Raw genomic sequence first — 50,861 nt, forward strand, 5'->3', positions numbered from 1 at the left:
AAGCGCGGCGGCGCCCGGAAGGCCCCGGAGAACGGCCTCTAGGCCCCGCCCCGCAGGGCGGGGGAACGCGTGTTCGAGGAGGTCAGCCCTCGTCCGGCAGCGGCGGCAGCTCGCCGGTCCGCTCGTAGTCGCCGAGCATGGTGATCCGGCGGGTGTGCCGCTCCTCGCCGGAGTACGGCGTGGTCAGGAACAGCTCGACGAACCGGGTCGCGGTGTCCGGGTCGTGCTGCCGGGCGCCCAGGCTGATCACGTTGGCGTCGTTGTGCTCGCGGGCGAGCGTCGCGGTGTCCTCGTTCCAGACCAGCGCGGCCCGCACGCCCTTGACCTTGTTGGCCGCGATCGCCTCGCCGTTGCCGGAACCGCCGATGACGATGCCGAGCGTGCCGGGCTCCGCCGCCGTCCGCTGCGCCGCCCGCAGCACGAACGGCGGGTAGTCGTCCACGGCGTCGTACGCGAACGCGCCGCAGTCGACGGGCTCGTGCCCGTTGGCCTTCAGCCAGGAGACCAGGTGCTCCTTGAGCTCGAAGCCGGCATGGTCGGTTCCCAGAAACACGCGCATGGGCCCGATTCTCGCAGGCCCGCGGCCCGGACGCGCGCCGGGGTCATGAGGCCCTTTTCACATGCGCGCGGGCGGCACCGCCCTGGCCGGGGCGGTGCCGCCCGCGTGGGCGGTCACTGGGGCGGGGGCATCGGGTCCGGGTCGCGGGGCAGGTCGGGCTTGCGGTCGACCATCGTCCGGTCGGCGAGGTCGTCGTCGTCCTCGTCGTCGTCCTCCTCGCGCGCCGCGCTCTCCGGCGCCGCACCCGCGGAGGCGGCGTCCTGCGGCCCGGAGTCCTCGGGGCCGTGCTCGGCCGGCTCACCACCGTCCTGCGGCCCGGACGCCTCCGGCTCGGCCGCCTCGGCGGTGGACGCGGCCCCGGCCGCCTGCGCGGCCGCCTCCGGCGCCGGAGCCGGGGACTGGGCCGGCGGGACGGACGCCGGCGCCGGAGCACCGCCCTGCGGCGGGACGGGCATGCCGTCCCAGCCGGGCGACTGCGACGGGCGGGCCGGCGGGACGTACGGGACGGCGGCGGGGTGCTGCGGCGGCAGGCCCGGCTGCTCGTTCGCCGCCGGCAGCGGCTGCTGCGCGCCCTGCGGCGGCGGCCCCGGAGGCAGCCCCGGCTGCATCCCCTGCTGCATCCCCTGCGGGGGGACGCCCGGCTGCTGCCCGTAGGGCTGCTGCGACGGGTACGGCTGCGGCGCGTACGGCTGCTGCATCGGCGCGCCCTGCTGCATCGGCGCGCCCTGCTGCGGGGCGTACGGCTGCTGCCCGCCGTAGGGCTGCTGCGGGGCGTACTGCCCGAACGGCTGGGGGGCCGCCTGCCCGAGCGGCTGCGGGACGGCCTGCCCGCGCGGGCGGCTGAGCAGGAAGCCCGCGAGCGCGCCGATCCCCGCGAGCCACCCGTACAGCAGGCCGGACGCCGCGCCCGCCTCGAGCGACTGGAAGAAGTTGTGGCTCACCGAGCCGGTGGAGTACTTGATCGACCACTTCAGCAGCAGGCCGGACAGGCCCCCGGCGACGCCGCTCGCGACGACCGCGGCCCACCATCCGGTGATCAGCGCGCCGAGCAGGCCGCGCTGGGGATCGACCGTCCGGGCCCCGGCCAGCACGAGCAGCGCCACCACGGCGAAGAGCACCAGCGTGGTGAGGTCGTCCGACACGACGAACCGCCAGTCCAGCCCGCGCGGCGGGGTGAAGCGCCAGGCGACGAAGAACAGGTGCGACACCAGCGGGCCGAGGCCCTCGTCGTACTTGAAGTCGCTCTTGTTGATCGCGTCGATGACCCACTGGTTGCCGACGAGCAGGGCCAGCACCAGGAGGGGCACCAGCGAGCCGCCCGACATCATGAACATCCGCCGCGTCGTCATGGCGGGCAGAGTAGTGCGGTTCAGGGGCCGCCGGTAGGCCCGTTGCAGCCCGCGCGTAGGCCCCGCGTCACCCGGCGTAGGCGACCGGGAACCGGAACTCGGGGTCGACCTGCGCGGCGAGGTCCTCGCCGGTCGCGCGGTTCGCCCAGCTGCGCGCGTTCTTGAGGTGGAACTCGACGGCCTGCCGCTGGAACGTCTCCCAGTCCTTGGCCCGGGCGTCGACCTCGGCGAGCATCCGGCCGAGCGCGGCCTCGTTGCCGTCCTCCAGGACGGCGCCGGGCCTCCCCTGCTCCATCGCGCGGACGGCGGCGGACTGGCCGAGCCAGACGAGCAGGTCGTCGCCGACGTGCTCGCGCAGGTAGTCGACGTCGTCCTCGGACTGCACCTTGTTGCCGACGACGCGGATGGCGACGTCGTAGTCGCGGGCGTACTCGACGTACTGGCGGTAGACGCCGACGCCCTTCCGGGTGGGCTCGGCGACCAGGAACATCAGGTCGAACCGGGTGAAAAGCCCGGACGCGAACGTGTCGGCGCCGGCGGTCATGTCCACGACGACGTACTCGCCGGGGCCGTCGAGCAGGTGGTTGAGGTAGAGCTCGACCGCGCCGGTCTTGGCGTGGTAGCAGGCGACGCCGAGGTCGTCGTCCTCGAAGGGGCCGGTGACCAGCAGCGTCGCGCCGCTCACCTCCTGCCCGAGGGCGTGCACCGGGTCGTCGCCGCGCAGCCGCAGCAGGCGCGACCCGGTGCCCGCCGGGGTCGTCTTGACCATGGTGGACGCGGAGCCGATGCGCGGGTTGTCGCCGCGCAGGTACTCCTTGATCTCGGTCAGGTGGGCGCCCAGGGCCGGGATCTTGGCGGCCTGGTCGTCGTCCAGGCCGAGCGCCGCGCCGAGGTGCTGGTTGATGTCGGCGTCGATGGCGACCACCGGCAGCCCGCGCAGCGCGAGGTGCCGGACGAACAGCGACGAGAGGGTGGTCTTGCCGCTGCCGCCCTTGCCGACGAACGCAACCTTCACGAATGCCCCCGTTTCGGATATGAAAACCGTTGCCATTTTCTCGGAGCACCGAGTCTGGCGGAGGGGCACCGGCGAGGCAACCGGAACGGCCGAAGCCGCCCCGATCGGTCCGGAAGGACCGCTCAGTCGAAGATCGGCTCCCGGGTGCGGGTGCGCTTCAGCTCGAAGAAGCCGTCGGTCGAGGCCACCGCGACGACGCCGTCCCACAGCTTCACGGCGGCCTCGCCGCGCGGGATCGGCGACACGACCGGGCCGAAGAACGCGCTGCCCTCGACCTCGATCACCGGGGTGCCGACCTCCTGGCCGACCCGGTCGATGCCGTCCTTGTGGGACGCGCGCACCGCCTCGTCGTAGGCCGTGGAGTCGGCGGCGTCGGCGAGCGCCGGGTCGAGACCCGCGGCGGTCAGCGCGGCCTCGAAGTACTCGCGGGTGAACTTCTGCTTCTCGTGGTGGCGGCGCGTCCCGAGCTCGGTGTAGAGCCTGCCCAGCGCCTCCGGGCCGTACTTCTGCTCGGCGGCGATGCATACGCGCACCGGCCCCCACGCCTCGGCGAGGCCCTTGCGGTACTCCTCCGGGACGTCCTTGTCCTCGTTGAGGACCGCCAGGCTCATCACGTGCCAGCGCACCTCGATCGGGCGCTGCCTCTCCACTTCCAGGATCCAGCGCGAGGTGATCCACGCCCATGGGCACAGCGGGTCGAACCAGAAGTCCACGGGTGTGGGAGCGTCCTGCGGCACGTCGCCTCCTACGGCTGCTCGAGCGTCATCGATGAAAACTCAACCACCGACAACCCGGCCGCCGCCGCCGTGATTCCCGCCCGCGGGCACGGGAAAGGCCGTGGCGTGCGGACCTCGTCCCCGGCCGGTTGGTAGACATGAGGTCAGCAAAGAAATAAGCCGACCAAGGAGTACATGTGGCAGGCAACCTCACGCGCGACGAGGCGCGGGAACGGGCCCGGCTGCTCACCGTCGAGTCGTACGCGGTCGAGCTGGACCTCACCACCGGCGAGGAGCGGTTCGGCTCGACCACCGCGGTCCGGTTCGGCTGCGCCGAGCCGGGCGCGTCGTCCTTCGTCGACCTGCACGGCGCCGTCGTCCGCGAGGCGACGCTGAACGGCGAGGCGCTGGACCCCGCGTCCTACGACGGGGAGAAGGGCCGCCTCCCGCTCCCCTCCCTGGCCGCGCAGAACGAGCTCCGCGTCGTGGCGGACTGCGCCTACTCCCGCTCCGGCGAGGGCCTGCACCGGTTCGTCGACCCGGTGGACGGGAGCGTCTACCTCTACACGCAGTTCGAGACGGCCGACGCGCACCGGATGTACACGTGCTTCGACCAGCCCGACCTCAAGGCGACGTTCGAGCTGGCGGTGAAGGCGCCACAGGACTGGCAGGTCGTCACCAACGAGACCCCCGAGAGCGTCGAGGGCGGGACGTGGCGCTTCCTGCCCACCCCGCAGATCTCCACCTACATCACCGCGCTCATCGCCGGGCCGTACCACGCGGTCCGCGACGAGTACCGCCGCGACGACGGCACCGTCATCCCGCTCGGCGTGTACTGCCGGGCGTCGCTCGCCGAGCACCTCGACGCCGAGGCCATCGCCGACGTGACGCGGCAGGGCTTCGCCTACTTCGAGAAGGTGTTCGGCCGGCCGTACCCGTTCAGCAAGTACGACCAGCTGTTCGTGCCGGAGTTCAACGCGGGCGCGATGGAGAACGCCGGCGCCGTCACGTTCCTGGAGGACTACGTCTTCCGGTCGCGGGTCACCGACGCCTCCTACGAGCGGCGCGCCGAGACGATCCTGCACGAGATGGCGCACATGTGGTTCGGTGACCTGGTCACCATGCGCTGGTGGGACGACCTGTGGCTGAACGAGTCGTTCGCCACCTACATGAGCGTGCTGTGCCAGTCCGAGGCCACCAAGTGGACGGGCTCGTGGACGACGTTCGCGAACCTGGAGAAGGCGTGGGCGTACCGGCAGGACCAGCTGCCGTCCACGCACCCGATCTCCGCCGACATCCCCGACATCCGGGCCGTCGAGGTGAACTTCGACGGGATCACCTACGCCAAGGGCGCGTCCGTCCTGAAGCAGCTGGTGGCCTATGTCGGCCGCGAGAACTTCCTGGAGGGCGTGCGCCGGTACTTCGACCGGCACGCGTGGGGCAACACCGTCCTCACCGACCTGCTGGACGCGCTGGAGGAGACGTCCGGCCGCGACCTGGCGTCCTGGTCGAAGGAGTGGCTGGAGACCGCGGGCGTCAACACGATGCGCCCCGAGTACGAGGTCGACGCCGACGGGAACTTCTCCTCGTTCGCCGTGCTGCAGGAGGCCAAGGCCGACTACCCGACGCTGCGCTCGCACCGCCTGGCGATCGGCCTGTACGACCGGACCGGCGACGGGCTCGTCCGGCGCGAGCGCGTCGAGCTGGACGTGGTCGGCGCCCGGACCGAGGTGCCGCAGCTCGTCGGGCAGAAGCGGCCCGACCTGGTGCTGGTCAACGACGACGACCTCACCTACGCCAAGGTCCGCCTCGACGAGCACTCGCTGAAGACGCTGGTGGAGCACATCGGCGACATCAAGGAGAGCCTGCCGCGGGCGCTGTGCTGGTCCGCGGCGTGGGACATGACGCGCGACGCGGAGATGGCGACGCGCGACTACGTCCGGCTCGTCGCGAAGGGCATCCGCGGCGTCACCGACATCTCGGTCACGCAGACGCTCCTGCGGCAGGCGCGGACGGCCGTCCAGCAGTACGCCGACCCGTCCTGGCGCAAGGAGGGCCTGGCGCTGCTCGCCGACACGCTCTTCGAGCTGGCCCGCGAGGCCGCGCCCGGCTCGGACCTGCAGCTGGCGTACACGCAGGCGTTCGCGGCGTCGGCGGTCAGCGAGGAGCACCTGGCGTACGTCCGGGCGCTGCTGGACGGCTCGCAGTCGCTCGACGGCCTGACGGTGGACACCGACCTGCGGTGGGCGCTGCTGCGCCGCCTCGTCGTCACCGGCAAGGCCGGCGAAAGCGAGATCGACGCCGAGCACGAGCGGGACCGGACGGCGGCGGGCGAGCGGCACGCCGCCGGCTGCAAGGCCGCGATCCCGACCGCCGAGGCCAAGGCCGCCGCGTGGGACCGGATCATCGGCGGGACGCTCCCGAACGCCGTCTACCGGGCGACGCTCGGCGGGTTCGTGGAGCCGGACCAGGCGGACCTGCTCGTCCCGTACGTGGACAGGTACTTCGCCGAGGTCGGCCGCGTGTGGAAGGAGTGGACCAGCGACATGTCCCAGACGTTCGCGGAGGTCGCCTACCCCTTCCTGGTGATCGAGCAGTCCACGATCGACCGCACCGAGTCCTACATGGCCGACGAGAAGCCGCCCGCGGCGCTCGCCCGGCTGCTGTCGGAGGGCCGTGACGGCGTCGCGCGCGCGCTGCGCGCCCGGGCGAAGGACGCCGCCGCGAGCTGAGGCCCGCCGCGTCCGGATACCGCCGCCGGGTAAGGCCGTTGCCCCTGTCGCGACCCCCGTGACCATGCGATCGTTGCAGGGTCACGGGGGTCCGCGGAGAGGGGATGGTGGCGTGGAGACGGCGCGGGACGTGCTGACGGCGCTGGCACGGCGGTACGCGTTCGGGGATCTGGAGGCGCTGATCGCCGGCGGGGCGCTCGTCCCGGACGGGCGGGCGAAGGCCGTCGCGCCGCTGTGCGCGTTCGGGCAGCGGGTCCTGGACCTGGACGCCGAGGACTTCGGGATGCCGGAGGCGGTCGGCGAGGTGCCGCGCGACCTGCTCGACCGGGCCCGCGCCAGCCGGATGCCGCAGGCGCCCAAGGAGCGGCCGCGCGGCGCGCTGGCGAGCCTGCGGCCCGCGTACGCGCTGCTGCTGGAGGTCATCGCGATCCGCTGGCACCGCCGCGACATGGCCGCGCTGGTCGCCGCCGTGCACATCGCCAGCGAGTACCTGCCGCTGCTGGCCTGGGAGCCGGTCCTCGGGCACGCCGGCGACCCGGCGCTGATCGGCGCGTCGGTGAACGGGGACGGCAGCCGGTTCGGCGTCCCGATCGAGCCGGGTTCGCCGCGCGCGTGCGACCACACCCGCCCGGAGCGGTCGGCGTGCGAGCGGACGCTCCGCGTCGCCAAGGAGCCGCCGCCCGGCTGGCGCGCCTACCTGGACCGGCAGCACAGCCAGGTCGCGTCCGCCCTGGGCGACTGCGCGGCTCGCTGCCGGACCCCGTGCACCGTCATGACGCGGCTCGACGACCTGGTCCGCGCCGACCTCACCGAGCGCTGCAAGCTGGCGGCGGAGTTCACCGACGGCGCGCTGGTGAAGCTGCGGCACGCCGCGCCGGTCGGGCACGGTTTCGGCGTCCCCTCCCCCGAGGAGGTCGAGACTGCCTGGGCCCGGGCCCGCAAGTCCCTGTCCCATCAGCCGCTGGGGAAGGCGGCCTTGGAGGGCGCGGACGACGACGGCTATCCGCTGCCGGGGCTGCCCGCGCTGTTCTCCGCGATCGCGTCGGTGCCGATCGTGCCGGACACGCTCCTGCACGACGTCACCAGGCGGATCACGACGACTCTCGGCTGACCCGCTCCAGCACGGCGCGGACCTCCGCGTCGCGGACGAGGTCGTCCAGGACGACCGGGCGCCCCTGCGCGTCGGCGAGGGGGACGCGCCAGTTCGGGTACTCGTCGACGGTGCCGGGCTGGTTCTGGGTGCGGCGCTCACCGACCGCGTCGGCGAGCGAGACGCCGATGAGGCGCGCCGGGGTGCGGCCGAGGAAGGCGTGGAGCGCGGCGACGACCTGCCGGTCGTAGGCGTCCGAACCGTCCGCGAGCGCCCGCAGCACGTCGTCGGGCGGGTCGGGCAGCAGGCCCTCGGCGTGGAGCAGGCCGAGCCAGGCGGCGAGCTGCTCCCGGTGGTCGGCGGTCTCCTCGCCGAGGGGGCGGGTGAGCAGGCCGAGACGGTCGCGCAGGGCGATGTGGTCGCCGTGCAGGAACCCGGTGATCGGCGGCATGTCGTGCGTGCCGACCGTGGCCAGCGACAGGTCCCGCCACTGCGCCGCCGGCTTCGGGCGTCCCTCCGCGTCGCGCTCGAACCAGAGCAGCGACGTGCCGAGGACGCCCCGGTCGGCGAGGTCGTCGCGGACCTCCGGTTCCACCGTGCCCAGGTCCTCGCCGACGACGAGGGCGCCCGCCCGGTGGGCCTCCCACACCAGGCAGCCGAGCATCGCGTCCCGGTCGTAGCCGACGTACGTCCCGTCGGCGGGCGAGGCGCCCTCCGGGATCCACCACAGCCGGGACACCTGCATCGCGTGGTCGAGGCGGAGCCCGCCGCCGTGCCGCAGTGCCGCCGCCAGCATCTCCCGGTACGGGACGTAGGCGTCCGCGGCGAGCGTGGTGGGCCGCCAGGGCGGCTGGCCCCAGTCCTGGCCGCGCTGGTTGAACTCGTCCGGGGGCGCGCCGACGCTCATCCCGGACGCGAGCTCGTCCCGGTAGATCCAGGCGTCGGCGCTGCCCTGCGCCACCCCGACCGCCAGGTCGTGGACGATCCCGGCGGGCATCCCCGCGTCGCGGGCGGCCTTCTGCGCGCCGGCGAGCTGCTGGTCGAGGCGCCATTGCAGCCACGCGTGGAACTCGGCGCGCGCGCCGCGGCGCGGCTCGTCCAGGACGGCGTGCCCGTGCGCGTCCTGGAGGGCGGACGGCCATCGCCGCCAGTCGGTCGTCCCCTGCTCCTCGCTGATCGCGCACCATGTGGTGAAGTCGCGCAGCGCGGCGCCGTGCCGCCTGCGGAAGGCCGCGAACGCGGGGTCGTGGCGGATGCCGGGCGACGACCGGTACATCGCTTCGAGCGCCTCGAGCTTCGCCGTCCACACGGCGTCCCGGTCGAGCGGGCCTTCGAGGGTGCGCAGCCGCGCCGCCATGGCCGCGAACCGCTCCCGGCCCTCGGGCGGGAGCGCCGCGTACTCCGGCATGTCCTCGATCCGCAGGTAGAGCGGGGCGGGGAAGCGGCGGCTCATCGGCGAGTACGGCGACGGGCTGACGGGCGGCATCGGCTCCGCCGCGTGCAGCGGGTTCGCGACGACGAACCCGGCGCCGAGGTCGCGGCCCGCCCAGGTCGCGAGGTCGGCGAGGTCGTGCAGGTCGCCGAGCCCCCACGAGCCGCGCGAGCGCAGCGCGTACAGCTGGACGGTCAGCCCCCACATCCGCGGCGGGCGCGGCAGGGACGCCGGCGCCACGAGCAGCGCCGCGCTCTCCTCCCGGCTCCCCTGCCGGACGTGGAGGCGGTGCCATCCGAGCGTGACGTCGCCCTCGCTGCCGTCCAGCGGGACGGGGCGGGCCTGCTCGGCGGACGGCTCCGCCAGGACGTCGGGCTCGCCGGGCTCGATCCGGACGTCCAGGTCGCCGGCGGGCCGCAGGGTCCGGCGCACCTTCGCGAGGATCCGGTCGGCGGTGCGGCCCTCGCCCGGGTCGCTGCGGACGACGAGGGTCGGCGGCAGCGTCCGCGCGCGCTCCTGGTGGCGCTCCAGCTCGGCGCGGACGGCCGCCGGGGACGAGGCGTCCACCCCGAGCGCGCCGAGGACGGCGACCAGGGTGCCGGGCGGGACGTCGGCCGCCCGTCCCCGCCAGTCGGTGTAGCGCGTCGCGACCCGGTGGTGCCCGGCCAGCCTGATCAGTTCGTCGTCAGCCACGCCTGCACCCATGCCCCGGCGGCGCCGCGCCAAGCGCGGGCCGGACGGGGCTCACGCGTCCCAGATGGGGGGCTTGCGGCCGGCCCAGGGGCGCGCCTCCTCCAGCTGCGCGGACAGCGAGATCAGCGTCCCCTCGCCGCCGAGCCGCCCCGCGAGCATGACCCCGATCGGCAGCCCGTCGGCGTTCCAGTGCAGCGGGACGTTGACGGCCGGCTGCCCGGAGATGTTGTAGGCGGCGCAGAACGGCGTGAACAGCGTCTGCCTGCGGAAGTTCTCCTCGGGCTCCTGGTCGTGGAAGTAGCCGACGGGAACGGGCGGCTGGGCGAGCGTCGGATGCAGGATCGCGTCGAACTCGTTCAGGACCGGGAACGCGGCGCGCAGCACGCCCTGCAGGGCGGCGTGCGCCCGGAACAGCTCCGGCGCGGTCGTGGCGTTCCCGCGCTCGCGGAGCCAGCGCGTCAGCGGCTGGAGGAGGTGCTCGCTCCCGTCCGGGACGGGCGTCATCGTGGCCATGACGCCCCAGAGCAGCTCGAAGTGCGGGACCATCTCGGGCCCGAACACCGGCGGCAGCTCCACGACCTCGTGCCCGAGCTCCTCCAGCAGCGCGGACGCCTCCTCATAGGCGGCGACGCAGTCCGGGTGCACTTCGGCGCCGGCGACCGCGGGCTGCCGGCTGCGCGCGATCCGGAGCCGTCCCGGCGGGCGATCGGCGTACGACAGGAACGTGCCCTCGACGGGCGGTGCGGCGTAGAGGTCGCCGGGCATCGGCCCGGCCATGGCGTCCAGCAGCAGGGCGGCGTCCTCGACGGACCGGGCGATCGGCCCGTTGGTGGACAGGCCGAACAGGTCCGGGACGACTGGCCCCTGGGAGATCCGGCCGCGGGTCGGCTTGATCCCGAACAGGCCGCAGACGCTGCTCGGGATGCGGATGGAGCCACCGCCGTCGCTGCCCTGGGCAACGGGCGCCAGCCCGGACGCGACCGCCGCCGCGGCGCCGCCGCTCGACCCGCCCGCCGACCTGGTGAGGTCCCAGGGCGTGCGGGCGGGCGGCGCGACGTCGCCTTCGGTGTAGCAGGGCAGCCCGAATTCCGGCACGGCGGTCTTGCCGGGCATGATCGTTCCCGCCTCGCGCAGCAGGCGCACGACGCTGTCATCCGTAAAACCGGTCATATCGGCAAAAACGGATGAACCAAAAGTCATCCGAACGCCGTCCACCATGTTCAGGTCCTTGACCGGAACCGGCACCCCGTGCAGCGGCGGCAGGTCCCCCGGACCGGCCGCGTCCAGCACCGCCTTCTCGGCCCGCGCGGCCTGCTCCCGCGCCGCCTCGGCGGTCACCGTCACATAGGCCCCCACCTGCGGGTTCAGCCGTCCGATGCGGTCCAGATAATGGTCGGTCAGCTCGACCGGGGACAGCCGCCCCGAACGGACGGCGTCAGCCGCCTCCCTAGCGCCGAGGTCATGGAGATGTGTCACGAACCGGAACGCTAGACCGCTCGCGCGCGGGCATCAAAGAGGCGGAGACTCTCTACCGGGAAGAGGTGGTAGATGACTCACGTACCCGCCCTGCGCGGCAGTGAATCACTCACGCGCGGCGACAAAACTATTAACCCTGCATGACTAGTCGCCGTCCCGCATGATGATTACTCTGCGCTCGGAGGATCATGCCCCCGATGGGAGAGGAATACGGAGCGTCACTTATGGCGATCATGGAGCGGGGCAACACACAGCAGGCACGGGGCCAGCCCAGGGACGACCCTGACCAGCGCGACGAGACGCAGGAGCAACCCCCCGTGCAGGAGCCGGACAAGCGGCCGCCCGGCGACCGGACGCTCACCGCGGTGCTCACGGGCCCCCGGGTCCGCGTGTGGGCGTGGCGGATCGGCGTGGCGCTCGCCGCCCTCGTCGTCGTCACCGCGGTCTTCGGCGGGCGGCTCGGCATCACCGCGGCGGTCCTCGTGATCGTCGTGGACGTCGTGCGCCGGTCCCGCCGGGACTCCAGCATCCCGGCCTGGCAGAAGTCCTCGGCCGCCGAACGGCGCACCGAGAAGCAGCTGAGGTCGCTGCAGCGCAACGGCTATCTCGTGCTGCACGCCCGGGCCGTCCCGCGCGACGACGAGGGCGTCAGCGACGGGCGGATCGACCACCTGGTGATCGGGCCGAGCGGCGTCTACGCCATCGACTCCGAGAAGTGGGACAAGCGCCTCCCCGTGCGCACCCTGTCCCACCGCAAGCTCTTCCACGGCCCCTTCAACAAGAAGGAGCGGCTGGACGAGGCGCGCTGGGAGGCCGACCAGGCCAGCAAGATCATCGGTGGGCAGGTCGGGTTCGAGGTGCCCGTGCAGCCCTCGGTGGCCATCTACGGGCCGTCCATCCCGTGGAAGGTCATGCGGGTCAGGGACGTGGACGTGTACGCGGGCAACCGGGCCCGCTCGTACCTGCGCCGCCGTCCCAAGATCCTCACCGACACCGACGTCCAGCGGATCTTCCAGGCGGCGGAGAAGGCGCTGCCGCCCAAGTACGGCTGATCCCGCGGCGGCGGTCCCGCCACGACACCGGATCCCGCAACGGCGCGGGACTCCGTCACCCGGGCGGCCCTGTCCCGGGCCGCCCGCACGCTCGACGCCGAGCCACCGGGCCCCTTCGCGGGCCCGGCTTTTTCACGCCCCGCCTCCGACCTTGTAGCATCGGGTTGCACAGGCCGGCCCGCGCGCGACCTCCGCTGAGCCGGCGGCAGCGCCGCGATCCGCCGCTGAGAGCTTCCCACCGCGCACCGCTCGCTCACCGCCCGCCGAACCCGGCGCGGCGACGCGTCCGGCGACACGGCACCACGGCACAGGTTGGAGAGGTCACAGGATGCCCCCGCTCAGGTCACGTACGGTCACCCATGGCAGGAACATGGCGGGCGCCCGCGCGCTCATGCGGGCCAGCGGCGTCGAACGCGAGGACTTCGGCAAGCCGATCGTCGCGGTGGCCAACAGCTTCACCCAGTTCGTGCCCGGCCACGTCCACCTCGACGAGGTCGGCAAGGTCGTCGCCGGCGCCGTCCGCGAGGCCGGCGGCGTGCCCCGCGAGTTCAACACGATCGCCGTGGACGACGGCATCGCGATGGGCCACGGCGGCATGCTGTACTCGCTGCCGTCCCGCGAGCTGATCGCCGACGCCGTCGAGTACATGGTCAACGCGCACTGCGCCGACGCCCTGGTCTGCGTGTCCAACTGCGACAAGATCACGCCGGGCATGCTGCTGGCCGCGATGCGGCTGAACATCCCGACCGTCTTCGTCTCCGGCGGCCCGATGGAGGCCGGCAAGCCCGTCGCGGGCGTGATGGGCGGCAACAAGCTCGACCTGATCGACCCGATGATCGCCTCCGCGGACGAGTCCGTCGCCGACGACAAGCTCGCCGAGATGGAGGAGAGCGCCTGCCCGACCTGCGGGTCCTGCTCCGGCATGTTCACCGCCAACTCGATGAACTGCCTCACCGAGGCGATCGGCCTCGCGCTGCCCGGCAACGGCACCGTCCTCGCCACCCACACCGCCCGCCGCGCCCTCTACGAGCGGGCCGGACGCACCGTCGTCGAGATCGCGAAGCGCTACTACGACGGCGACGACGACTCGGTCCTGCCGCTCAACATCGCGACGCGGGACGCGTTCGAGAACGCGATGGTGCTCGACGTCGCCATGGGCGGCTCCACCAACACGATCCTGCACCTGCTCGCCGCCGCCACCGAGGCCGGCGTCGACTTCGGCCTCGACGACATCGACGCCGTCTCCCGCCGCGTCCCCTGCATCTGCAAGCTGGCCCCGACGCTCGCCACCTACCACGTCGAGGACTGCCACCGCGCCGGCGGCATCCCCGCCCTCCTCGGCGAACTGCACCGCGGCGGGCTGCTGAACTCCGCCGCGCACTCGATCCACAGCCCGTCCGTCGCCGACTTCGTCGCCCAGTGGGACGTCCGCTCCCCCGACGTCCTGCCCGAGGCCGTCGAGCTGTTCCACGCGGCCCCCGGCGGCGTCCGCAGCACCTCCGCGTTCTCGCAGAGCGCCCGCTGGGAGGAGCTCGACCTCGACCGCGAGAGCGGCTGCATCCGCGACGTCGAGCACGCCTACACCGCCGACGGCGGCCTCGCCGTCCTGCGCGGCAACATCGCCCCCGACGGCGCGATCGTCAAGACCGCGGGCGTCGAGGAGGAGCTCTGGACCTTCAGCGGCCCCGCCGTCGTGTTCGAGAGCCAGGACCAGGCCGCCGAGGGCATCCTCGGCGGCAAGGTCAAGGCCGGCGACGTCGTCGTGATCCGCTACGAGGGCCCCCGGGGCGGCCCCGGCATGCAGGAGATGCTGTACCCGACGAGCTTCCTCAAGGGCCGCGGGCTCGGCAAGGCGTGCGCGCTGATCACCGACGGGCGGTTCTCCGGCGGCACGTCCGGGCTGTCCATCGGGCACGCCTCCCCCGAGGCCGCCGGCGGCGGGATCATCGCCCTCGTCGAGGACGGCGACCGGATCGTGATCGACATCCCGAACCGGACACTGGAGCTGGACGTCCCGGCCGAGGAGCTGGAGACCCGCCGCGAGAAGCTGCTCGCCGACCTCGGCGGCTACCGCCCCCGCAACCGGGACCGCAAGGTCAGCGCCGCGCTGCGCGCCTACGCCGCGATGGCGACGTCCGCGTCCACCGGCGCCGCCCGCGACGTCTCGCAGCTGTATTGATGCAAGCCAGGCCCAGCGTGCTCGCCTGGCGGCTCGCACGCTGACCTCGCTTGGGCGAGCGCGGCATCGCTTCGCGATCTTCCCGGTGGGGCTCGCCTCCGGCTTCGCCCCCACCGGTCAGGTCACGCGCTCGCGCGGCGGTTGAGGCATTACCCGGCGGGTAATCGCCGTCGTTCCCTGCTCCGGGCAGAGTGGATCTTGTCAGCCAGAGGCTCCACGACCCGGAGGAGATCGCGATGACCGCCTACGCCATCGGCCTGCTGCACCCCCAGCCGCCGCTGCACGACGACGTCTTCGTCTACATGGAGCGCATCCAGGCCACGATGGACCCGTTCGGCGGCCGCTTCATCACCCACGGCAAGGTCCCCGAGGTCCACGAGGGCGCGTTCAACGGGGCCGTGGTGATCCTCGAGTTCCCGGACATGGACCGGGCCCGGGCCTGGTACGACTCGCCCGCCTACCAGGAGATCATCCCGATGCGGGCCGACCACATCCCGAGCGTGATCATGCTGGTCAACGGCGTCGGCCCCGGGCACGACGCCGCCGCGCTGGCCGCCGGCCTCCGCGCGGCCCAGGCGGGATAGCCGTCAGGAGCAGCAGCCTCCGCCGCAGCAGCCGCCCCCGGCGGCCGGCGGGGGCGTCGGGGCGCCGCCGCGCGACGTGCCGGTCACGGCGACCGTCGACAGCAGCTTCACCGTGTCGTCATGGCCGTCCGGGCAGGGCGCCGGGTCGGAGGCGTTGATCATCGGGCGGGAGACCTCGAACGTCGACCCGCACGCGCGGCAGCGGTAGTCATAGCGTGGCACGAGGACAGGATACGGCCCGGCCGCGCTAGGCGGCGGGCTCGGAGACGTACGGCGCCCACTGCGGGTCGCCGTCGTGGACGATCCCGATCAGCCGCCAGTGCGCGCCGCGCGGGACGCCGGGCGTCATCCCGAGCGTCCAGCCGAGCTCGGACAGCAGCCGGTCGGCCTTGCGGTGGTTGCAGGTCATGCAGGACGCGACGCAGTTCTCCCACACGTGCTTGCCGCCGCGGCTGCGCGGATGCACGTGGTCGATCGTCTCGGCGCGGCGGCCGCAGTAGACGCAGCGGAAGCCGTCGCGGCGCATGAGGGCGGCGCGGGTGAGCGGGACGCGGGTCCGGAACGGGATGCGGACGTAGCGCCGCAGCCGGATCACCGACGGGATCTCGATCTCCATGGTCGCCGAGTGCAGGGTGGCCCCCGAGATGTCGTGATGGACGATCTCGGCCTTCTCCCGGAGCACGAGGCAGACCGCCCGCCGCAGCGGGAGCGTGGTGAGTGGTTCGTACGTCGCGTTCAGGAGAAGGACCTGTCTCATCAGACGGCCTCCGCCGGCGTGCCGGGGTTCGCCTCGGCGGACGCGGCTGACCGCGCCTCGCACCGAGGCCCGAATATTGTCTCCGGCACCTGCGCACTCGCCATGAGGACCTCCCCAGAGGCGAACCGACCTGGAATCAGTGTGGCGGCTGAGGGAGCCCGACCGCTACCCCAAATATCCCCATCGAAGGACCAGATCGAACGCAAAAACGCAGGCATTGCGCGTCGGGCACCTCTCCGGGCGGGCTGATCGGGCGGACGGCCCGCACCGGTGAATACAGTGCATCCCATGACCGGAACGCCTTATCCGCCCGCGCGGCGCCAGGACATCGTCGAGGACATCCACGGCCACCGGGTCGCCGACCCGTACCGCTGGCTGGAGGACGCGGGCAGCGACGAGACCCGCGCGTGGCTCGCCGCGCAGGACGAGCTGTTCCACAAGGTCACCGACGCGCTCCCGGGCCGGGGCCGGCTGCGCCGCCGGCTCGGGGAACTGCTCGGCGCGGGCAGCGTCGGCGCGCCGGTCTGGCGCGGCGACCGGCGGTTCTTCACCCGGCGGACCGCCGAGCAGGAGCACCCCGTGCTGTACACCGTCGACCCGGACGGCTCCGAGCGCGTCCTCGTCGACCCGATGGCGCTGGACCCGAACGGCACGACGACGCTGGACGGCTGGCAGCCTGACAAGGAGGGCCGGCTGCTGGCGTACAAGATCTCGACCGGCGGGGACGAGGAGTCGCTGCTGTTCGTGATCGACGTCGCCACCGGCGAGCGGGTGGAGGGGCCGATCGACCGGACCCGGTCGTCCGGCATCGCCTGGCTGCCCGGCGGGGAGGCGTTCTACTACGTCCGGCGGCTGCCCGCGCGGGCCGTCCCGGAGGGCGAGGAGCAGTACCACCGGCGCGTCTACCTGCACCGGGTCGGCGCCGAGCCGGAGACCGACGACGTCCTGATCTTCGGCGACGGGATGGACAAGACCAACTACTACAGCGTCGGCGTCAGCCGCGACGGGCGGTGGCTGACCGTGTCCGCGTCGCAGGGCACGGCGCCGCGCAACGACCTGTGGCTCGCGGACCTGTCGGCGTCGCCGCTGGAGCGTCCCGAGCTGCGGCCGGTGCAGGTCGGCGTCGACGCCGAGGCCTGGCTGCACGTCGGACGGGACGGCCGGGCCTACGTGTTCACCGACCGGGACGCGCCGCGGTCCCGGCTGTGCGTGACCGACCCGTCCGACCCGTCGCCGGAGACGTGGAGCGACCTCATCCCGCAGGACCCCGAGGCCGTCCTCACCGACTACGCGATCCTCGACGATCTCGAAGCCCCGGTGCTGCTGGCCGGCTGGACCCGGCACGCGATCAGCGAGATCACCGTGCACGACCTGGCGTCCGGCGAGCGGCTCGGCACCGTCCCGACGCCGGGGCTCGGCTCGATCGGCGGGATCGTCGAGCGGCCCGAGGGCGGCCACGAGGCGTGGTTCGGCTACACCGACAACGTCACGCCGTCGTCCGTGCTGCGCTACGACGCGCGCACCGGGGAGACGGGCCTGTGGGCGTCCGCGCCGGGCACCGTCGAGGTCCCCGAGATCGAGACCCGGCAGGTGACGTACGCGTCCGCGGACGGCACCGAGGTGCGGATGCTGGTGGCGTCCCGGCCCGGCGCGTCCGGCCCGCGCCCGGCGATCCTGTACGGCTACGGCGGGTTCAACATCTCGCTGACCCCGTCGTACTCGGCGAGCATCCTCGCCTGGGTGGAGGCCGGCGGCGTCTACGCGATCGCGAACCTGCGCGGCGGCTCCGAGGAGGGCGAGGAGTGGCACCGCGCGGGGATGCGCGAGCGCAAGCAGAACGTGTTCGACGACTTCCACGCCGCCGCCGAGAAGCTGGTCGCCGACGGCCTGACCACCCCGGCGCAGCTGGCGATCTCCGGCGGGTCGAACGGCGGGCTGCTCGTCGGCGCCGCGCTCACCCAGCGTCCCGACCTGTACCGGGCGGTGGTCTGCTCGGCGCCGCTGCTGGACATGGTCCGCTACGAGCGGTTCGGGCTCGGCCAGACCTGGAACGACGAGTACGGCACGGCGGACGACCCGGTGGAGTTCGGCTGGCTGATCGGCTACTCGCCGTACCACCACGTCCACGCGGGGACGGCGTATCCGGCGACGCTGTTCACCACGTTCGGCAGCGACACCCGCGTCGACCCGCTGCACGCCCGCAAGCTGTGCGCGGCGCTCCAGCACGCGACGGCGTCGGACGCGCCGATCCTGCTGCGCGACGAGGCGGAGGTCGGGCACGCGGCGCGGTCGGTCAGCCGGTCGGTGGACCTGATGACCGACACGCTCACCTTCATCGCCGCCCAGACCGGCCTGGATCTGGCCTAGCAGGCACCTGGAGCGGAGGCGCCTGTCAGGCGGCCTTCGCCGGGGGGTGAGGTGGCCTTCGGAGGGAACGACCGGGTTCCGTGGGGCGGGTCACAGGGGGCGCGGCTGGCGGGCTCGAATTGACGGGTGATCTAATAAGGGGCGTGAACGTGTCGATGGTGCGCAGTCCGTCCGCCGTGGACCGGGTGCTCGGTCTCCTTCGCGAACCGCCCGCCGAACCGGACGTGTCCGCCGGCTACCTCGACCTGCTCGGTCCCGATGAGGAGCGGGCGCCGTCGCTCGCCCAGTCCGTGATGGAGTCGACGTTCCTGCCGCAGATCTACGAGAAGGTCTGGCGGCCGGTCGGGTTCAACCTGGCCAAGGGCTGGCCGATCGGCCCCGACACCGCCGCCGAGCAGGCGATGGCCCGCGACTGGCTGGGGCTCGGGCAGCCGGGCGACGCGGACCGTCCGGCGGCGACCGTGCTGGACGTGGCGTGCGGGCCCGGCAACGTGACCCGCGCGCTCGCCGAGGGCGTCGGCGAGGACGGCCTCGTCGTCGGGCTGGACGCCTCCGCCACCATGCTGGCCCGCGCGGAGGCCGACACCCCGTCCGGCGGGGAGGTCTGCTTTGTCCGCGGCAACGCCGTCGACCTGCCGTTCCGCGACGCGACGTTCGACGCCGTCTGCTGTTTCGGGGCCCTGTACCTGTTCGACGACCCGTGGACGGCCGTCGACGGGATGACCCGCGTGCTGCGCCCGGGCGGCCGGCTGATCATCCTCACCTCGCGGCGGCTGACGCCGCTGTACGCCTCGAGGGTCGGCGGCGAACTGATCCGCCGGGCCACCGGCTTCACGGTGTTCGGCGACCGGGAGGTCACCGGCGCGCTCGCGGACCGCGGTTTCACCGGCATCCGGCGGCGCCGCTACCCCCTCATGCAGCTGGTGGGCGGCACCCTCCCAGACGCCTGAGCTTCCCGGACGCCTGAGCCTGCGGGGCGCCTGAGCTTCACCGGGCGCGCGTGGGCGCGGCCCGAGCCGCGGGCGCTCGCGCGTCGCGCCGCGCCGCGGACGCACCGTCCCGCGGCTCGGGGGTCCTGGAGGGGTCTCGTCCGTTGGGGGTCTCGTCGCCGCCTTGCTCGCGCGAGTCCTCGATGGACCGGAGCGCGCCGAGCCGGGCGGCACCTAGCTCGCGCAGAAGCGCGCAGCCCGGCCGGTGGGACGGCACCGGAAGGCGACGCCCCACCGGCCGGCTCGCGAGGGCCTGCCGCACAGCGCGTTCACGCTCGGCCGAGCGCGCTCAGCAGGCGAGCACGCCGGGCCGGACCTGCGGGGGCACGGCGGGCCGACCCCGCACGGGCACCGTGGTCAGCAGAGTTGCTTCTCGATGTAGATGTTGACGATGCCGCCGATCACCTCGCGGCGCGTCTCCCTCCAGCCGAACTTGCGGTACAGGGCGAGCGCCGGGGCCTGCAGTTCGGTCGTGTCGCCGCGCAGGACCCGGTACCCGTACTCGGCGGCGCGTTCCTCCAGTGCGGAGACGACGGCGGCGCCGTAGCCGCGCCGCTGCGCGGACGGCCGCACCCGCAGCCGCACCATCTCCACCGCGTCGAGCACGGGGTCGCCCGGCGCGTAACCGCCGAACGCGCGTGCCCGGCCCCCGGGAACAAGGTCGGCGCGGCGCAGGCCGCCCATGGCGACGATCTGCCCGTCCACCTCGCCGACGAGGAACTCGCCGTCATTGCGCAGGTAGATGTCCTCCATCCGGAAGAAGTCGTGGTCGTAGTAGACGCCGTCGCCGGGACGCAGGCCCACCTGCGCCAGGCCCTCGCGGTGCAGCGCGAGGACGGTGGCGTGGTCGCGGGCCCGGTACCGGCGCAGCCGCAGTTCCCCGAAGCTCCAGACGGGGGGATCGCCCTGCAGCCGCACGAGGGCGCGGCGGCGGGGGCGAGGATCCGCGGCGGACGGCGCGGGCCCGGCCTCCGGGCCCGCGGGTTCCGCGCCGGGCGCGGGCCGATCCTGCCAGGAGGCGCTGTCAGGCGTTCCCATGCCCGGTCAGACCTGCTCGGTCGGGGGGACGGGGGGCCGCTCCCCGGTGGGGGCCGGCTCCTTGGTGGGGCTGGTGACCCAGGGTCCCGCGAGCGCCTCGCGGAACTCCCGCAGCCCGGCGATCTCGCCGTGCTTGGCCTGCACGGCGACGCCGATCTGGCGGGCCCGGTGCACCAGGATGTCGGACCGGTGGTCGGGCGGCAGGTCCAGGATCGCCTCCTGGCCGCCGGCCAGCGCCGCGTCCGGGTTCCCGGCGTGGAGCTTGCACATCGCCCGGTCGAGGCGCACGAGAGTCAGGTCGACGCGGTCGGTCGGCGCGTACAGCGTCAGCGCGTGGCTCAGCACCTCGTCGCCGTGCTTGTGGTCGCCGAGATTGGTGAACGTGTCGCCCTCATAGAAGGCCATCTGCCGGTCGGTGAAGCCGAACACCAGGTCGCTCGTGTCGGTCTTGGACAACTGGTCGAACACCGAGCGCCCGCGCACGAGCGCCCGGCGGGCGCTGGGCGCGGCGTCGCCGCGTCCGCGCAACGCGAGCATGCCGAGCGCGCGGGCCTCCACCGCGGGCGCCATGGCCGCCGCCACGCCCGGGGTGCGGCCGGCCAGGTCCTGCGCCTTGCGGGCCAGGTGCAGCGCCTCGCGGGGGTCGCCGTAGTACATCGGGACGAGCGACTCGCGGACGGTCACCCAGGCGCGCAGCTGCCGGTCGCCGGTCTCGTCGGCCGCGGTGCGCGCGGTCCGGAAGAACGAGCGGGCCAGCCGGTGGTCGCCCAGATTGATCATGATCAGCCCGGACAGCCCGGACAGCTGCGCCGCGATCCGGCACAGCCGCTCCTGCAGCTCGACCGGCTGCCGCTTGTCGCACATGCGGCGCACCTCGCTGAAGTCCAGCAGCACATCGCAGAGCATCCGCAGCGACGGCGTCGCCTGGTACTGCTGGCCGTAGCCGTAGGTGGTCTCCTCCCATTGGTCGAGCATGGTCGGCGAGACCGTCGCACCGACCAGCGTGTCGTCCATCTTGCGTCGAATGCCGTCGACCGCACCCAGGAACTGACCGTCGAGCGCCACGCCCGCTCCGGCCAGAAGTTGCAGAAGGGTCCTACGAAGCACGATGTCCTCCTCTCCCACGTCAATGGACAGGGGGCCGTCGGCGCGGTCAGGGCCCCGTAGGTCGTTGACTTCCACCCAGTGGCGGTCCTCCGCCCTGGGGATGATCGACCCGACGAGCGGTACGTCGGGCTGCTGTGCCGCGTGCCGTTCCGGAGCCCGCGGCTGCGGCACCGTGGCGGCCCCCGGCCGCACGGCGTGTCCCCGTCCGCAGATGCAGGGGCTCTTGTAGTCGAGCTGATCGGGCTCGACACGGTACACGGCGCAGAGGTAGTGCAGATACTCGGGACCGGGTCTTTTGTACCCGCTCTCGTAGGCCGACAGCAGCGTCTCCCCGAGCCGGGGCGGCGGCTTGCCGTCGACCTCGTACAGGGCCCTGACCTGGGCCACGATGTCGGACAGCGCGACACCGTGGGCCAGGCGGTGCGCCTTGACCCGGCTGGTGCCGAACAGGGGGCCGCACTGCTCGTGGATCTCGTGCGCGATCTCCTGCGGGCTGCGCCCCCGGGCCAGAGCGTGCGCACGGATCCTGCGAGCCACGTCCGTTTCTTTCCGAGGGGGGTCCGACATCGATTCCGGCCTCCTCACCGTCGGGCCGGCCGGCGCCCCTCCGGGGGAAGGGCGGTCGTCCGGGCCACGGCGACCGGTCAATAGATGGCCACGACAGATAATCTCTCGCGCACGCAGCGTAACCCTGACGGCGGGGCGGGCCAAGCGATTCCCGGGAAAGACAAGGGCTTCGGATGCGTCCTCACCCCCCAGGGTAGAGATTCTTCCTCCGCCGGGTGTGAAGCTTCCCCTGAGGTGGGGGAATCCGGTACTTCGCGGGACGGGGGTGCCCTTGACCCGCCACCGTGAGAGTTGCAATTCTCACCGGGAGCAACGGAACGGATCCAGAGGGTTGATCAATTGCCGGCCGTCCCGGCGGCCGCGCGGTCACGCGCCGCGCACGTCGGGGCCGGCGACGAGGGATCGGCGATGCAGACGACGCAGGAACCGGCGGCACAGGAGCGGACCGGCGCAGCGGCGCCGGGCACGGCGGAGGGAGGGGGAACGCAGGTGGTCACCGACAGACGCGTCGGCTACCTCAGGGCGCTGGAGCGCGAGCTCGACGCCCGCGGGCTGGTCGCCCGCGTGGTCCGGACCCGGTCGGGCCCGGCCTTCCTGCGGGTGGTGAACCCGGCCGCGGCCAGCCTGGCCGAGGACGTCACCTGCGCGCCCGCCCCCGAGAGCCACGACCACTACTTCTGGTGGTCCTGGGGGGAGCGCATGCACCGCGTCGACGACGTGGGCGGCGCCGCGGTGAAGCTGGCGCACGTCCTGCAGCCCCTCGATCAGCGGTCCGCCCGCGCGATGCGGCCGGCGGGCCGCCCCTAGAGCCGGGCGTGCCCCGCGGGGCCGTGGCCGGAACGGCGCGGCAGCCGCGGACCCCGCGGGGCACGCTCGCCGGAACAGCCCCTCCCCGGCCTTGTCAAGACACGTCGCGGGCGGAGTACGAACCGGTCGTTACCGTCCCCTACGATCGGGCTCGTACCCGCCGCAGGTCCACGGCGAGGTGTCGAGACACCCACAAAGGCCGGGGAGGGTCTGCCCGAGATGTTGGCCGATGCTCAGTCGCTGCTGCCCTGGGCGCAGGACGGCACGCCGGAGGCGGCGTGCCGCGACCAGTCGCCGAGCACCGGCTGCCGGCTCGTCTGGAACGTCTCCCACAGCACCGACTTCACCCACTTCTACGCGACGTGGCTCGACAAGCCCCTCGGCACCGTCCTGGCGATCATCCTCACCTTCGTGTTCGCGCTGGTCGTGCGGAACGTCGCGCACCGGATGATCACCAAGGTGACGGTGCGGATGGCCGAGGGCACCATGTCCGAGAAGGTCAAGGAGCGGTCCCGGACGGTCTTCGAGGGCAGCCCCGCGCTGCTGAACCAGCGGCGGGCGCAGCGCGCCAAGACGCTCGGCTCGGTGCTGAACTCGATCGCGTCCATCGTGATCCTGGGGACGGCGGCGTTCAGCATCCTCGGCCGCCTCGGGCTGAACCTCGCGCCGATCCTGGCCAGCGCGAGCGTCATCGGCGTCGCGGTCGGCTTCGGCGCGCAGAACATCGTCAAGGACTTCCTCGCCGGCCTGTTCATGCTGCTGGAGGACCAGTACGGCGTCGGCGACTTCATCGACGTCGGCTCGGCCAAGGGCACGGTCGAGGCGGTCACCCTGCGGGTCACCCGGATGCGCGACGTCAACGGCGTCGTCTGGTACGTGCCGAACGGCGAGATCAAGAAGGTCGGGAACGAGTCGCAGAACTGGGGCCGGGCCGTCCTCGACATCCCGGTCGACATCCGCGAGGACACCGAGAAGGTCAAGGAGATCCTGCAGGCCACGGCGGACGAGCTCGCGGCCTCCCCCGGCTGGGAGGACATGGTCCTCGAGGCGCCGTCGGTGTGGGGCGTGCAGGCGCTCGCCGGCGACGCGCTCGTGATCCGCGTGGTGCTGAAGACCGCGCCCGGCAAGCAGGGCGAGATCGCCCGCGAGCTGCGCGAACGGGTGAAGAACGCGTTCGACGACGCGGGCGTCTCCGTCGCCACCCCGGCCACGACCTGATCGCCGGCGCCCGGCGGCCCTCCCGTGCGGCCGATCACCGGGCCGCCGATCACGGAGCGGCTGATCACCGGGCCGCCGATCGCATAGGGTGGGCAGCGCCATGACTGAACAGGTGACCTTCTACGAAGCGGTCGGCGGCGAGGAGACCTTCCACCGGCTGGTGCACCGCTTCTACCAGGGTGTCGCTGAAGACCCCGACCTTCGCGCCCTCTACCCGGAGGAGGACCTCGGCCCCGCCGAGGAGCGGCTCCGGCTCTTCCTCATCCAGTACTGGGGCGGCCCCAACACCTACAGCCAGCGGCGCGGGCACCCGCGGCTGCGGATGCGGCACGTGCCGTTCGTCATCGGCGAGGCCGAGCGGGACGCGTGGCTGAAGCACATGCGGGTCGCGGTCGACGAGCTGGAGCTGCCGGAGCAGCTGGAGAAGATGCTCTGGGACTACTTCACGATGGCGGCGCGAAGCATGGTGAACGCGCCCTCCTGAGCGGGTAGATCGCTGTACATGACGCGAACCCCCTGGCGCACCGCCGTCGTGTACGAGGTCTACGTCCGCAGCTTCGCCGACTCCGACGGGAACGGCGAAGGCGATCTCCAGGGGATCCGGTCCCGGCTGCCGTACCTGCGCGACCTGGGCGTGGACGCGCTCTGGCTGACGCCGTTCTACACCTCGCCGCTCGCGGACGGCGGCTACGACGTGGCCGACTACCGGGACGTCGATCCCCGGTTCGGGACGCTCGCGGACTTCGACGCGCTGGTGGCCGACGCGCACGCGCACGGGCTCAGGCTGATCGTGGACATCGTGCCGAACCACTCGTCCGACCGGCACCGGTGGTTCCAGGACGCACTCGCGTCGCCGCCCGGCTCACCGGAACGGGACCGCTACATTTTCCGTCCTGGGCGGCCAGGGGAGACTCCCGGCGAGGTGGATCCGCCGAACGACTGGCCGTCCGCGTTCGGCGGACCGGCCTGGACGCGCGTCCCCGACGGCGAGTGGTACCTGCACCTGTACGCGGCCGAGCAGCCCGACTTCAACTGGCGCAACCCGGAGGTGCGGGCCGAGTTCGAGGACATCCTGCGGTTCTGGCTGGACCGGGGCGTGGACGGTTTCCGCATCGACGTCGCCGCCGGGCTCGTCAAGGACGCCTCGCTCGGCGACCTGAACGGCCGGGGCCGGCGCGTCGCGAACGGGCCGATCTACAGCCGTCCCGAGGTCCACGAGATCTACCGGCGGTGGCGCCGGATCCTCGACGAGTACGACGGCGACCGCATGGCCATCGGGGAGGTGTGGACGGACGGCCCCGAGGACCTCGCGCTCTACCTGCGCCCCGACGAACTCCACCAGGTGTTCCAGTTCGACCTGCAGCTCGCGCCGTGGTCGGCCCCCGCGTTCCGCGACGTGATCGAAGCGGCGCTGAAGGCCGTCGCGCCGACCGGCGCCGCCCCCACCTGGGTGCTGTCCAGCCACGACTCCGTCCGCCACCTCACCCGGTACGAGCGGCCGGGCGGCGTGCCCGGCATGGAGTACGCGCGCGCCAAGGCGGCCCTGCTGATGCTGCTGGCACTGCCGGGGTCGGCGTACCTGTACCAGGGCGAGGAACTGGGCCTGCCGGAGGTCCGGGACCTGCCGGACGACGCCCGCCAAGACCCGATCTGGAAGCGCAGCGGCGGCGGCCAGCCCGGACGGGACGGCTGCCGGGTCCCGCTCCCCTGGTCCGGGACGTCGGAGCCGTACGGCTTCTCACCGGACGGCGTCCGGCCGTGGCTGCCGATCCCGGCGGGATGGGCGTCGCTGACGGCGGAGGCACAGGCGGACGAGCCGTCCTCCATGCTGGCGTTCTACCGGCGGGCACTGGCCCAACGCCGCGACCTGCTGGACGAGCTGCCGGAGGAACTGGAGTGGCTCGACTCCCCCGAGACCGCCGTCTTCTTCACCCGCGGGCCGCTCACCTGCGCGGTCAACTGCGGCGAGAACCCCGTCCGGCTCCCACCGGGACGGCCGCTGCTCACCACCATGCCGATGTACGGCGACCTCCTGCCGGGGAACGCCGCTGCCTGGCTGCATTAATGCAATCCCGGCCCATGCGCCGAACCGCGACCCCGGCGGGTTGAACCTCAACCCCGCCGGGGTTGAATCCCGACCCCGGCAGGTTGAACCTCAACCCCGGTGGGTTGAACCTCAACCCCGGCGGTTGAACCTCAACCCCGGCGGTTGAAGCCCGGCCGGCGTCGCGGGCAGGCACGCGGAGCGAGCGCTAGCGAGTGCAGCGGGCCTGCCCGACGACGGACGAGGCGTTTCACGCGGAGCGCCAGCGGAGCGTGAAACGCCTCGTCCGTCGCAACGGGGGTTCCAGGGGGTCGCCCCCCGGGGCAACACAGTTACATGGGCGGGCGCTGGAGTTCCAGCGGGTCGTCGGCGGACGGGCCGGTCGTGAGGGTCCTGGCCTGGGACTGGACGCCGGCCCAGCGCAGCACGTCGGCCTTCGCCTCGGCCTGCTGCGCGTCGGGCAGGTGCGCGATGAGGCGGCCGCTGTGGTTCATGCCGGGGGCGACGTAGACGGCGGAGTCGCGGCTGCCGCTGCCGAGGCGGAACGGCTCGGCTCCCCACGGGTCGTTCTGGCCGTAGAGGAACAGCATGTGGTCGGCGTGCCGCTTCACCCAGCCGTCGATGTCGCGCATCGCCTTGCCGTTGTCGAAGCGCATCGGGATGTCGCGCGGGACGTAGGTGCGCGGCTGGTAGCTGCTCTCGTACCGCAGCAGCGGGCGCAGGTACTTGAACTTCGGCGACGGCCAGCCGAGCTGGGTGCCCGCCTGGTAGTAGTACGGGATGTAGGGGGCGAGGCCCTGGTCGGTGTAGAAGGACAGCCCGGAGATGTCGTCGAGGGTCTTGTAGAGGTCGTCGTCCGAGGCGTTCACCGCGGGCAGCGAGGCGCAGTCCGACTGCAGGTGGTACTGCCAGAAGCCCCAGACATAGTCCATGACGGAGTTCTCGAACGCGCGGTCCGGGGTGCGCAGGATGTCGAACGTCCACTTGTTCTGCGCGGCGGCGGCCTTGAACCGTTCGAGCATCGCGGGGCGGCGCTTGAGGAACTCGCGGGCGAGGGCCTCGACGTGGGTGCGGCACGCGGGGTCGGTGCCGACGGTCTTGAAGAACTTGTCGTAGGCGCCGTCGGCGTTGTTGTCGACGTCGTTGGGCGCCACGTACACGACGCTGCCGTCGACGTCGCGGGGGTAGAAGCGCTTGTGGTAGACGACGGTCATGCCGCCCTTGCTGGCGCCCGTCGAGATCCACTTGCCCTTGTAGATCGTCTTGAGCGCGCCGACGATGCGGTGCTCGTCGGTGGCGGCCTGCCAGATCGTGTCCTTCTTCCAGTCCGCGGGCTCGGGCCGGGACGGGGTGAAGTAGCGGTACTCGACGGAGATCTGGTTGCCGTCGACGAGCGCGGTCGGCTCGGCGGTGAACATGGTCTCGGGGGTGTCGTAGCCGCTGGTGTAGAGCACCATGGGCCGGTCCGCCGACTTGTGCTGCAGCATGATCCGCTGCTCGAACCACTTCCCGTTCGGGTCGCGGTGGTCGACGGGCTGCCGGTACTCGAGCCAGAACCAGCGGTAGCCGGGGATCGTGGAGGCCTTCTCCGTCACCTGCATGCCGGGGATGGCCTTGAGCCGGGCGAGGATGTCGTCCGGCTGCGCCGCCTTGCCGGCCGTCGCGGGGGTCGCCGCCTGCGCCGCGGTGGCGCCGGTGCCGGCCATGCCCGCGGCGAGCAGCAGGGCGATCGCTCCTCGTGAGATGCGCCGCATTTCGTCCCTTCCACGTGGGTTCGCCACATTTCGCGACGCGACACTAGAGGGATATGTGCGGCGAAAGCGGAATGCTGGTGCCCTTGTTATTTATCCGTGACAGCGCGGTCATCACGCGGACGGACCGGCGGGCGGCGCAGCAGAAAAGGACGTCCAGGTCAGACGCCATTTTTAGGGATGAAACGGGCGGCGGGCGGCGTACCGGCTCCGCGGGTCACTCGGCGGGGACGAGGTACCGGCCGATGAACTCGCGCTCCTCCGGCGTGAAGCGGCGCAGCCGGTTGGCCTCCACGTCGAACGCGACGAGCGTCGAGGTCGCGGTCGCGTAGACGTTCTCGTCGTCGCGCACCTCGTAGGCCAGCTTGAACGACGCGGCGCGCGCCTCGGTCACCCACGTCTCGACCCGGATCGGGTAGACGGTCGGCAGCAGCGGCAACCTGTAGTCGATCTCGTGCCGGGAGATCACCATGCCGCGGACCGGCTGCTCGCCCTTGCGCACCGGGTCGCCGTGGAACATCTCCAGGCGCGCGTCCTCCAGGTAGCCGAGGAACTTGACGTTGTTCACATGGCCCTGGGAGTCGATGTCCCCGAACCGGATGTTGAACTCGTAGACGTGCCGGTACTCGGCCGCGGGCAGGTCGGTCTGCTGCATGTCCTCGCCTGGGGGTCGGGTGCCTGGGTCCGGCGACGGGGGTCTCCACCGGTCGGCCCGATGGTACCGGCCGGTGCCCGCGCCCCAGGCGGCCGCCCCGGACGCCCGGGTCAGGCCGGGGCGCCCCGGACGCCCGGGTCAGGCCGGGGCGTCCCGGACCAGGGACGGGCGCTTCGGGTCGAACGTCCAGCCGGGCACGAGGTACCGCATCGCCGCCGCGTCGTCGCGGTCGCCGAGGCCGTGCTCGGCGTACAGCCGGTTCGCCGCCGCGACCCGCTCCTCGTCGATCTCCACGCCGAGGCCGGGGGCGTCCGGCAGCGCCAGCTCGCCGCCCTCGATCCGCAGCGGGTCCCGGGTGAGGCGCTGCCCGTCCTGCCAGATCCAGTGCGTGTCGATCGCCGTGATGTCGCCGGGCGCGGCCGCCGCCACGTGCGTGAACATGGCCAGCGACACGTCGAAGTGGTTGTTGGAGTGCGACCCCCAGGTCAGCCCCCAGGCCTGGCAGAGCTGCGCCACCCGCACCGACCCGCGCATCGTCCAGAAGTGCGGGTCGGCGAGCGGGATGTCCACCGCGTCGAGCCGGATCGCGTGCCCGAGCTCCCGCCAGTCCGTCGCGATCATGTTGGTGGCGGTCCGCAGCCCGGTCGCCCGCCGGAACTCCGCCATCGTCTCGCGGCCCGAGTAGCCGCGCTCGGCGCCGCACGGGTCCTCCGCGTACGCCAGCACGCCCGCGAGGTCCCGGCCGACCCGGACGGCCTCGTCCAGCGGCCACGCGCCGTTCGGGTCCAGCGTGATCCGCGCGGACGGGAACCGCGCGGCGAGCGCCACCACCGCCTCCGCCTCCTCGTCGGGACGCAGCACCCCGCCCTTCAGCTTGAAGTCGGCGAACCCGTACCGGTCCCGTGCCGCCTCCGCCTGCCGGACGATCGCGTCCGCCGTCAGCGCCTCCTCGTGCCGGACGCGCAGCCATCCGTCCGCGCCGTCCTCCGGCTCCGGGTACGGCAGGTCCGTGCGGCGCCGGTCCCCGACGTAGAACAGGTAGCCGAGGACCGGGACCCGCGTGCGCTGGACGCCGTCGCCGAGCAGCGCCGCCGCCGGCACGTCCAGGTGCTTGCCCATCAGGTCGAGCAGGCACGACTCGATCGCGGTCAGCGCGTGGACGGCGATCCTCGTGTCGTGCGTCTGCGGGCCGCGTCCGGCCGCGTCCAGGTGGCCGAACGCGGCCCGGACCCCGTTCAGCACCTCGTCGGACCGGCCGATCCGGCGGCCCACGACCAGTTCCCGCGCGTCCTCCAGGGTCCGCCGGATGGCCTCGCCGCCGGGGACCTCGCCGGCGCCGGTGGCGCCGGACTCGTCGGTCAGCAGCAACAGGTTCCGGGTGAAGAACGGCGCGTGCGCCCCGCTGAGGTTGAGCAGCATGGCGTCGCGGCCGGCGACCGGCACGACCCGCATCTCGGTGATCCTCGGCGTGCTCATCGTCGTCCCGACCTCCCGGCTGCCCCCGTCGACCCCACCTCAGGGACGATAGGAGCCTGCGGTGATACCCGTCCAACACTGTTTGCGCATCGTCCGATGCCCGCGCTGAATCAATCGGTACCCGCGGAGATGAGTAAGCCCCCGGAACGCGGCCGAGTCGCGCTGCTGCCGTCCCGGCTCCTGCGCGTCGTCGCCACCACCTGGGCCGGCATGATCCTCAGCCGACTGCCGCCCTGAGGCACCCCGCTGTAAAGCGAACGGCCGCGCCGGCACCATGTGCGGTGCCGGCGCGGCCGTCCGTCAGCGGATCAGTCGCGGGTGAGCTTGCGGTGCGTCACCCGGTGCGGGCGGGCGGCGTCCGCGCCCAGCCGCTCGATCTTGTTCTTCTCGTAGTCGGCGAAGTTGCCCTCGAACCAGAACCAGTTCGAGCCCTCCTCCCACGCCAGGATGTGCGTGGCGATGCGGTCCAGGAACCACCGGTCGTGCGAGGTGATCACGGCGCAGCCGGGGAACTCCAGCAGCGCGTTCTCCAGGCTGGACAGCGTCTCGGTGTCGAGGTCGTTGGTCGGCTCGTCCAGCAGCAGCACGTTGCCGCCGAGCTTCAGGGTCAGTGCCAGGTTCAGCCGGTTGCGCTCACCGCCGGACAGCACCCCGGACGGCTTCTGCTGGTCGGGGCCCTTGAACCCGAACGCCGCCACGTACGCGCGGGACGGCATCTCGACCTGCCCGACGTTGATGTGGTCCAGGCCGTCGGAGACGACCTCCCACACCGACTTCTTCGGGTCGATGCCGCCGCGCCCCTGGTCCACGTAGGAGATCTTGACGGTCTCGCCGAGCCGCAGCTCGCCGGAGTCCGGCTGCTCCTCCCCCACGATCATGCGGAACAGGGTGGTCTTGCCGACGCCGTTCGGGCCGATGACGCCGACGATGCCGTTCGGCGGCAGGTTGAACGACAGGTCGTCCATCAGGGCCCGGTCGCCGAACCCCTTGCCCAGCTTGTCCGCGACGATCACCGTGTTGCCGAGGCGCGGGCCCGGCGGGATCTGGATCTCCTCGAAGTCCAGCTTCCGGGTCTTGGCCGCCTCCGCCGCCATCTCCTCGTAGCGCTCCAGACGCGCCTTGCTCTTCGTCTGCCGCGCCTTCGGGTTCGAGCGGACCCACTCCAGCTCGTCCTGCAGGCGCTTCTTGCGCTTGGCGTCCTTGTTGCCCTCGACCTTCAGCCGGTCGGCCTTCTTCTCCAGGTACGTGGAGTAGTTGCCCTCGTAGGGGAAGCAGCGGCCGCGGTCCAGCTCCAGGATCCAGGTCGCCACGTTGTCCAGGAAGTACCGGTCGTGGGTGACGGCCAGGACGGTGCCCTCGTACTTGGCGAGGAACTGCTCCAGCCACTGCACGCTCTCGGCGTCCAGGTGGTTGGTGGGCTCGTCCAGCAGCAGCAGGTCGGGCGACTCCAGCAGCAGCTTGCACAGCGCCACGCGGCGGCGCTCACCGCCGGACAGCTTGGACACCTCGGCGTCGCCGGGCGGGCAGCGCAGCGCGTCCATCGCCTGGTCGAGCTGGCTGTCGAGGTCCCAGGCGTTGCGATGGTCGAGCTGCTCCTGCAGCTTGCCCATCTCCTCCATCAGCTCGTCGGAGTAGTCCGTCGCCATCTTCTCGGCGATCTCGTTGAACCGGTCGAGCATCGCCTTGGTCTCGGCGACGCCCTCCTGCACGTTCCCGAGGACGGTCTTCTCCTCGTTCAGCGGCGGCTCCTGCTGGAGCATGCCGACGGTGAACCCCGGCATGAGGCGCGCGTCACCGTTGGACGGCTGTTCCAGACCGGCCATCATGCGCAGCAGCGTCGACTTACCGGTGCCGTTCGGCCCGAGAACGCCGATCTTGGCGCCCGGAAGGAAATGCAGGGTGACGTCGTCCAGGACGACCTTGTCGCCATGTGCCTTGCGCACACGCTGCATCGTGTAGATGTACTCGGCCATGTTTCAAGACTAGGGGGTCGCCACCACCGTTTCGTCGCTCTCCCACCCCGAACCAAACCCCCAAAGAGCGGACCCCCAACACGGACCACCCCACAGCAAGGGCCGCCCCAGGGCGAGGGCCCAGACCACGGCGGGGGTTCTGCCCCACAGCGAAGGCCGCCCCACAGCACGGGCCCAGCCACAGCGCCAGGCGGGCCACAGCACGGACCGAGCCACGGCGGGAGGCCGGGCCACGGCGGGGGCCGACCCACGGCGAGGTGACCGACCCACCGCGGGGGTCTGAGCCACGGCGGGAGGCCGAGTCACCGCGAGGGCCAGGCCACGACAGGGGGCTGAGCCACGGCGGGGGGCCGAGGCGCGGCGGGGCCGGGCCACCGCGAGGGGCCAGGCCACCGCGGGGATGAGGCGTATAGGGGGTTTTGTGGTGGTGGGGGTGGGTGGGGTGGCGGGTACGGGTCGGGCGGGTAGCGGGGAGGGGTGGACGTTGTGGGGGCAGGGGGTCAGGTTTCGCTGCCGGGGCGGGGGGTGTCGACGGCGGGGAGGCAGACGCGGTCGCGGCCGGACTCCTTTGCGCGGTACAGGGCGAGGTCGGCGGCCGCCAGGAGTTCGATGAGGTCTTCACCGTGGGTGCGGAACAGCGCGACGCCGACCGAGACCGTGACCGTGACGGTGCCCTCCTCCGCGGGGACGGCGAGGCGGCGGACGCGGCCGCGCAGGCGTTCGGCGACGCGGCACGCCTCGACGGTGTCGGCGCCCGGCAGCAGGACCACGAACTCCTCCCCGCCGAACCGGCCCACCACGTCGTAGTCGCGCAGCTGGTGGCAGAGGGTGCTCGCCACGCCGACGAGCACCTGGTCGCCGATCAGGTGGCCGTGGGTGTCGTTCACCCGCTTGAAGTGGTCGATGTCGATCAGCAGCAGCGCCAGGGCGTCGTGGGTGCGCTGGGCCCGGGACAGCTCGGTGTCGGCCTCCCGCTGCCAGGCCGCCGCGTTCAGCAGCCCGGTCTTGGCGTCGGTGCGCGCGGCGGCCTGCAACTGCTGGTGCATCAGGCTGCGCTGCAGCAGCATCACCGGCGGCAGCGCCAGCACCAGCAGCCCGAGCGTCAGCGCGCTCGTGATCGCGACGAGGATGCCGACGCACAGCTCCACGACGTCCAGCAGCAGGCTCTCGCGCGTCCAGAGGACGTCGCGCCACCGGCTCTCGGGGTTGGCGGCGTGCGCGGCGACCGCGACGAGCGCCGTGTTCACGATGGTGAACAGCGCCGCGCAGCCCACCGCCGCCGGGATACCGGGATATGCCTGGACGACCCAGTGCGGCGCGCCCTCCAGCGGCTCTGGAACGACCCAATGGAAGACCAGCGACGCGCACGCCCCGGCGATGCCGAGCGCCGAGGCCACCAGGCCCCGCCGGTAGACGAGGGTCCGGCGCACCCGGAACTGCAGGAGCGCCTGCAGCGGAATCGGGATCAGCAGCGCGTACAGCGGCGGCAGCAGCAGCGCCACCGGCAGCCACCAGGCCGACAGCAGGTCCCGCGCCACCCCGGCCGGCATGCCGAGGCGGCGGGACGCCTCGATGCAGACCGCGCCGCACGCCAGCAGCGCCGCGAAGGTCACGACGTCGTGGAGCCGGAAGGGCGTGCGGAACAGCAGGGCGACGATCAGCCCCAGATGGACGGCGACGACCGCCGGCACATAGACCACGAGCAGGGACGGGTGCCCCAGAAGCGATCGGCGGCGGGGCACGCGGGTGAGTTCCCCGCCCCGGTCCTCGGCGGACGACTGCACTGCCGTCATCCTTCCCCCTTACACGCATCACGTTGTGTAACACGATAGTTGCAACGTGTGCGGAACGGGCGGGAAACAGGTACCTTCGGTAGGGCACATGCTGGTGACCGTTCTGGGCACCATGCATAGGAGGCCGCGGATCCGCGGACCTCGGCACATCCTGAGGGGGGCAATACCATGCGCGGCGTTTCCTGGATCTAGGCAGGCCGCAGGACCCCGACGGTGCGGGGGCGAAGACCGGCAGCGTTCGACCTGCCGGCCACGCCCCCGTCCGCCCGAGTCCCGCCTTCCGCCCCGGACGCCCCAGCGCCCGCCACCCCCCATGCACACCACCTCTCACCCACCGCATCACCCCCGTCACCCAACGCCACCTCTCGCCCTTCCCCACACTCCACCTCCCGACGTTCGTCCTCGCAGGGCCCGCCCTCGCAGGGGCCCGCACTCGCAGGGGCCCGCACTCGCAGGGGCCCGCACTCGCAGGGGCCCGCACTCGCGGGGGTTGGGGGTTAGGCGGCTTGGGGGGTGGCTTCGGCGGGGGTCTCGGCTTCGGCGTCGGGTGGGGCGGTCAGGGCCCACTGGTCGGCGGCGTCGCGGGCGGCCTGGCGGTCCTCGTCGGTGAGGGCCCCGCCCCGCTGGACGGGGCGGAAGTCGGCCGTGCCGCGGCCGAGGTCGTGGCCGACGGTGTTGGCCTCGATCTCGGCGGAGAACCGCCACTGCCCGTCGCGTTCGTACTGCCGGACGCGGAGCCGGCCGGTGACCAGGACGGGTGTGCCGCGCCGGAAGTCGGAGGCGTTGACGTTGTCGGCGAGGCCGCGCCAGCAGTTGACGGTCAGGAACATCGTGTCGAGGTCCTGCCAGGAGCCGGTCTCGCGGTCGTAGCGGCGGGGCGTGCAGCCGACCCGCAGGGACAGGAACGGCGTCCCGTTGCCGGTGACGGTGTAGTAGGGCTCGGCGGCGGTCCAGCCGATGACGGTGACGTGCGCTTCGTTCACGGATCCTCCGTTGGTTCGTGGCTTGCGGAACCAACGGTGCCCGAGCCGTCACCGTCAGCGACAGCGACGTGGAAAATGTGGATAACTACGCGGGCGGGCGGCCGAGGGCGACGTCCACGTCGTGCCGGAAGCCCGCGTAGACGCGCAGGTCGGCGGCGACGGGCTCGATGACCTTGTCGCGGGCGACGCGCTCGATGCCCTCGCGCATGTGCTCTTCCATCTTGTCGCCGTGCTTGGCCGAGGACAGCGCGACGAGGTTGCGGCAGGCGGACGCGGTGAGCCAGCCCATGCCGAGGGTGCAGACCACGAGGACGGCGACATACGGGATGAGGCCGGCCTGGCCGATGAAGCCGCCCGGGTCGTCCCCGCCGACCTTGAGCACGCCGTAGGCGACGAGGACCCCGATCCAGACGACGCTGAGCACGGCGACCAAGACGAGGAAGTACTGCCAGGTCTTGATCAGCCACCACCAGCGCGGCACCTGGTTGAAGGTGGGCAGCGCCTCCTTGAGGGACTCGCCGAGCGCCTCGGGGATCTCGGTGGCGTGCGAGCGGGCGGCGGCGCGGACGGAGCGGGCCCAGTGCACGGGCAGTTCGCCGGTGATGCCGTCGGTGACGCCGGCCAGGGCGTTGTCGACGTCTCCCTGCTGGGCGCCGATGGGGCCGGTGAAGGCGTTGCGGAGCTCCTCGCGCAGTTCGGTGAGGCGCATCCGGCGCAGCGGGTCGGAGCGGAGCCGGGTGATCAGGGCGCTGACGGGCCAGCCGACGAAGTCGGCGGCGCGCAGTTCGTAGGCGCTCTCCATGGCCTCGGCGACGGCGGGCGCGCCGGCGGCGTCGGTGAGGGCCTGGACGAGCTCGGTGCGGCGGCCCTCGTCGACGCCGGTCGGGGGCTCGGCGGCGAAGCGGTGCTCGGCGAAGCGCTCGGCGACCCGGTCGACGTCGGCGGCGAGGCGTTCGCTGCGGGCGCGCCGGGCGGCGACCGTGTCGACGAGGACGTCGCGGAAGCCGTGCACGCCGTCCTCGGCGACGGCGGAGGTGGTGATGATCCGCGGCTGGGCGAGGCCCTCGGCCTCCAGGAGGCGGCGCAGGTCGGCGACGCAGTCGTCGATCTCGTCGGGGGCGAGCCGGTCGACCTGGTTGAGGACGATCAGGGTGACCCCGGCGTACCGGGCGAAGGGGACGATGTAGTTGCGGTGCAGGGCGGCGTCGGCGTACTTCTGCGGGTCGACGACCCAGACGAGCAGGTCCGCGATCGTGACGAACCGGTCGACCTCGGCGCGGTGCAGGGCCTGGATGGAGTCGTGGTCGGGCAGGTCGAGCAGGACGAGGCCCTGCAGGGAGCTGTCGGCGCGTTCCAGGTCGAGGGCGCTGGCGCGGGCGTAGCGGTGCCGCTTGTCGACGTCGAGCCAGTCCAGCAGGGGGCCGGCGCCGTCGAGGCCCCAGACGCAGGCGTGCGCCTTGGAGGTCATGGGGCGGCGCATGCCGGTGGGCGACAGCTCCAGCCCGCAGATGGCGTTGAACAGGGACGACTTGCCGCTGCCGGTGCCGCCGGCGAGGGTGACGACGGTGTGCTCGCCGGACAGCCGCAGCCGCTGGCCGGCCCGGTCGAGCAGCGCGTCGGCGTCCTCGAGGAGGGGCCGGTCCAGCCGTCCGGTGCCGGCCTGGACGAGGCGGTCCAGGCCGTTGAGCCGGTCGGTGAGGGTGGGGGCGGCCGGTTCGGCGCGCTCGGCGGGCGCCGCCGGGTGCGCGCCGGGGACGTCCGTGGCGGGGACCGGGATGCCGCCGGGGCTCGTCGGCGAGCCGGCGGGCAGGGCCGAGGTGGTCATCGGGCGACCTCGAGGTTGTAGGTGGCCTGGTACAGCTGGACGGGGACGGTCTCGTCGGGCAGGCCGGCGCCGTCGAGCACCTGCCCGAACCGGATGGCCTCCTCGTCGAACAGCATCCCGATGCGGCTGCGCAGGTCGGCGCGGGCCTTGGCGCCCATGCCGCGCAGCGACTCGGCGCCGAACAGCGCCTTGAGGAGCCGCTGCGGGACGGCGCTGTTGCCGCCTTCGACGGCGACGTCGGAGGTGCCGTAGCCGAGCAGGCCGATCATCAGGACGAGGGAGACCGCCTCGGTGTCGAACGAGACGAGCTTGGCGACCGAGCGCTTGGTCACCCCCTCGGTGCGGATCAGCTCCTGGACGTGGTCCTGCCAGGCGCTGACGGCGCGGGTGACGCGGCGCGACAGTTCCGGGGAGACGTGCCCGATCTCGTCGCCGCAGCCGGCGAGCACCGTGCCGCCGGCGGGGTGGTCGCGCCAGCGGGCGACGACCTGCTCGGCGCCGTGCTCGGCGGACGACATGATCAGCGATTCGAGCCCGCTGCGCAGCGCGGCCTTGAGCGCGCGCACACGGGCGGGGCTGCGGCGGCGCCGGCTGGAGCCCCGGCCGCGGCGCGCGCGCTGGACGTGCAGGGCGCGCAGCAGGTCGCCGGTGCCCGCGAAGTCCTGCCAGCGGGCGAGGACCTCGCCGCGCAGCAGCGAGCCGTTGCGGGTGGCCTCGTCGAGTTCGGCGAGGGCGGTGCCGTAGGCGGCCTCGACCTGCTGGGCGAGCTCGGCGCGCTGCTCGACCTGCGCCTCGACCTGGCGGGCCAGCTCGGGGACGCGGGTGCGGAAGCTGTCGAGGACGGCGGCGAGGGTGTCGCTGATGACGATCTCGCGGTCCTCGACGTCCTCGGCGACGCCGGTGAGCCAGGCGCGGATGTCCTCGACGGTCTCCTCGGGGAGCCGGCTCTCCTCGATCCGGGTCTCGGGGATGGTGAAGCGGCGGGCGTCGCCGACCTCGTGCTCGTCGAGCATCTCGCCGAAGTGCTCGACGACGTCGGAGCTGCCCTGCCCGACCGATCCGGCGCGCCCGCCGGGGCCGTCGCCCTGCGGGACGCGCGAGAGCACGACGCCGATGGTGGCGCCGTTCTCCTTGGCGCGCTGGAGCATCTGCCACACCTGCGCGTCGGCGTAGCGGGCGGCGGTGGTGACGCAGAGCCACAGGTCGGCGGCCGCCATCAGCTTGGTGGCGAACTCGTAGTGGTCCTCGAAGACGGAGTCGAAGTCGGGGCTGTCGAGCAGCGCCAGGCCGGGCGGGAGGGCCTCGCTGGCGATGATGACCAGCTGGTCGCCCGCGATGGCGTCGGGCGCCGGGCCGCGGACGCGTCCCATGCCCGGCAGCATCGGCCCCTCCATGAACCACTGCACGTGGTCGGGGTGGCAGACGAGGATCGGGCTGCTGGTGGTGGGGCGGAGCACGCCGGTGGCGCTCACCCGGGCCCCGACGAGCGTGTTGACCAGCGTGGACTTGCCCGCGCCGGTCGATCCGCCGAGCACCACCAGCATCGGCGCGCCGGCCGCCTGCAGGCGGGGCAGGACGTAGTCGTCGAGCTGGTTGCGCAGCTCGTCGCGGGCCTCGCGGGCCTCCTGGACGCCGGGGACCTCCAGCAGGAAGTCGAAGGCGCCGAGCTGTTCGCGGAGCGCGGTCAGCGCCCTGACCAGCTCGCCCTGCCGGACCGTCGCGCCGCCGGACGGCGCGGGCCGGGGCCGGGGCGCACCGCCCCCGCGCGCCCTGCCGCCGGACGCCTTCTCCTCGGCCGGATCGCCGCCCGACGCCGGCTCGCCGCCCGAGGCCGTCTCGGCGCCCGAAGCCGTCTCACCGGCTGGCGCGGCCTTCTCGGCGGACGCGCCGGTGTCCGGCTCTTCGGGCATGGCGTCGCCGGACGCGGGCTTCGCGGAGTCCTCGCCTCCGCGTCCGGTGCCCGCCTCCTCGTCGTGGACCGCGCTTCGCTCTGCGGGGGGTGTCACGGATCCCGTCCCAAGTCGGCTCGAATCATGTCGATCTCTCGCGCCACGTCGACCACGTCGCCCACGACCACGATCGCCGGGGGCCGGACTCCGCCGGCGGCCATCTCGTCGGCCACGGTGCCCAGCGTCGCGGTCAGCGTCCGCTGGCCCGGGAGGGTGCCGTCCTGGATGACGGCGACCGGCGTGTCGGACGACCGACCATAGCGCACGAGGGCGGGCGCGATGAGCGCCATCCGCTCGACCGCCATCAGCAGTACGAGCGTCCCGTGGGCGCGGCCGAGCGCCTCCCAGTCGACGGTGGACTCGGGGTGCCCCGGCGGGACGTGCGCGGAGACGACGTGGAACTCCTGCGCGACGCCGCGGTGGGTCACCGGGATGCCGGCGGCGGACGGCACCGCGACCGAGCTGCTGATCCCGGGGACCACCGTGACCGGGACGCCGTTGCGGGCGCAGTGCAGCGCCTCCTCGCCGCCGCGGCCGAAGACGAAGGGGTCGCCGCCCTTGAGCCGGACGACGAACTTCCCCTGCTTGGCGTGCTCGACGAGGTAGTCGTTGATCGTGTCCTGGGTGACGGTCCGGCCGTAGGGGATCTTCGCGGCGTCGATCACCTCGACGTCGTCGGCCAGCTCGTCCAGCAGCCCGCCGGGGGCGAGCCGGTCGGTGACGACGACATCGGCCATCGCGAGCAGCTGCCGGCCGCGGACGGTGATCAGGCCCGGGTCGCCCGGGCCGCCGCCGACCAGCGCGACGCCGGACGGCTTGCGCCGCGAGTGCCGGGATTCGAGGGCGCCGTCGCGGAGCCCGTCCACCACGGCGTCGCGGATGCCGGCGGCGCGGCGCGGGTCGCCCCCGAGCAGCACCCCGACGGTGGCGTCGCCGGCCTGCCCGCTCGCGGGCGTCCACGCCGGGGACGACTCGGCGTCGTCGGCCCGCACCGACCAGATCCGGGCGGCCTCCGCGTCGGCGACGACGTCCCCGTTGACCTTGGCGTCGTCGGTGACGGCCTGCACCAGCCAGGCGCCGGCGCAGTCGCCGCGCCGGTAGGGGCGGGCGTGCCAGGCGATGCGGCCGGCCTCGGCGAGGCCCTGCAGCGAGGGGGTCACCTCGGGCGAGACGAGGACGACCTCGGCGCCCGCGTCCAGCAGGGCGGGGACGCGGCGCTGCGCGACCCGGCCGCCGCCGACGACGAGGACGCGTCGCCCTCGAAGGCGCAGACCTAGCAGGTACGGGGGCACGTGGTGATTCTTTCGGACGCCGGTGACGGACAAGTGTCTTTGCGGAACAAAGGTACTCGGGTTGGGGAGTTCATGGAGAGGGGCTCCGGCCGTTCGATAGCCGAGCGTGACTCATTCCGAGATCATGTCGTTACGGGGCGCCGCCTCCTTCTCGGTGGCCCCGGCGGACTTCTCGGTGACGCCGGCGGAGTCGAAGGTGGCGACCTCGTGCAGCACCCGTACCGAGCCCTGGACCAGCGGCAACGCGAGCAGGGCGCCGGTGCCCTCGCCGAGCCGCAGCTCCAGGTCGACGAGCGGGCGCAGGCCGAGATGATCGACGGCGGCGGAGTGGCCGGGCTCGGCGGAGCGGTGCCCGGCGACGCAGCCGGCGAGGGCGTCGGGGCTCAGCGCGGCGGCGGCGAGGGCGGCCGATCCGGCGATCACCCCGTCCAGGACGACCGGGACGCGCAGCGCCGCGGCGCCGAGGACGAACCCGGCGATCCCGGCGTGCTCGAACCCGCCGACGGCCGCCAGGACGTCGAGGGGGTCGCGGGTTCCTGCGCCTTCCGACAGGCCGTGCCGGACGAGGGCCGTCCGGACGACCTCGACCTTGCGGGCGTGCGTGGCGTCGTCGATGCCGGTACCGCGGCCGGTGACCCGCTCGGGCGGCAGGCCGGTGAAAGCGGCGATCAGCGCGGCGGACGCGGTGGTGTTGGCGATGCCCATGTCGCCGGTGATCAGGCAGCGGGCGCCCTGGCCCGCCAGCTCGCGGGCCACCTCGATGCCGGTCGCGACCGCGCGGCGGGCCTCGTCCGCGGTCATCGCGGGGCCGGCCGTCATGTCGGCGGTGCCGGGCGCGATCTTGCGGGAGAGCAGGCCGGGGGCCGGTTCCAGCGGCGCGGCGACGCCGATGTCCACGACGGTGACGCGGGCGCCGACCTGCTTGGCGAACGCGTTGACGACCGCCCCGCCGGCCACGAAGTTCGCCACCATCTGCGCGGTGACCTCTTGTGGCCACGGCGTCACACCCTGTGCGTGGACGCCGTGGTCGGCGGCGAAGACGGCGACGGCGGCGGGCTCGGGCAGCGGCGGCGGGCACTGCCCGGCGAGCCCGGCGAGCCGGACCGAGACCTCCTCCAGCACGCCGAGCGACCCCGGCGGCTTGGTCAGCCGGCCCTGCAGGTCGCGGGCCTCGTCCATCGCGGCCCGGTCGGGCGGCGCGATCGCGGCCAGCGTCTCCTCGATCACGGCGCCGGCTCCGTTGTCTGCCACGTGGTCTCCCTCAGATTCCCAGCCCACTCAGATACCCAGCCCACTCAGATTCCCAGTTCGCCGAGCACGTCCAGCAGGGCGTCGTTGGACGGGCGGTCGCGCACGGCAATGCGCAGCCAGTCGGTGCCGAGGCCGGGGAAGGTGTCCCCACGCCTGACCGCGTAGCCGCGCTGCCGCAGCAGCGCCCGGATGCCGAGCGCGTCCGGCACGCACAGGCACAGGAACGACGCGCGCGCCTCGGGCACCACGTACAGGCCCCGGGCGGTCAGCTCGCCGGCCAGCCGGTCGCGTTCGGCGGCGAGGTCGGCGGCCCAGGTCTGCGCCTCGGCGACCGCGTCCGGCTCGCAGCACGCCTCGATCGCCACCAGCGCGGGCGTCGACACCGCCCACAGCGGCTGCGCGTCCGCGAGCCGGCTCACCAGGTGCGGGTCGGCGAGCAGGTATCCGGCGCGCAGCCCGGCGAGGCCCCAGGTCTTGGTCAGCGACCGGATCACCACGATCCCTGCGGGCAGCCGGGACGCGAGGGTCTCCGGCTCGCCCGGGACGCAGTCCATGAACGCCTCGTCCACCACGACCGTCCGGCCGGGCCGGGACAGCGCGGTGATCGCGGAGGCCGGGTGCAGCACCGAGGTCGGGTTGGTCGGGTTGCCGACCACGACGAGGTCGGCGTCGTCCGGCACGACGGCCGGGTCGAGGGTGAAGTCCTTGCCGAGGACGGCCCGCTCCACCGCGTGCCCGGCGGACCGCAACGCCGCCTCCGGCTCGGTGAACTGCGGATGCACCACGACCGCCTTGCGGGGCTTCAGGACGCGCGCCAGCAGCACGAACGCCTCGGCGGCGCCGGCGGTGAGCAGCACCTCCTCGGCGGCGCGGCCGTGCCGCCGCGCGACGGCCCGCCGGGCCGGGCGCGGGTCGGGGTAGCCGGCGAGGTCGGCGACGGACGCGCGGAGCCGGTCGGCGAGCCACGCGGGCGGCGTGCCGGTGCGCACGTTGACGGCGAAGTCGGCGAGCCCGCCGCCGACCTCGGCGTCCCCGTGGTGGCGCAGGTCGACCTCGTCGGCGCCGTCGTCGGGGCCGGCGACCGCCGGCCGGTGCCCGATCACGGCGCGCCCTGCTCGAAGGCGCCCTGGCCATAGGCGCCCTGGCCGTAGGCGGACGTGCCCTGGCCGTGGGCGGACGTGCCCTGGCCGAAGGGCTGCGGGGCCTGCTCGAAGTAGAGCAGCGCGTTGACGGCCGCGGCGGCGACCGCAGGTCCGCCCTTCTCCGAGACGTTGCTGAGCTGCGGCAGCCCGCTGGCCCGCAGCGCCTCCTTGGCCTCGGCGGCGCCGACGAACCCGACGGGCGTGCCGACGACCAGCGCGGGCCGGACCCGCCGCGCGATGATCTCGAAGATCGCCTCCGGCGCGGAGCCGACCACCCAGACCGCGCCCGGCCCGACCTCGGAGTAGGCGATGCGGACCGCGGCGGCCGGCCGGGTGATCCCGGCGGCGCGCGCCATCCGCGCGGCGGCGGGGTCGTCGGCGTGGCAGGCCGTCTCGCGGGCGCTGATCCCCGCGGCGGTCATGTGCTCGTCGGTGACGATCGGGGCGCCCGAGCGCAGCGCGGACCAGCCCTGGACGAGGAAGTCCTCCGTGGTGACCAGGTCCACCGCGTACTCCAGGTCGGCGGTGGCGTGGATCACCCGTTCCGCGACGGCCCGCCACAGCGGCGGCATCGGGGACAGGTCGACCCGGGAGCGCAGGATCTCATAGGACCGGACCTCGATCGGGTGGGGCTGGCGTACGGTCACTGCGCCTCCAGATTGATCATGGTCGGGTGGGTCACGGTCGGTCCTCGCGGTCGCCGGGGAGTTCGTCGTCGGGCACCTAGGGTTTCACGGGTCGCCGGTCGCTATGACCCGGCTTCGCCGGGATCACCGGGTTCGCCGGTGATCCGGGGGTCGCCCGCGATGTCCGGCGCGCCCGCGGCGCGGACCGCCGGGACGATCCGGGCCACCGCCGCCGTGGCGCGCGCCGTCGCGCGCTTCTCCACGACGAGGAGGGCGTCGCCGCCGAGCGCGCGGGCCCCGTGCAGGGCCGCCGCCTCGGCCACGCTCGCCGTCCCGGTCCGGGCCCGTACGCCCTCCGCCGGGTTCGGCACCGCCACCTGCGCCAGCACGCCCACAGGGTAGGCGACGAGGTGAAATCCGAACATTCCGGCGGCATCGCGGACACCGCCCGTGCCGGCGCGCGCCTCGACCGTCGCGACGCAGGCGACGTCCTCGCCGCGCAGGCCGTCGTGGTCCAGCACGGCGCGGATCAGCCCGCCGATCTCCCGCGCGTCCGCCCGGCTGGACGCGCCCACGCCGATGACCAGCGTCACAGGACCGAGCGTCCGGGCGGGGGCGGGAGCGTCTCGATGCTCCTGATCCGCTTCGCGGCCGGCGGTTCGGGGACGGCCGCGGGTCGCTCGGCCCAGAGGAGCGTGACCGGGGACGGCGGTTCCGGAGCGCCGGTGAGCGGGGTCGCCTGGAGGGTCGTGGCGTGGGCGGTGAAGCCGTGACCTGCGAGGACGTCCATGAGCGCGGGAGTGGCGCCGGCCGGTGCCGTGGCGGCGAGACGGTGGCGGGCCCGCGAGGCGCAGGTGGCCAGCGCCTCGGAGGACGCGTCCGCCAGGAAGACGGCGTCGGGAACGGGCAGGTGATCGACGACCGTCCCGATCTCGCCCCGCGACACCGCGACCCGGACGCCGTGCCTGCGGACGTTCTCCCGCAGCCGGACGCAGACGGAGTCGTCGCGGTCGAGAGCGACGGCCGCCGCGCCGAAGCGGGCGCATTCGATCGCCACCGAGCCGTCACCGGAACCGATGTCCCAGACCATGTCCCCTATGCGCGGCCCCAGTTTGGCCAAGGCGAACGCACGCGCTTCCGGTGTCAGAGCCGGTTCCCCAACGAAGGCTTCCTGAGGCAGTGCCCAGGCCGGTTCCCTTAGGGCGGGGCCAGCTATCCATGTAGGAGCGTCCTCCGCGCGCCGGTTGTCCAGCACGAGGACCACGTCCGGCTTGTTCCACGGGCGTGTGGTCGCCTCCGCCGGACGGACGTGGACGACGCGCTCCTCGGGCCCGTCCACGTCCTCGCACACGATGAAGGAGCGCGGCGTCTGCGGGAACAGGGCGCGTCCCAGTTCGGCGGGTCCCGCGCCGGGGGCGGTCAGGACGGCCACCTTGGGGTGCGCACGGCAGGCGTTCACCGCGCGCCGGAATTCCGCAGCGGAGACGACAAGGGCGTCGTCCCAGGGCACGCCCGCCAGCGCGAAGGCCCGTGCCGCGAGCGCGGTCCCGGAGCGCGGCGCGCCGTCGCGGCCGCTGACCGTGAGCACGGCTACCGCGCCATCCGCCCGAACATCCCCACCATGCGCTCTCCCTTCGCGTCGACCAGCACGACCTGCGCGGCCACCGGGCTCTCGGCCGACCCGGCCGCCTCGGCGGCGAGGCGTTCCAGCTCGCCGGCGGTCCGGCGGCACAGCTCCCGGCCGCACGGCCCGAGCCGTCCGGCGGCCTCCCACAGCTCGTAGGCGCTCTGCGGCGTCCCGGCCGCCTCGACCTCGGCCGCCAGCGCCGGCCCGCCGTCCATGTCCGCGGTGATCGCGGAGAGAGCCGGGACGCCGCCCGCGATCGCGGCTTGCTCGTCGACGCCGGACACCAGCACGACCTGCGCGAGCCCTTCGCCGACCGCCCTCCGCAGCGCGTCGAGGCCGACGGGGACGAAGCAGTCGTCCGGCAGTTTCGGCAGCATGCGGCGGGCGGCCTCCGCCGTGTCCGCGCCGTGCATCACCAGCGTCCGCCGTACCGCGGGCGCCTCTGTCGCCTGTGTCCCGGTCATGCCCGTCCCTCCTGGTCGTGGGCGTCGAGCCTCCCGGAGGCCGCGCCCGGGCCGGGACGCGGCGCGCCGCGCGCCCCCGGATCGGTCAGCATTCCGGACCGTCCTGACGGAGATCGGAGGCGATGCGGCTGAAGACGAACATGTCCCGGTTGACGCCCTCGGCGTCGCGTTCCGCGCCCCGCGCCACCCCTTCGCGCAGGTAGCCGGCCTTCTCCGCGACCCGGATCGAGGCGTGGTTGCTGGTGAGGGCGCGCAGCTCGATACGGAACAGCCCGCAGTCCCGCAGCGCCCAGTTCGAGACGAGGGTGAGGGCCTCGGCGGCGTACCCCCGCCCGCGCGCGCTTGACCGCACCCCGTATCCGACCTCGCAGGTCAGTTGCGCCCAGTCCACTTTGAACAGGCCGATGGTGCCGATAAGGCCGCCCGTCTCGCGGTCGGTCACGGCAAGGTGGATGCCGAGGCCGAAGCGGTGCACCTTGTGGACGCCCTCGCGCAGGAACCAGGCGAGCGGCTCGGCCTCCAGCGCGTCAGGGAAGTTCGGCGGGAGGAAGTCCTCGCCCGCGCGGATCACCTCGATCAGGTCGGGCGCGTCGTCGAGCCCGAACGGGCGCAGGACGAGGCGCCCGGCCTCCAGGCGCACGCTCCCGGTGAAGACGTCCACACCTCTCCCTCCACCCGCATCCCCGCCATGCCCGCAGGCGGGGGCCGTCACAGGCAGGCCGCGACCATCCGGCTGGCGAACCAGGGCGATCCGGCCCAGTGCACGTGGAGGTACGACGCGACGCAGTCGCCCCGCACGAAGCCCACCGGGCCGGACGAGGACCACTGCCAGGCGGCGGTCTCCCCACGGTCGGGGACCGTCACCGTGCGGTGGAACTCGTGCCCGTGCACCCGTTCGCCCGCGCGCGCGACGACCGAGTCGGCCACCGCCACCGCGGCACGATAACCCAGCGTCAGCCGCGGGGCCATGGCCGCTCTCGCGCCATTCAGCACACCGCACATGGGCGCGCCGTCGAGTTCCTCCGCGAGGTATAGGAGTCCGGCGCACTCGGCGTACACGGGTCGGGACGCCTCAGCGAACGCCGCCAGTTCCTCGCGCAGCGGCTCGTTGGACGACAGCTGCGCCGCGTACACCTCGGGGAACCCGCCTCCGACGACGACTCCGCGCGTCCCTTCGGGCAGGCCCTCGTCCTGCAGCGGATCGAACCGCACGACCTCCGCACCCGCCGCTTCGAGCAGTTCCTCGTTCTCCGCATAGCCGAATGTGAAGGCGGGACCGCCTGCGACCGCGATCCGGGGACGTCCTGGATGCTTCTCCGGCACGGCCTCTGACGGATCCCACGGCGCGGCGTCCAGCTCCGGCGCCTCCCGGGCCAGCGCTAGGACGGCGTCGAGATCGCATGACGCCGCGACCAGCTCGCCCAGCCGCCGGACGGTGTCCACCGCCTCCGCGCTGCGTTCGGCCGCCGGTATAAGCCCGAGGTGCCGGGACGGCGTCGCCGCGTCGTCGGTGCGGCGCAGCGCGCCCAGAACCGGCAGCCCGAGCTCCTCGACGGCCTCACGGCACATGCGCTCGTGGCCGTCGGAACCGAGCCGGTTCAGGACGACGCCGCCGACGCGGACCGTCCCGAACGACCGGAACCCGTGGACGAGCGCCGCGACGGACCGTCCCGCGGCGGCGGACGCGTCCACGACCAGCACGACCGGCGCGTCCAGGAGCGTCGCGACGTGCGCGGTGGACGCGTAGTCCCCTCCCCCGGCCGAGGCGGACGGCCCGAGCCCGGCCGCACCGTCGTACAGGCCCATGACGCCCTCGACGACCGCAATGTCCGCACCCTCCGCGCCGTGCAGGAACAGCGGCACGACCAATTCATCGGACGTCAGCCAGGGATCCAGGTTCCGGCCGGGGCGGCCCGTCGCGAGCGCGTGGTAGCCGGGGTCGATGTAGTCCGGGCCGACCTTGTGCGGGGACACCTGCAGGCCGCGCAGCGCGAACGCGGCCATCAGCCCGGTCGCCACGGTCGTCTTGCCGCTGCCCGACGAGGGCGCCGCGACGACGAGCCGCGGGACGGTCACCACTCGATGCCCTTCTGCCCCTTCTGGCCGCTGTCCATCGGGTGCCGCACCTTGCCCATCTCCGTGACCAGGTCGGCGGCCTCGATCAGCCGCGGGTCGGCGTCCCGGCCGGTGATCACCACGTGCTGGTTGCCGGGACGGTCCGCCAGCGTGGCGACGACGTCGTCGACGTCGACCCAGCCCCACTTCATCGGGTAGGTGAACTCGTCCAGGACATAGAGGCGGTACGTCTCGGCGGCCAGATCGCGCTTGATCTGCTCCCAGCCCTCGCGGGCGTCGGCCTCGTGGTCGGCCTCGGTGCCGGGCCGCTGGATCCACGACCAGCCCTCGCCCATCTTGTTCCAGAACACCGGCCCCCCTTCGCCGGTCTGCTCGTGCAGGCGGCCGAGCGCGAGCAGCGCGTTCTCCTCGCCGATCCGCCACTTCGCCGACTTGACGAACTGGAACACCCCGATCGGCCAGCCCTGGTTCCAGGCCCGCAGCGCGAGCCCGAACGCTGCCGTCGACTTGCCCTTGCCCGGCCCGGTGTGCACCATCACCAGCGGCCGGTTGCGGCGCTGCCTGGTGGTGAGCCCGTCGTCCGGCACGTACTCCGGCTTGCCCTGCGGCATCTCAGCCCCTGCTTCCTGGATCTGCGCTTGCTGGATCTGCGGCGGACCGCCCGGCGGTCACGCGACGTTCCGTGCGCCGCCGCGCGCGTCGCGGACGACGCCGGCGAGCGCGTCGGCGGCGAGGCGGTCGAGCCGGACGACCTCGGCGCCGAGCCGGGCGCCGAGCGCGGCGGCGAGGCCGAGCCGCACCGGCCCGGACTCGCAGTCGACGACCACGGACGCGACGCCGGCGAGCAGCCCGGCCGCCCGTGACGGGTCGGGGCCGTGGGTGGCGCGGCCGTCGGTCACCACGACCAGCAGCGGGCGCCGGGCCGGGTCGCGCAGCCGCTCGACCCGCAGCACCTCCGCCGCGCGCATCAGCCCTGCGGACAGGGGCGTGCGGCCTCCGGTCGGCAGCGCGTCGAGGCGGCGCGCCCCGGCCTCCACCGACGACGTGGGCGGCAGCGCCAGGTCGGCGTCCCGGCCCCGGAAGGTGATGAGGCCGACCTTGTCGCGCCGCTGGTAGGCGTCGAGGAGGAGGCTCAGGACGGCGCCCTTCACCGCGCGCATCCGCTTGCGCGCCGCCATCGAACCGCTGGCGTCCACCACGAACAGGACGAGATTGCCTTCGCGCCCGTCGCGGACCGCTTCGCGCAGGTCTTCGGGTTGGACGACCAGACCGGAACCGCTGCGTCCCCGCGCGCGCTGGTGCGGTGCCGCCGCGCGGAGCGTCGCTGTTAGGTGCAGCCCGCGCGCGCCCGGCCGGGCACCCGATACGCGTCCGTACGGGCTGCGCGCCTTGGAACGCCGCCCCGGCGCCCCGTCGCCCAGCCCGGGGACGGTGAAGAGGCGCGGCTTGTAGGCGGCGTCCGCGGGCGCGGGCTCGCTCTCACCCGAACGCCCCGGGCCGCCGCTCTCCACGGACGGCTCGGCCTGTTCCGCCTGCGGCGGGACGGCAGGCGGCGGGACGGACGCGTCCTGTTCGGGGCCGTCAGGAAGGCCGCCGGGAAGGCCGCCTCCCCCGTCCGGTCCGCCGGGGCCGTCGTCGGAAGGCCCCGGGTCGTCGGGCGGCGGCTCCGGATCGTCGCCGTGCTCGTCGAGGACCTCGTCGAGCTTCTGCCGGTCCAGGCCGGGCGCGTCGAACGGGTCGCGGCGGCGCCGGTGCGGCAGCGCCAGCCGCGCCGCCGTCCGCACATCGTCGGCCGTCACCGCGTCGCGGCCGTGCCAGGCGGCCAGCGCGATCGCCGCCCGCGCCGTCACCAGGTCGGCGCGCAGGCCGTCGACCTCGAACGACGCGCACACGGCGGTGATCTGGCGGAGCGCAGCGTCGGTCAGCTCCACGGCGGGCAACCGGTCGCGGGCGGCGGCGATCCGGTTAGCCAAGTCGGCCTCGTCCTCGGCGAAGGCCGCGGCGAAACCGTCCGGGTCGTCCTCGAACCGCAGCCGCCGCCGGACGACCTCGGCGCGCTCGGCCGGGTCGCGGGTCGCGGCGACCTCGACGGTCAGCCCGAACCGGTCCAGCAGCTGCGGGCGCAGCTCGCCCTCCTCCGGGTTCATCGTCCCGACCAGCAGGAACCGCGCCGCGTGCCGGACCGAGACGCCCTCGCGCTCCACGTACGACTCGCCCATGGCCGCCGCGTCCAGCAGCAGGTCGACCAGGTGGTCGTGGAGGAGGTTGACCTCGTCGACGTACAGGACGCCGCGGTGCGCCGCCGCGAGCAGGCCCGGCTCGAACGCCTTCACGCCCTCGGTGAGCGCGCGCTCGATGTCCAGCGAGCCGGTGAGCCGGTCCTCGGACGCGCCCACCGGCAGCTCCACCAGCCGCGCGGCCCGCGCCTCCGCGCCGCCGGCGGCGTGCGGGCCGTCCGGGCAGGACGGGTCGGGGTCGGCGGGATCGCAGGAGAACCGGCAGCCCGGCACGACCGGCACCGGCGGCAGCAGCCCGGCCAGCGCGCGCACGATCGTCGACTTCGCGGTGCCCTTCTCGCCGCGTACCAGCACGCCGCCGACGCCCGGCGACACGGCGTTGATCAGCAGGGCGAGCTTGAGATCGTCCATCCCGACGACGGCGGAGAAGGGGTAGCGCGCGCGGGCGCGCCGCTCCGGCCGGCCGGCGCCCGTCTTCGACGCGGGTCGCACGTGTCGTCATCCTTCCTCGGGTGTCCACGCCCGTGGCGGTGCCTGTCCGACGGCCGGAGTCTCCTGGCTCCCGGATCACCGCGCTCCCTCGGCCTTCCAGCACCGCGTGCCGTGGCCGCGTCGAGGGGGCGCTCCCCTGGTCACAGTTGCGGGACAGCCCCGGATTCGCACCGGGTTCCTCCGCGTCCGTCGCCCGCCCAGGATCGCACACCGGCCGGGCGCGCTCGACCCGGCGGTCTATCGGCGGAGTGATGGTCAATGTTGGCGATACGCCAATGAGGATGGTCTACTGGTCGGTATGGAGCGACGCGCAGCCCCGCGCGGCGAGGCCGCCGGAGCCGCGACGCCGCGCCCGGGCGGCACCAGGAGCCCGAAGGCCCGCTATCAGCGCCTGCCGCGCGACGAGCGGCGCGACCAGATCCTCGACGTCGCGCGCCGCATGTTCACCGAACTGCCGTACGCGGAGGTCGCCACCGCGGCGATCGCCCGCGAGGCCGGCGTCCAGCGCGGGCTCATCCACTACTACTTCGGCACCAAGCGCGAGCTGTTCCTCAAGGTCGTCCAGGGCCTGACCGCCACCGCGGCGGTGCAGGCGCCGCCGCCGGACGAGCGGATGACGCTGCCCGAGACCGTCGAACTGTGCGTGAACCTGTTCCTCGACACCGCCGAGCGGAACGCCACCACCTGGTTCGCGGCACTGGACGCGGAGGGCTTCGGGCAGGACCCGGAGCTGCTGGACATCGTCAACCGGTTCCGCGACCGGACGGTCGAGCACATGCTCGCCGTCCTGCGGGTGCCCGCGCCGACCGGCACGCTGCGGGCCGTCCTGCGCGTCTACTCCGGGCTCGCGGACGCGGCGACGCGGCAGTGGCTCCAGGAGCGGACCCTCGACCGCGCGCAGGTGCAGACGCTGCTGACCAGGTCGCTGCTGTCGATGGTCACCGACATCGCCCCCGCGCTGGAGGCCCGGGACGCGGAGCCCGGGCTTGCGAGCGGGGAGCGCCTAGAGGCCGGGGACCGGCTGCTGCACGCCGCCGCGCACCGGGACGGCGAACCAGACGGCCTTGCCGCGGACGCCCGGGCCGAGCCGTGACAGCGTCCGCAGCATGCCCCAGCGCCCGCACGACAGCTCCCGGACGATGCTGAGCCCGCGCCCGCAGTCCCCGGACGTCCACGAGTAGCCGGGCAGCGCCGCCTCGGCGTAGGCGTCGAAGACCGCGCACCGCACCTCGCCGCCCGCCAGGACCCCGGGCCGGTCGGACGGGCCACCGGACGGGCCGCTGGCCGGGTCGCCGAGGTAGAGCCACAGCTCGTGCGGGCCATGGTCGCCGGCGTGCTGGTGGGCGTTGGTGGCCAGCTCGCTCACCATGAGCTGGGCGTCGCCGATCACCTCGTCCCGCACGCCGAGCGAGGCGAGCGCGTCGCGCAGCACGCGGCGGGCGTGGCTCGCGCAGCCGGGGCCGCCGGGCAGCGCCCAC

The 50,861-nt window shown here is 73.5% G+C and carries 42 protein-coding genes and 1 riboswitch; of the genes, 12 read left to right on the forward strand and 30 right to left on the reverse strand.

Annotation, left to right across the window (positions count from 1 at the left end; translation table 11 throughout):
• Positions 1–82 precede the first annotated feature (82 nt).
• From F9B16_RS18960 to F9B16_RS18975, 4 genes are all read right to left on the reverse strand, one after another.
• Positions 83–559, reverse strand: coding sequence for a ribose-5-phosphate isomerase (locus F9B16_RS18960; protein ID WP_151541422.1), 477 nt, complete (start codon positions 557–559; stop codon positions 83–85).
• Between the two features lie 113 nt (positions 560–672).
• Positions 673–1,908 carry a hypothetical protein gene (locus tag F9B16_RS50950; protein ID WP_192808863.1) on the reverse strand — a complete coding sequence of 412 codons (1,236 nt, stop codon included), beginning with the start codon at positions 1,906–1,908 and terminating at the stop codon, positions 673–675.
• 67 nt (positions 1,909–1,975) lie between these two features.
• Positions 1,976–2,923, reverse strand: a complete 948-nt coding sequence (locus F9B16_RS18970) for an ATP-binding protein (protein WP_192808864.1) — start codon at positions 2,921–2,923, stop codon at positions 1,976–1,978.
• A 122-nt stretch (positions 2,924–3,045) separates the two neighbouring features.
• A complete protein-coding gene (locus F9B16_RS18975; protein ID WP_151541424.1) occupies positions 3,046–3,660 on the reverse strand; it encodes a mycothiol-dependent nitroreductase Rv2466c family protein in 615 nt (204 codons plus the stop codon).
• 176 nt (positions 3,661–3,836) lie between these two features.
• Between F9B16_RS18975 and pepN the strand changes: the two genes are divergently transcribed.
• Together pepN and F9B16_RS18985 are read left to right on the forward strand one after the other, a co-directional pair.
• Positions 3,837–6,371: an aminopeptidase N gene (gene pepN / locus F9B16_RS18980; RefSeq protein WP_151541425.1), complete on the forward strand. Its 2,535-nt coding sequence runs from the start codon at positions 3,837–3,839 to the stop codon at positions 6,369–6,371.
• A 112-nt stretch (positions 6,372–6,483) separates the two neighbouring features.
• Complete coding sequence (locus F9B16_RS18985) at positions 6,484–7,482, forward strand: hypothetical protein (protein ID WP_151541426.1); 999 nt, start codon at positions 6,484–6,486, stop codon at positions 7,480–7,482.
• Here the strand turns inward: F9B16_RS18985 and malQ are convergent.
• A complete protein-coding gene (gene malQ, locus F9B16_RS18990; RefSeq protein WP_225991752.1) occupies positions 7,463–9,586 on the reverse strand; it encodes a 4-alpha-glucanotransferase in 2,124 nt (707 codons plus the stop codon). The genes F9B16_RS18985 and malQ overlap by 20 nt on opposite strands.
• Positions 9,587–9,637: 51 nt before the next feature.
• On the reverse strand, positions 9,638–11,062 hold the full coding sequence (locus F9B16_RS18995) for an amidase (protein WP_151541428.1): 1,425 nt from the start codon (positions 11,060–11,062) through the stop codon (positions 9,638–9,640).
• Between the two features lie 197 nt (positions 11,063–11,259).
• Between F9B16_RS18995 and F9B16_RS19000 the strand changes: the two genes are divergently transcribed.
• From F9B16_RS19000 to F9B16_RS19010, 3 genes are all read left to right on the forward strand, one after another.
• Complete coding sequence (locus F9B16_RS19000; RefSeq protein WP_225991753.1) at positions 11,260–12,114, forward strand: nuclease-related domain-containing protein; 855 nt, start codon at positions 11,260–11,262, stop codon at positions 12,112–12,114.
• Between the two features lie 328 nt (positions 12,115–12,442).
• Positions 12,443–14,293: a dihydroxy-acid dehydratase gene (ilvD, locus tag F9B16_RS19005; protein WP_151541429.1), complete on the forward strand. Its 1,851-nt coding sequence runs from the start codon at positions 12,443–12,445 to the stop codon at positions 14,291–14,293.
• A gap of 236 nt (positions 14,294–14,529) precedes the next feature.
• Positions 14,530–14,877 (forward strand): DUF1330 domain-containing protein, encoded by a 348-nt coding sequence (locus tag F9B16_RS19010; protein WP_151541430.1) that lies wholly within the window; start codon positions 14,530–14,532, stop codon positions 14,875–14,877.
• Between the two features lie 3 nt (positions 14,878–14,880).
• Here F9B16_RS19010 and F9B16_RS19015 read toward each other — a convergent pair whose 3' ends face one another.
• The gene (locus F9B16_RS19015) at positions 14,881–15,099 is read right to left on the reverse strand and encodes an FmdB family zinc ribbon protein (protein WP_151541431.1); all 219 of its coding nucleotides are present in this window, start codon (positions 15,097–15,099) and stop codon (positions 14,881–14,883) included.
• Between the two features lie 25 nt (positions 15,100–15,124).
• A complete protein-coding gene (locus tag F9B16_RS19020) occupies positions 15,125–15,634 on the reverse strand; it encodes an HNH endonuclease (RefSeq protein ID WP_151541432.1) in 510 nt (169 codons plus the stop codon).
• Positions 15,635–15,922: 288 nt separating this feature from the next.
• Between F9B16_RS19020 and F9B16_RS19025 the strand changes: the two genes are divergently transcribed.
• Both F9B16_RS19025 and F9B16_RS19030 read left to right on the forward strand, forming a co-directional pair.
• Positions 15,923–18,001, forward strand: coding sequence for a prolyl oligopeptidase family serine peptidase (locus tag F9B16_RS19025; RefSeq protein WP_151541433.1), 2,079 nt, complete (start codon positions 15,923–15,925; stop codon positions 17,999–18,001).
• Between the two features lie 143 nt (positions 18,002–18,144).
• The gene (locus tag F9B16_RS19030) at positions 18,145–18,951 is read left to right on the forward strand and encodes a methyltransferase domain-containing protein (RefSeq protein WP_225991754.1); all 807 of its coding nucleotides are present in this window, start codon (positions 18,145–18,147) and stop codon (positions 18,949–18,951) included.
• Between the two features lie 396 nt (positions 18,952–19,347).
• On the opposite strand, the gene F9B16_RS19035 is transcribed toward F9B16_RS19030, so the two are convergent.
• Positions 19,348–20,028: a GNAT family N-acetyltransferase gene (locus tag F9B16_RS19035; protein WP_151541434.1), complete on the reverse strand. Its 681-nt coding sequence runs from the start codon at positions 20,026–20,028 to the stop codon at positions 19,348–19,350.
• Positions 20,029–20,034: 6 nt separating this feature from the next.
• Complete coding sequence (locus tag F9B16_RS19040; protein ID WP_404800504.1) at positions 20,035–21,702, reverse strand: XRE family transcriptional regulator; 1,668 nt, start codon at positions 21,700–21,702, stop codon at positions 20,035–20,037.
• A 408-nt stretch (positions 21,703–22,110) separates the two neighbouring features.
• Here F9B16_RS19040 and F9B16_RS19045 point away from each other — a divergent pair, with 408 nt between their 5' ends.
• The 4 genes from F9B16_RS19045 (at position 22,111) to F9B16_RS19060 (ending at position 25,792) form a co-directional block, all read left to right on the forward strand.
• Positions 22,111–22,509 (forward strand): hypothetical protein, encoded by a 399-nt coding sequence (locus F9B16_RS19045; RefSeq protein WP_225991756.1) that lies wholly within the window; start codon positions 22,111–22,113, stop codon positions 22,507–22,509.
• A 219-nt stretch (positions 22,510–22,728) separates the two neighbouring features.
• Positions 22,729–23,727, forward strand: a complete 999-nt coding sequence (locus F9B16_RS19050) for a mechanosensitive ion channel family protein (protein WP_151541435.1) — start codon at positions 22,729–22,731, stop codon at positions 23,725–23,727.
• A 100-nt stretch (positions 23,728–23,827) separates the two neighbouring features.
• Positions 23,828–24,211 carry a globin gene (locus F9B16_RS19055; protein WP_151541436.1) on the forward strand — a complete coding sequence of 128 codons (384 nt, stop codon included), beginning with the start codon at positions 23,828–23,830 and terminating at the stop codon, positions 24,209–24,211.
• Positions 24,212–24,229: 18 nt separating this feature from the next.
• The gene (locus F9B16_RS19060) at positions 24,230–25,792 is read left to right on the forward strand and encodes a glycoside hydrolase family 13 protein (RefSeq protein WP_151541437.1); all 1,563 of its coding nucleotides are present in this window, start codon (positions 24,230–24,232) and stop codon (positions 25,790–25,792) included.
• Between the two features lie 311 nt (positions 25,793–26,103).
• Here F9B16_RS19060 and F9B16_RS19065 read toward each other — a convergent pair whose 3' ends face one another.
• The 19 genes from F9B16_RS19065 to F9B16_RS19155 form a co-directional block, all read right to left on the reverse strand.
• Positions 26,104–27,525 (reverse strand): S28 family serine protease, encoded by a 1,422-nt coding sequence (locus F9B16_RS19065; RefSeq protein WP_151541438.1) that lies wholly within the window; start codon positions 27,523–27,525, stop codon positions 26,104–26,106.
• A gap of 214 nt (positions 27,526–27,739) precedes the next feature.
• The gene (locus F9B16_RS19070) at positions 27,740–28,177 is read right to left on the reverse strand and encodes an acyl-CoA thioesterase (RefSeq protein ID WP_151541439.1); all 438 of its coding nucleotides are present in this window, start codon (positions 28,175–28,177) and stop codon (positions 27,740–27,742) included.
• Between the two features lie 138 nt (positions 28,178–28,315).
• Positions 28,316–29,653: an enolase C-terminal domain-like protein gene (locus tag F9B16_RS19075; RefSeq protein WP_151541440.1), complete on the reverse strand. Its 1,338-nt coding sequence runs from the start codon at positions 29,651–29,653 to the stop codon at positions 28,316–28,318.
• A 308-nt stretch (positions 29,654–29,961) separates the two neighbouring features.
• Positions 29,962–31,626: an energy-dependent translational throttle protein EttA gene (gene ettA / locus F9B16_RS19080; RefSeq protein ID WP_151541441.1), complete on the reverse strand. Its 1,665-nt coding sequence runs from the start codon at positions 31,624–31,626 to the stop codon at positions 29,962–29,964.
• A gap of 500 nt (positions 31,627–32,126) precedes the next feature.
• A complete protein-coding gene (locus F9B16_RS19085) occupies positions 32,127–33,419 on the reverse strand; it encodes a sensor domain-containing diguanylate cyclase (RefSeq protein ID WP_151541442.1) in 1,293 nt (430 codons plus the stop codon).
• A 497-nt stretch (positions 33,420–33,916) separates the two neighbouring features.
• Entirely contained in the window at positions 33,917–34,402 is a 486-nt protein-coding gene (locus tag F9B16_RS19090; protein ID WP_151541443.1) for a single-stranded DNA-binding protein, read from the reverse strand.
• Between the two features lie 85 nt (positions 34,403–34,487).
• Positions 34,488–36,227 carry a GTPase family protein gene (locus tag F9B16_RS19095; RefSeq protein WP_225991757.1) on the reverse strand — a complete coding sequence of 580 codons (1,740 nt, stop codon included), beginning with the start codon at positions 36,225–36,227 and terminating at the stop codon, positions 34,488–34,490.
• The gene (locus F9B16_RS19100) at positions 36,224–38,233 is read right to left on the reverse strand and encodes a GTPase family protein (protein WP_225991758.1); all 2,010 of its coding nucleotides are present in this window, start codon (positions 38,231–38,233) and stop codon (positions 36,224–36,226) included. Before F9B16_RS19100 ends, F9B16_RS19095 begins: the two co-directional genes overlap by 4 nt.
• A complete protein-coding gene (cobA, locus tag F9B16_RS19105) occupies positions 38,230–39,468 on the reverse strand; it encodes a uroporphyrinogen-III C-methyltransferase (protein WP_151541444.1) in 1,239 nt (412 codons plus the stop codon). The genes F9B16_RS19100 and cobA overlap by 4 nt, the downstream gene beginning before the upstream one ends.
• Before the next feature lie 111 nt (positions 39,469–39,579).
• Positions 39,580–40,719, reverse strand: a complete 1,140-nt coding sequence (gene cobT, locus F9B16_RS19110; RefSeq protein ID WP_225991759.1) for a nicotinate-nucleotide--dimethylbenzimidazole phosphoribosyltransferase — start codon at positions 40,717–40,719, stop codon at positions 39,580–39,582.
• A gap of 44 nt (positions 40,720–40,763) precedes the next feature.
• Positions 40,764–41,822 carry an Rv2231c family pyridoxal phosphate-dependent protein CobC gene (cobC, locus tag F9B16_RS19115; RefSeq protein WP_225991760.1) on the reverse strand — a complete coding sequence of 353 codons (1,059 nt, stop codon included), beginning with the start codon at positions 41,820–41,822 and terminating at the stop codon, positions 40,764–40,766.
• On the reverse strand, positions 41,819–42,508 hold the full coding sequence (locus F9B16_RS19120) for a precorrin-8X methylmutase (RefSeq protein ID WP_151541445.1): 690 nt from the start codon (positions 42,506–42,508) through the stop codon (positions 41,819–41,821). The genes cobC and F9B16_RS19120 overlap by 4 nt, the downstream gene beginning before the upstream one ends.
• A 101-nt stretch (positions 42,509–42,609) precedes the next feature.
• A complete protein-coding gene (locus F9B16_RS50955) occupies positions 42,610–43,080 on the reverse strand; it encodes a cobalamin biosynthesis protein (RefSeq protein WP_192808865.1) in 471 nt (156 codons plus the stop codon).
• Positions 43,077–44,075, reverse strand: a complete 999-nt coding sequence (locus F9B16_RS19130; RefSeq protein ID WP_225991761.1) for a hypothetical protein — start codon at positions 44,073–44,075, stop codon at positions 43,077–43,079. The genes F9B16_RS50955 and F9B16_RS19130 overlap by 4 nt, the downstream gene beginning before the upstream one ends.
• A gap of 2 nt (positions 44,076–44,077) precedes the next feature.
• The gene (locus tag F9B16_RS19135) at positions 44,078–44,578 is read right to left on the reverse strand and encodes a hypothetical protein (RefSeq protein WP_151541447.1); all 501 of its coding nucleotides are present in this window, start codon (positions 44,576–44,578) and stop codon (positions 44,078–44,080) included.
• 85 nt (positions 44,579–44,663) lie between these two features.
• A complete protein-coding gene (locus F9B16_RS19140; RefSeq protein ID WP_151541448.1) occupies positions 44,664–45,239 on the reverse strand; it encodes a GNAT family N-acetyltransferase in 576 nt (191 codons plus the stop codon).
• A gap of 47 nt (positions 45,240–45,286) precedes the next feature.
• The gene (locus F9B16_RS19145) at positions 45,287–46,657 is read right to left on the reverse strand and encodes a cobyrinate a,c-diamide synthase (RefSeq protein WP_192808866.1); all 1,371 of its coding nucleotides are present in this window, start codon (positions 46,655–46,657) and stop codon (positions 45,287–45,289) included.
• Positions 46,651–47,265, reverse strand: coding sequence for a cob(I)yrinic acid a,c-diamide adenosyltransferase (cobO, locus tag F9B16_RS19150; protein WP_151541449.1), 615 nt, complete (start codon positions 47,263–47,265; stop codon positions 46,651–46,653). The genes F9B16_RS19145 and cobO overlap by 7 nt, the downstream gene beginning before the upstream one ends.
• A gap of 57 nt (positions 47,266–47,322) precedes the next feature.
• Positions 47,323–49,383: a putative cobaltochelatase gene (locus F9B16_RS19155; protein ID WP_225991762.1), complete on the reverse strand. Its 2,061-nt coding sequence runs from the start codon at positions 49,381–49,383 to the stop codon at positions 47,323–47,325.
• Positions 49,384–49,440: 57 nt separating this feature from the next.
• Positions 49,441–49,563, reverse strand: a riboswitch (cobalamin riboswitch).
• Positions 49,564–49,681: 118 nt separating this feature from the next.
• Between F9B16_RS19155 and F9B16_RS19160 the strand changes: the two genes are divergently transcribed.
• Positions 49,682–50,476, forward strand: coding sequence for a TetR/AcrR family transcriptional regulator (locus F9B16_RS19160; protein WP_151541450.1), 795 nt, complete (start codon positions 49,682–49,684; stop codon positions 50,474–50,476).
• Here F9B16_RS19160 and F9B16_RS50960 read toward each other — a convergent pair.
• The coding region (locus tag F9B16_RS50960; RefSeq protein WP_192808867.1) for an ATP-binding protein at positions 50,387–50,861 on the reverse strand (475 nt) is incomplete at its 5' end. The two genes, F9B16_RS19160 and F9B16_RS50960, sit on opposite strands and share 90 nt — an antisense overlap.

This window comes from Actinomadura montaniterrae (assembly GCF_008923365.1).
GTDB classification, from domain to species: domain Bacteria; phylum Actinomycetota; class Actinomycetes; order Streptosporangiales; family Streptosporangiaceae; genus Spirillospora; species Spirillospora montaniterrae.

What these genes read in the sequence shown, in the direction of transcription:
- ilvD (WP_151541429.1), top strand. Translation starts at nt 12,443, where the DNA reads ATGCCCCCGCTCAGGTCACGTACGGTCACCCATGGCAGGAACATGGCG.
- cobO (WP_151541449.1), bottom strand. Translation starts at nt 47,265, where the DNA reads ATGCCGCAGGGCAAGCCGGAGTACGTGCCGGACGACGGGCTCACCACC.
- F9B16_RS19010 (WP_151541430.1), top strand. Translation starts at nt 14,530, where the DNA reads ATGACCGCCTACGCCATCGGCCTGCTGCACCCCCAGCCGCCGCTGCAC.
- F9B16_RS19095 (WP_225991757.1), bottom strand. Translation starts at nt 36,227, where the DNA reads ATGACCACCTCGGCCCTGCCCGCCGGCTCGCCGACGAGCCCCGGCGGC.
- F9B16_RS19070 (WP_151541439.1), bottom strand. Translation starts at nt 28,177, where the DNA reads ATGCAGCAGACCGACCTGCCCGCGGCCGAGTACCGGCACGTCTACGAG.
- F9B16_RS19025 (WP_151541433.1), top strand. Translation starts at nt 15,923, where the DNA reads ATGACCGGAACGCCTTATCCGCCCGCGCGGCGCCAGGACATCGTCGAG.
- F9B16_RS50950 (WP_192808863.1), bottom strand. Translation starts at nt 1,908, where the DNA reads ATGACGACGCGGCGGATGTTCATGATGTCGGGCGGCTCGCTGGTGCCC.
- F9B16_RS19135 (WP_151541447.1), bottom strand. Translation starts at nt 44,578, where the DNA reads ATGACCGGGACACAGGCGACAGAGGCGCCCGCGGTACGGCGGACGCTG.
- F9B16_RS19085 (WP_151541442.1), bottom strand. Translation starts at nt 33,419, where the DNA reads ATGACGGCAGTGCAGTCGTCCGCCGAGGACCGGGGCGGGGAACTCACC.
- ettA (WP_151541441.1), bottom strand. Translation starts at nt 31,626, where the DNA reads ATGGCCGAGTACATCTACACGATGCAGCGTGTGCGCAAGGCACATGGC.
- F9B16_RS19000 (WP_225991753.1), top strand. Translation starts at nt 11,260, where the DNA reads ATGGGAGAGGAATACGGAGCGTCACTTATGGCGATCATGGAGCGGGGC.
- F9B16_RS19040 (WP_404800504.1), bottom strand. Translation starts at nt 21,702, where the DNA reads ATGTCGGACCCCCCTCGGAAAGAAACGGACGTGGCTCGCAGGATCCGT.
- F9B16_RS19065 (WP_151541438.1), bottom strand. Translation starts at nt 27,525, where the DNA reads ATGCGGCGCATCTCACGAGGAGCGATCGCCCTGCTGCTCGCCGCGGGC.
- F9B16_RS19055 (WP_151541436.1), top strand. Translation starts at nt 23,828, where the DNA reads ATGACTGAACAGGTGACCTTCTACGAAGCGGTCGGCGGCGAGGAGACC.
- F9B16_RS19020 (WP_151541432.1), bottom strand. Translation starts at nt 15,634, where the DNA reads ATGAGACAGGTCCTTCTCCTGAACGCGACGTACGAACCACTCACCACG.
- F9B16_RS19060 (WP_151541437.1), top strand. Translation starts at nt 24,230, where the DNA reads ATGACGCGAACCCCCTGGCGCACCGCCGTCGTGTACGAGGTCTACGTC.
- F9B16_RS19050 (WP_151541435.1), top strand. Translation starts at nt 22,729, where the DNA reads ATGTTGGCCGATGCTCAGTCGCTGCTGCCCTGGGCGCAGGACGGCACG.
- F9B16_RS18960 (WP_151541422.1), bottom strand. Translation starts at nt 559, where the DNA reads ATGCGCGTGTTTCTGGGAACCGACCATGCCGGCTTCGAGCTCAAGGAG.
- F9B16_RS19075 (WP_151541440.1), bottom strand. Translation starts at nt 29,653, where the DNA reads ATGAGCACGCCGAGGATCACCGAGATGCGGGTCGTGCCGGTCGCCGGC.
- F9B16_RS19045 (WP_225991756.1), top strand. Translation starts at nt 22,111, where the DNA reads ATGCAGACGACGCAGGAACCGGCGGCACAGGAGCGGACCGGCGCAGCG.
- F9B16_RS19035 (WP_151541434.1), bottom strand. Translation starts at nt 20,028, where the DNA reads ATGGGAACGCCTGACAGCGCCTCCTGGCAGGATCGGCCCGCGCCCGGC.
- F9B16_RS19160 (WP_151541450.1), top strand. Translation starts at nt 49,682, where the DNA reads ATGGAGCGACGCGCAGCCCCGCGCGGCGAGGCCGCCGGAGCCGCGACG.